The organism is Kitasatospora sp. NPDC085895 (genome assembly GCF_040702125.1).
GTDB lineage: Bacteria > Actinomycetota > Actinomycetes > Streptomycetales > Streptomycetaceae > Kitasatospora > Kitasatospora arboriphila.
The window spans coordinates 56,571-114,050 of sequence record NZ_JBFBJY010000009.1 but is presented as its reverse complement, the minus strand read 5'-3'; the positions used below and the strand labels follow the sequence as shown (position 1 = coordinate 114,050).

Here is a 57,480-nt window from a genome sequence, read left to right as displayed (position 1 = left end):
GCGAGTAGCCGAAGTACCCGGAGTCGAACTCGGCGACGCCGTCGAGGACTCCGGCCCGCTTGACGTAGTCGGGGCGCGAGCGCTGCGCGGCCGGCACACCGGCCGCGGCGACCTGGTCGTCCGTCAGATCGGTGACCGCGGTGTGACCGTCGACCAGGCGCTGCCAGAACTCGTCGACGTCCGTGACCTGCGGCAGCCGGCACTCCATCGCGACGATCGCGACCGCATCGTCATCACTGTGCATGTTCATCCTTGTCCAAGTCCGTTGTGTGTGGCGCCGGTTCGCTGCGTACGGGCCCGCGGGGCAGCCCGCAGGGGGCGCCCGGCCCGGCGGTGCGCCCAGGTCGGGCGGACGGCACGGGGTGCGCGGGCACCACGGGTGCGCGACGGTGCAGAGGGGGAACCGGTGCAGGAGGGAGTCGGCGCAGCACGGGCGGGTACGCGGGCCGGCCGGAGGCGACGCGTGAGGTGCGTGCGCCCCGGACGGTCGGCGACGGTACGGCCCGGGGCGCGCCCGGGCAGCCCGGGATCGGCTAGCGGCTGCGGCTGCGGGTGCGTCGGGCCGTCAGGACGCGGCGTCGGGCAGCCGCGCCGGCGGTGGCCGCGCCGGTGTTCGGCGTGCTGCCGCCCGGCTCCTCGAGGAGGATTTCGAGGAATTTCCGCTGTGCGTTGAAGGAGGCGTGCTCGAAGAGCCGTACCAGCGGGAAGGCGACGCCGAATTCGGTCTGGATCTCCGCATGGAGGACGACGATGGTGAGCGAGGTGCCGCCGGCGTTGAAGAAGGTCGTTTCGCGGTCTGCCAACCGCCCGGCGCCGGTCACCGATTGCCAGATCCGGGCCAGCCGGTCGGCCACCGGAAGGGTGGCCCGGAGGGAATCCGAACGGTAATCGGCGGATTCGGAAAACGCACGGGAACGCTCCGCCAGGCGCTCTCCGGCGATCTCCTTGAGTGCGGCCCGGTCGGCCTTTCCGTTGGGGAGTTTCGGCAGTGCCGGAAGATAGGCGAAGACCGAGGGGACCATGACGCCCATCAGGTGTTCGCCGAGGTGGGTGCGGAGTTCCGGTTCGGCTGCCGCGTCACCCTCGATGACGGCCACGATGGCCTTGGTGAAACGGTCTTCCAGTGCGCACACGAAGGCATCGTGGACGCTCGGGTGGGACTGGATCGCCGAGCGGACCTCCTGCAGTTCGATCCGCACGCCCGCGATCTTGATCTGCTCGTCCGCCCGGCCGAGGACCTCCAGCTCGCCGCCGTCGGCCCGGCGCCCGAGGTCACCCGTCGGGTAGACGGTGAGCCGTTCCCCGTCGGCCTCGACCTCGACGAACGGCGCGACGATCCGGCCGTCCGCCAGGTACCCGTGCGACGGCCGTTCGGCGGCGATGCAGATCTCGCCGACGGTGCCCGGTGCGCACGGCCTGCGCTCCTCGTCCAGCACCAGGCTGCGGGAGTGCGGGAGGTTGCGGCCCACCGGCTGGATCCCGTGCCCGGGGTCGGCCGGGACGCGGTGGAAGTGCTGGGCCAGCGTGGTCTCGGTCGGGCCGTACAGGTTCACCACCTGGCAGCCCGGGAACAGCTCCCGCCAGCGGCGCACCAGTTCGGCGTCGAGCGGCTCGCCGGCGAAGAAGGCGTGCCGCAGCGAGGGCACCGGTTCGGCCCCGGCCGCCACCGACGTCCACACCTTGCCCAGGGAAGGGACCAGGTGCAGGCCGGTGATCTCCCGGCCGCGCAGGAAGTCCAGCACTCCGGCGGCGTCCAGGTGGGCGGCGTCCGGGACGCACAGGGTGGCGCCGGAGACCAGCGGCGTCAGCGCGTCCCGGAACCAGACGTCGAAGGACAGGTTGGTCAGGTGCGCGAACCGGTCGTCCGGCCCCACGCCGAACTCCTCGCCCTGCCACTGCAGGAAGAGCGACAGACCGGTGTGGCTGCCCACGATGGCCTTGGGCCTGCCGGTCGATCCGGAGGTGAAGGCGACGTAGGCGTGGTCAGGGTCGTCCAGGACGTCCGTCCGCGCGGCGCCGGCCCGCGGTTCGACCCGCGGGCGGGTGTGCGGACCGTCCGTGCACACCACCACCGCCCGGACCGGGCCGGTGTCCAGCATGGCCTCGCGGCGCGCCTCGGGCAGCGCCTCGTCGACCAGCATGACCACCGAGCCGGCCAGCCAGACGCCGAACACCGCCGCGATCACCGCCGGGCTGCGGCGGCCGAGGACCGCGACCGCGTCGCCCCGGCCGATGCCGTGCGCACCCAGCTCCCCGGCGAGGTCCCGGGCTCGTAAGAACAGGTCCGAGTAGCTCAGCGACTCGGTCGACGTGGTGACAGCGGTCGCGTCCGCGAACGTCTCGCACGCCCGCTGCAAAAGATCATCTACCGCCTGCACAGCAAACATCTCCATGTGAGGACAGGTGAAGGCAGCCCCCGGGCCGACGGGCCGTGCCCGTGCCCTGAGCGCGGTCCGGCCGGGGCCGGCCGGAAGGGGCCGCTGCGTGGAGGAAAGAGAAGACGGAGGAGAGGGGAACGGTGCACGGTGTCCGGCGGAACGGGACAAGGGACTCCCACGGGCGAGGGCCGGGCACCACGGGCCCGCTCGCCCGGGCGGCGCTCCCGGCGGAGCGGTCCTCCGACGGACCGCTCCCCACCGGCACTGCCGCACAGGCCGTCGACTAGCCGGCCTGCTGGAACGTCGCCAGCACGACGGCGGCGAGCATGAAGAGCGATCCGAACACCTTGTTGAGGACGCCGACCTGCTTCTCGGTCTTCAGCCGGAGCGCGACCCGGGACGCGAGCCCGGTGTAGCCGGCCATCACCACGAGGTCGGTGAACGCGAAGGTCAGGGCGACCGCGACGTACTGCGGGGCCAGCGAGTGCCCGGCCACGATGAACTGCGGGATGACCGCCAGCATGAAGATGTAGCCCTTGGGATTGATCAGGTTGAGCGAAACGCCCTTTCCGATGATCTCGAAAATGCCGATCTTCGGCTTGTCGCCTTCCCGGAGCGTGATCGGCGACCCCTTCGACAGCCACTGCGCCAGGCCGAGGTAGAAGAGGTAGGCGACACCGGCCCACTTCAGCACGTTGAAGGCGATCGGCGAGGCCTGGATGATGACCCCGAGGCCTACCACGACGACCAGGAAGACGGCCCAGAGGCCGAGCACCAGCCCGACCGCACCCAGATATCCGCGCTTGAATCCGTAGTTCAGGCCGTTCGACATCGAGAAAACCGAGCCGGAGCCCGGTGACAACGAGAAGATCCACGAAGCCGCGAAACAAGTGATCCACGCATCAAGTGGCATGGCTAATTCCTCCCCCGGAAATGCCGCTGATGTGACCCGCCGGCGGAACTCCGCCCAGCGATCGTCGCGCAGCCTATACACACCCCACACGGACTCCATACCCATGTCCACGATGTGGATGAGCAAATGCCCCATAACCGCCCCCCGGCCGAGCGCCCTGCCCGGGGTTCGGTCGATGCGGCTGTTGTGAGGTGCCGTCAGTCGAGATCTTGCGTGTCGTCAAGTCATCTGTGCAGCAGTGCAGTTCGGCACTTCTGCCGGTTCGGGAGTCGCACCGGTGTGCGACGTGATCGGCCTCACTGTCAGTACTTTGACCCACAGTCAGGCGGACTGCACGGTGAGGCAGTTCTGGTGTTGGGCGTCACATCGACGCGGCAGCCGGAACGCCGTCGTCGACACCTCGGGCCGGCGGCCCTACGGCGTGGTGCGGAGCGCCCGGGGCCGGACGGGTGCGGTGGCGATGGTGGCGGCCGCGCGGTGGTGATCAGATGCCCTTGTGCGGGGGCGCGGTCGACGCCCACCGGCAGGAGGCCCGGTTCCCCGCGTCCAGGAGGAAGGATCTGCCATGACCTACACCGTGGATTTCGACACCGTGTCGACCGTCGGTCTGGAGTCGTCGCCCGTCGCGCCCGCGCTCGCCGGGCTGCGGGCGAACGAGGCCCGTTACTTCAAGAACAAGTACGACCACGTCTTCACGGTGGAGCCGGCCGGGGAGGCCGCCGAGGTCGTCGAGTGGGTGCACCGGATCCTGCGGGAGGAGCGCGAGATCGTCATCTCCTCCCGGCCCCTCGAAGCCACGGCCTTCCAGGTCGAGAACATCCGAATGGCCTACGTCTTCTACGAGAGCGGCCTGTCGGTCAACGTGATGTACACCGTCGACGACCCCAAGAAGCGTGCGGTCGGCTTCAAGCTCTCCGACGGGATGGAGGTCCCGGAGGAGCTCGCCTCCAGCTTCAAGTTCGCGCGGCAGAAGTCGAAGCTCGCCGGAACGATCCGCGGTTCGTACTTCGTCATCAAGAACGAGTACTGATCCCGGTGCCGGCCCGGCCGGGCCCCGCGTGCCGGGTGTCGGGTGTCGGGTGCCGCTACGAGGCCCCGCCGGACGCCTCGGGGCCGGCCGGCCGGGTGAGGAAGTGCTGCCGCACCTCGTCGGTGACGACCTGCCGCAGTGTCGGCTGCAGCACCTCGGAGGTCGGGATCACGTCCCACCTCATGTACGGCCACCACCGCGTGTGCGCGGCCAGCAGCATCCGCTCGCCGCCGGCGACGTCCCCCTCGACGGCGTACCAGCCGGCGAGCCACAGGCAGAGGTGGTACTGATCGGGGAGTTCGCCGAGCGACTCGACCAGCTCGCGGCCGCGCGCGAAGTCGTTGGTCTTGGCGACCGCCTCCCAGGCGACCCGCTTCTCGCGCGGCTCCAGCGCCGCGAAGTCGCGGTCCAGCAGCCACTCGCCGATCACGCCCTCCCGGGGCACGCGCGGCCCGCCCCAGTCGTAGTGGCACGGCAGCAGCCACTCCACCGGCCGGATGTCGAGCTGCTCGGCCGGCCAGAGCAGCCCGTCCCGCAGGACCCGGCCCTCCGGGACGTGGTCGGCCGCGGCGCGCATCCGGGGCTGTGCGGGCACCCCCGCGTACAGCTGGGCGGCCAGGAACGCCTCTGTGAAGGGCATGTCCTGGTCGCACAGGTCCCCGCCGCCGGGCCCCTGACGTTCGATCAGCAGCTCGGCCAGCTCGCCCGCCTCCGCGAAGCGGTCCTCCCAGCAGAGGATCTGGACGGCCGCCGCTGCGGCCTCCCACGCCGGGTCGGGTGGTGCAGCGGGGTCGGTGGCCAGCTCGAGCAGCTCGGGAAGCACCTCTCGGTGCCGGCCGTGCCGGGCGCGGGAGGTCAGGTGCTCGACGGATGTCACCCCGCCACCCGCCGGCAGAGGCGCCGAGCGCCGTGGCGGAGGGCGTTCAGCGACCACAGCGCCAGCCAGTAGATCGAGAAGCTCACGAGGAGCAGCACGGCGACGTCGAGCGCATAGCCGACGGCGGCCGACGGCTGGAACTCGAACAGTGAAGCGAAGATGAGCGCAGCCGTGATCGGAGCGGCCACCGGGGCGCACGCCGCCAGCGCCTTCCATGCGGTGCCGCCGCGCATGACCCGCCGCTCGAACCCGAAGGCGACGGGGAGGACGAGCATGCTCGCGGCGAACCCCACGCCGAGGGCGATCAGAACGGCTTCGGCGAAGTCGCGGACGACGAACACGTCGTCGAGGAGGAAGACCGCCGCCAGGGGGAGGGTGAGGACCGTGAAGGCCGTGACGACGACCGCTGTCGTCACGGCGACGGACAGCGCGTGCCGCAGGATCGCCCACCACCGGGCAGACGGATCGTAGCCGGGTGCCGGGCCGTCCGGGGTGGTGGTGGCGTGCGGATCCGCCGGGGGCCTGCCGGACACGGTTCACTCCCTCGGGTCGGGTTCTACCGTCCCTGACGCACCGGCCCGCCTCCGTGGTTGCCGCGTCCGGTTGCCCGCCGTCGCCACCGCCGCGGCGCTCACCGGACTGACCGGCGCCGCCCGGTGCTGCTCACCGGCGACAACCCGTGTGCCGCCGCCCGGCCACCGTTCCCGCCGTGGTTGCGCTCTCCCGCCGCGCCCGGGTTGGAGTCCGCCGATGAGCGGCCGCACCCGCCGGCGGGCATCCGCCTCCGCGCGCGGGGGGTGGGGCGGGGGCGCGGGGCCACCGGGCGGGGCGGATCGCGTTGCGGGCGGTCGGCGCCGGCCCTCACCCGCGGTGACGCCACGGAATCGGATGAGCGGAAGGAGGGCGGCGTGTGATTACCATCCGTATGCGTCCCGTCTGCCTCGGTCACGATCCGACAAGGAACCGCCGTGGAACTCTGGCTGCTCAACCACTTCTCCGCCCTGACGCTGACCCTGGTGATCGTCGGCGGGTTCGTCCTGCTCGCGGTGGCCGGCAGCATCCTGACGTGCCGCCGGTACCCGGCGTTGGCGCGCGGGGACCACAACGAGATGGTGGGCGTGGTGCTCGGCATGTTCGGCGCGATCTACGGCATCATCCTCGCCTTCGTGATCGTCAACCTGTGGACCCAGCTGGAGACCGCCTCGACGGTGGTGGCGACCGAGGCGACCTCGGCGTCCAAGATCGTCCGGGACGTCGGGGCGTTCCCCGCCGCACCCCGGGACGCGGTCAACGCGGCGGTCCGCGACTACGTGCACGCCGTCGTCGAGGAGACCTGGCCCCGGATGAAGGCCGGGACGGCGGACTACCTCGTGGCAGGGGCCCGGGTGGAGGCCATCTACACGGCGCTGCGCTCGTACGAGCCCCAGAGCGCGGTGGAGCAGGCGTACTACGAGCAGGCCGTCGCGAGCCTGGACGACGTGGTCACACAGCGCCGGGCCCGGATCGACCAGAGCAACCAGGAACTCCCGATCCTGCTGAAGGTCCTGGTGCTGGGCGGCGCCCTGGTGATGCTCCCGCTCACCTTCCTCCACGGCAGCCGCAGCAGGCGCATCCGGCTCGTGTTCGTCGGGGCGGTCGCCGCCCTGATCGGCTTCAGCCTGCTGCTGGTCGTCGTCCTCGACCGCCCCTTCGCCGGCGACCTGTCGGTCAGCCCGGCACCGTTCAAGGAGAGCGCCCTCGCGCAGTTCTGGTAGCCGGATCAACGGCGCGTCAGGACCGCGACGTCAGGGCCGAAGAGGACCGCCAGCCGCCCGTCCTGCGCCAGCGCGAGCCCGCCGACCGCGGCAGGGAACGCGTACGCGCCGATCCGCCGCCCCGTGGCGGCGTCCCACACCCGCACGGTGCCGTCGTCGCACCCGGTGACGACGGCGGGACGACCGTCCAGCATCCCCACCGCGCCGGCCGACACCGTGCCGGTGTGCCCCGTCAGGGGCGGCCCCGTCCGGTCACCCGTGGCCAGGTCCCACAGCTGGGCCGTTTCCGTCCGGTGCCCGGTCAGGAGGAGGTGGCGGCCGCCGAGCGCCGCCAGGGCCAGGGCGCCGTCCTGCTCGGGCTGCACCCCGATCCATGCGCGCGCCGCGAGGTCCCACACGCGTCCCTCGGAGGTCACCGCGACGAAGCGGCCCTCCACCACTGCGAAGGAGCGGACGGACGGGCTCGCGTACTCGCTCGTCGACCGTCCGTGCAGTTCCTCCCGGGTGGTCAGGTCCCGGATCCGGACCGACTCGCGCCGGTCGCGGCTGAGGAGGGTGAGCCGCCCCTCCACCGTGCCCACGGTCAGGAGCTCCACGGCGGCGGTGTGGCCGGTCAGGGGCCCACCGAGCTGTCCGCCCCCGTCGAGGTCGCGGATCCGCACCTCGGTGTCCGCGCCACCGGTGACGAGGACGGGGCGGCCGTCCACGACGGCCGTGGTGACCGCCCGCACCGGCGCCGCACGGCCGGCCGGCAGGCTGCCCGTGGCCCTGCCGCCGCCGAGCCCGCCGTCGGGCGCACCGTCGAGGTCCCAGATGCGAACCGACCGGTCGTCGCCGCCGGTCACGGCGAAGTGCCACCCCTGCACCGCCACCGCCGCCGCACCCCGGACGGTCTCCTCGTGGCCGGTCAGCGGCCGGTACGGACGCCTGCGGGCGGACAGGTCCAAGACCGCGACCCGCCCGCGGTCGAACCCGACGAGGGCGGTGGGGCGGCCGTCGAGCACCGCCAGCGCCGCCGCCTCCGCGAACCCCGGAGCGTCCCCGCCCCGCTGCTCGCCCGTGGCCAGGTCCCAGACGTACGTCTCGTAGGCGTCGGCGCTGATCGCCACCGGGCACTCGACCACCGGGTCCGTCGCCAGGAGGTGCGTCATGGCGTTGACCTCCAGGGTGATGCAGCGGCGGAACCCGTCGTCACCGTCGTCGTCACCGGCGCCGCCCTCCGCGGCCGCCGGCAGGTCGGACGGCGGATCGGCGAGGGGCCCGGAATCCTCCGCGCCGTCGCCCCCGGCGCGGAACTCCCGTCCCGTGACCAGGTCCCACCTGCGGACGGCGCCTTCGGCGTGGCCGGTGACGGCGACGGGCCGGCCGTCCACCACCGCCGTCGCCAGCGCCGGCACACGGCCGGTGCGGATGGTCAGGAGCGCGTCCGCGCGGGCGAGGGCGGCCAGGTCCCACACCCTCACCACGCCGTCGGTGCTGCCGGCCACCAGGACGGGCCGACCCCCGACCCGTGCGGTGGCCAGCGTGAAGATCCGGTCGTCACCGCCGGCGCGGTACTCGCCGACCGGCTCCCCCTCGTCGAGGTCCCACACCAGGACCGTCCCGTCGGAACCGACGGTGACGGCCACGGGCCGCCCGTCCACCACCGCCGTCGCCAGACGGCGCACCCCGCCGGGGTGGCCGGTCGCGGCCCGGCCGAGCTGCCCGCCCGTGACCGGATCCCACCAGAGCAGCGTGCCGTCCGCGCAGCCCGCGACGGCGAGTCCACGCCCCTCCACGACCACGGTCGCCACCGCGGTCACCCCGGCCGGCGCGGGCAGTGCGTGCCGCAGCCGGGAGTCCAGGCCGGTGCCGGTCGCCCACTGCACCGTCCAGGGGCCGTCCGCCTCCTGACGGACCTGCACCTCGGTGAGACCGGTCAGCAGCTCCCGGTCGCCGTACCGTGCCGCGTCCAGCGCCAGCACCTGCCGCCGTACCACCGGACCGGCGTCACGGTGCACATGCCCCGACGCCCGGTACACGGCGGCCGCCGCCACCTCCCGAGGCCCGACGGCCCCGTCCAGTGCCGCCGCGACCTGCTCCGGCGCGGCCGTCACCAGCCACCCCGGATCGGTCAACCGCCCGTCCACCGGCGCGACTTCGTCGACCGGACCACCGCTGCGGAACTCATCGGACATGACCGGGCTCCTCCTTCGCCGGGTCGGCCGACCGCCAGGCGTCGGCGAACAGGACGGGCAGCGGGCGGGACGGCACCACCGCCGTGTGCACGCCGCTCGCCCGGGTGGGGTCGGCGGGCAGCAGGGCACGCTTCCCGGCCTCGACCGGCAGCCGCGGCACCTTCAACTCCAGCCACGGGCCGGGGAGGAACAGGCTGCGCCCGGCACGGGAACGGCGGGCCTCCACGACGAGCCCGGTGCCGCGGACCTGCTGCTGTGCGGCCTTCAGCGCGGCCGGCGACCAGCCCGTCCACCGCCGCACCCGGCGGTCGGTGGGATCGGGCAGAGTCAGCAGCATCAGATGGAGCGCCGCCGCGTCCGCCGTGACGCCGAGGGCGGCGGCGCACGCGGCGACGACCTCCGGCGCGCTGCGCCGCGGGTCCTGCTCCCAGCCGGGGGTGCGGTCGGCGTCGGCCGCCAGGTGCCGGCCGAGCGTGTCGAGGTCACCGGAGAGCAGGATGCGCAGATCGGTGAGGGCGGGCAGCCCGGAGCCCGAGGGCAGGGCCTGCGACGGCTGGAGACGGTCGTAGTAGTCGTCGAGCGCGTCGAGCACCGGGTCGTCCGCACCGTCGAGCAGCTCCGGGCGCACCAGGACGTGCCACTGCCGCCGGGCCGGGTCGTCCACCACCTCGACGCCGGTCAGACCGGCCAGCGCGAGCGGGGACGGCGGCTCGCCCACGGCCGCCCGCCGGTCGGCGGAGAACACCCGCCACGCCGCCGCACCGCCACCGGCCGACGCCTCGGCGGCCGTGCGGAGGGCCGCCTCGGCGAGAGCGGGCCGCAGCGGGTGGCCGACGGGCGTGCGGTAGGCCAGCCACGCCATCGCGCAGGGCGAGGCGTACGGTGCGGGCGCGCGGTCGGGGCCCGACGCCGGGGCGAGGGCGGCGGCCAGGAGGGCGTCCAGCTGCCGGCGGCGCCGGCGGAGCCCGGCCGGCCCCGGGTCCACCTCGGGGCCGGGACCGGCGGGGGCCCAGTCGCCCTTGGGGAAGCGGAGCTCGCGTCCGGCGTCGGCCATCAGCCCGGCGCCGACCGGGGGCGTGCCGAAGCGCTCGTACCACCCGGCCACGGCCCGATCGAGGTCCGGACCGTGCGTCCACAGCCGTTCCGGGTCGTCCGGCAGCAGCCGGCTCCTGATCTCCCGGAGGGCGTCGTACCCGATCCGGCCGGCGATCTCCTTCTCGGCGGCGGTCGGGTGGTCCCGGTGGTGCTTGCGGACGGCGAGCAGCGCGCCGGCCTCGTCGGCCGTCAGCGTGAGCCGCTGCGCGAGTTCCCGGACGGTGTCGGGGCGGGCGGGCAGCGGCCCCCGCTCGGCGAGCAGTTCGAGGTAGGCGTGCAGCCAGCGGGCGTCGGCCACCGGCACCAGGTCGTGCCCGGTCTCCACCCGGTAGCCGGCGGCGGCCAGCGCGCTGTCCTCCGGAAAGGTGCCCGAGGGCGCGTACTCCAGCAGCTGGGAGCGGTTGAAGGTGCTGTGGAGCACCACGGCGGTCGAGAGCGCGGTGCGGTAGACGTGGCCGACCGGGGGAGCGGGCGTCCTGCCCGGCTGCGTGACCGAGACGGTGCGCCAGCGGCCCGGCCCCCGTTCGGCGACGAACGGGAGGTCGGCGTACTCGCGCAGGCGGGTGCCGGTCACGGTGTCGCCGCGCAGCAGTTCGGTCTGCGGGTCGACGACCAGGTAGGGGAAGGCGGCGGTCACGCCCGGGACGATCGCGCTCGGCTGGTCGAGGTCGCCGTTCCACGGTGCGCCGTCGGCGGCCGCGTGCAGCAGTCGGCCCAGCCGGACGCGGGCCGGCACGACGGCCGGCCGGTCCCGGGCCGCGGCCCGGGACCCGACCGTGCCGGTGCCGGTGCGGGTGCCGGTGGCTGCACCGGTGTCGACGTCCGTGGCGGTGCTGGTGTCCGTGTCGCCGGCGGGGCCGGGCGTCGCGGCGGCCTCGGGGGTCAGCAGCGGCAGGAGGTGGGCGACCCCGTTGCGGCAGTTCGCGGCGATCTGCACCAGTCGGGCGAACTCGGTGCCGACCTCGTCCTCCTCGATCTCCAGGAGCCGGCCGATCTGCCGGCGGACCGGGAGCGCGACGCCGTCCCGGAAGACGGAGGACGCCTCGACCCCCTGCAGCAGGCGTTCGGCGCCCGCCCGGTCGAGGCCGTGCCCGGGTGCCGCTCCGGCCACGGCGGCCAGCAGCAGCCCGGCGACGTCCACGGCGGCGAGCCGTTCGGCCCGGCCGGTGGCGGCGAGGAGTGCGGCGGCGGCGCCGACGTGCATGAAGCGGGCGAGCATCAGCGCCAGCCCGTCCAGGTCGAGGACGGGCAGCTCGGCGAGTTCCTCGTCGCACCACTCCGCGAGGGTGGACCGGCCGAGGTCGGTGTCCACCAGACCGGGCACGTTCGCCCAGCCCTTGGGGTCGTGCGGCTGGTACCAGAGGTTGTTCGAGTCGCCGCCGTTGGTCAGTTCGAACTCGGCCCGCAGCAGTGCCCGGATCTCGCGGGCGAACCGCGGGTCGGCGGTCAGGGCGTGCAGTCCGGGGCGCGGCGCGACGGCGAGGTGGTGCAGGTACGGGTCGCCGAGCAGCGGCGGCGGGTCGGCGACGGGCGCGCCCGCGGCCAGCAGCACGTCGAGGACGTCCAGCCGGACGGTCCCGAGGGTCCGCCGGTTCCGGTCCCGCCGGCCGGAGTAGGGCAGGTCCACCGGCACGCCGTCGGCCGCGATCCGCGGCGCCAGCACCTCGGTGAGCCGGAGCAGCCCCGGTCCGGACACCCGGTGGTACGAACGGTCGGCCAGGCCGGCCAGGCGGCGCAACCAGTCGGCGGCCGTGCCGGGCGCCGCCCCGTCGGCGCCGGCCGGTCCGGTGAGCAGGGCCAGCGCGCCGGTCCGCTCCAGGTAGCGCAGGGCGAGGTCCGGGCCCAGCATCCCGGGCTGCGGCCCGGCGGCGACCACCTCGTGGGCGAGGCCGGGGAGTTCGGCGAGGACGAGGTCCCAGGCGGGTGCGGCGAGCAGGGCCGTCCAGAACTCGCGGGCGGCGTCGCTCCGCAGGTCGCGGGCGGGCAGCAGCCGTGCGGCCAGCCGGGCGAGTTCACGGTCGGGGTCGCACCCGGCGGCCCTGGCGGTGCGCACGACGTCCGCGACCAGCCGGGGGCGCTCGCCCTCGCGGACCGTCCGGTCGCCGAGCAGGGCGAGGACGCGGCGGGCCGCCTCCGGGTCGGCGCCGCGCGCGGTGACCTGCTTGATCCGCTCGCGGAAGGCGGTGTCGGTGAGTGCACCGGCGGCGTCCACCGCGGCGTAGCGGGCGTCCAGCCACTGCTGGTCGACGTGCTCGCCGGCGCTGCGCTCGGCAGCCCTCGCCCGGCCGAACCAGGCTGCCGCGTCGCTCGGTTCGCCGCCGTGGCGCAGGCACTGGTCGGCGACGCCGTCCAGGAAGCAGCGCAGCAGGGCGGGCCGGCCGCCGGCGATCTCCTTCAGCACGGCGTCCACGTCGCGTTTGATGAACACCTGCCAGGCCGAGGTGACCTGCTCCAGGCGCTCCACGTGGTGCAGCACCTCGTCCGTCCGCGCGGGATGCTCGGCCAGCGCGGACTCGGGGAAGGGCACGGCCCCGGGGCCCGGCAGCCCGGTCGGCCGGGTGTCGACCGGCTCCCAGCCCAGGTGGACCATCAGCTCGTCGCGGTGCCGGACCGCGTCGGCGGTGGTGAGCAGGATCCGCTCCTCGTCCGGCAGTGCGGGATGGCGGTAGCGGCGGGCCAGCAGCAGGTCCTCGCCCTCCTGCCCCGGGCTCCCGGCGGCAGCGGGAACGAGCCCGGCCTGCGCCACCGCCTCCTTCCACGCGGAGTCCGCGGCGAGCAGCTCCACCACGTGGGCCGGCACGGCGACCGCCTCCTGCACCAGGCGCTCGGCCATCTGACGGCACGTCCGGCGGTGTGCCGCGACACCGTCCGCGAGGGCGAGCAGCCGGAGCAGGCCCGGATGACCGACCAGCGGGGGCGGCACCTTCTTCAGCACCCGCCCGCGATCGTTGCGGTGGACCACCCGCCCGTTCTCCAGTCGCGCGGAGTACCCCTGCGCAGTGATCTCCCAGCCCATGGCACGCCCCCGTGATGATCGTTCAAACGGCCCGTGCAGCCTAACGACCCCCACCGACGCCCCCGCCACGCCCGTGTCGCGTCCGCCGGGGGAGGACGTGCCCGTGGAACGCTTGCACCAGGGTCGCGCCGAGACCGAGGAGACCCGGAGCCCGCCTCGAAAGGGTGTCGCCATGGCTGAGGTCCGCGCCGGTGATGTGCTGCTGCACTACGAGGAGACCGGCGAGGGCGAGCCGCTGGTGCTGGTGCACGGCTCGTGGAACGACCACCGCTCGTGGGGGCCCGCCGTCGACGCCGACCTGAAGGCGGCGTTCCGCGTGGTGGCGTACGACCGGCGCGGCCACGGCCGCAGCGAGCGGGTACCCGGCCCCGGCACCCGGCGGCAGGACGAGGACGACCTGGCAGCACTGATCGAGGCCCTCGGCCCGGCACCCGCCGACGTGGCGGCGAACTCCTTCGGAGCATCGATCACGGCGGGTCTGGCCGCCCGCCGCCCCGAGCTGTTCCGGCGCATCGTCCTGCACGAACCCCCGCTGGCCGGACTCGTCCTCGACGACCCCGCCGCGGTGGCGGAGATGCGGACGGTGACGGCGGCCGTCGAGGAGGCCAGACGGCTGGTGCGCGAGGGCGAGGACGCCGCCGGCGCGAAGGTCTTCGTCGAGCGGATCGCGCTCGGCCCCGGCGCCTGGGAGGCGATGCCCGAACCGCTCCGGGACACCTTCGTCACCCACGCGCAGACCTGGCTCGACGAACAGGACGACCCGGACTGGGCCACCCTGGACGTCCACGGACTCGCTGCCTGCACGGCCCCGGTGCTGCTCAGCAGCGGCACCGAGAGCCCGGCGTGGTTCGGCGCCGTGCTGGACCGCCTGGCCGCGGCCCTGCCGCGGGCGCAGCGCAACACCTTCCGGGGCGCGGGCCACATCCCCCATGTGACGCACCCCCGGGAGTACGCGGCGACCGTGACGGCGTTCCTGCGCGGAACCTGACAGCCCGACGGCACCCGCGGTCGTGCCGTCGGCTCCCGTCGCGCTGATCACGCGCGGCGGGAGCCGATGCCGTTCCGCGACGGGGGAGCCGGGCTCAGGAGGCGGGGCCCTCCTGCTCCGCCTCGACCTGGGCGTTCCACTCGCGCTTGGAGGCCTGCCAACCGTCCTCGTTGTGGCCGAGCCGCCAGTAGCCGGAGACGGAGAGGTCCTCGCGGGGGATCCCGAGGTCCACGCGCAGGAGCGCCCGGAGTTCCTTGACGAAGCCGGCCTCGCCGTGGACGAAGGCGTGCACCCGGCCCGCGGGGAACTCCAGCGCGCGGACGGCCTCGACGAGCAGTTCGCCGACGGGGCGGTCGCCGCGGTGCAGCCAGACGACCTCCGCGGCGGAGTCGAACTTCTGCTCCTCCTCGGGGCCGGCCACCTCGACGAACGCGCGGACCTCGGCGTCGGCCGGCAGTGCCTCCAGGGCCGCGGCGATGGCGGGCAGGGCGCTCTCGTCGCCGGCCAGCAGGTGCCAGTCGGCGGTGGTGTCGGGCGCGTAGCCGCCGCCGGGGCCCATGAACCGGACGGTCTCGCCCGGTCGGGCGCGCACCGCCCAGGGACCGGCGAGGCCCTCGTCGCCGTGGACGACGAAGTCGAGGGTGAGCTCGCGCAGTTCGGGGTTCCAGGCGCGGACGGTGTACGTCCGGGTCACCGGCCACTGCTCGCGCGGGAACTCCTCGCGGATCCGCTCCAGGTCGAACGGCTCGGGATAGGTCACGCCCTCGGCGCCGAACAGCACCTTCACGTAGTGGTCGGTGAAGGCGCCGGCCGGGAACGCGGCGAGGCCGTCGCCGCCGAGCACGACGCGCTGCATGTGGGGGGTGATCCGCTCGGTGCGGACGACGTGCGCGGTGTGCGGCTTCCGGGGCCTGCGGGCCTGACGCTCTGCCATGGACGGTCTCCTCATGTCTTTTACTTAGGCTCGCTAACGTAACACTCGCCGAGCAGCGCGGCCGGGCGCTTCGGAGCGGGGGAACCCGCCGGGTGCAGGTGGGTGCGGCCGGGCCGTCGCCGCACCCCGGCATCCCGTCACTCACGGTGTGTGGGGGAAAGGCAGTTCTTGAACGGGTCGTCCGCTCGCCGTTCCCGCGGCCCGGACGCAACCCTAGGCTGGCCGGGTGGCGGACGAGGTGTGGGGCGAGACGGTGCAGGCCTGCGAGGCTCCGGGGTCGGGGTGTTCGCGGTGCGAGGAGACGGCGGACTTCACGGTGGTGCGCGAGCGGTACCGGACCGTGGCCCGCAGCCGTGGTCCCGGGCGGCTCCTGGCGGCCGGGGTGCTCGTCGTCCTTGCCGTCGAGCTGCTGCTGACGGGCCGTCCGACGGGGGCGGCGGTCGCGTTCGTCCTCGGGACGCTGTCCGCGGTCTCGTTCGGGTGGGTCGTACTGCAATCCCGTTCCGGTGAGCCGGTGGCCGTGTTCCACTGCCATCACTGCGAGGCCCGGTACCGGCTCTGACGGTCGTTGCAGGGCTGCACTCCGCAGAGGACCGCGCAACGCAGAGGGAGACCGTCATGCCGCTCCAGCGGATGGACAACGTCGGCATCGTCGTCGACGACCTGGACGCCGCCGTCGCCTTCTTCACGGAACTGGGCATGGAGGTCGAGGGCAGGGCGCGGATCGAGGGCCTCTTCGCGGACCAGGCCGTCGGACTCGACGGGGTCCGCAGCGAGATCGCGATGATGCGGACCCCGGACGGCCACGGCAAGCTGGAGCTCGCGCAGTACCACGCCCCCGCGGCGATCCGCGACGGATCGCACAACCCGCCGCCGAACACGCTGGGCCTGCACCGGGTGATGTTCGCCGTCGACGACATCGACGACACCGTCGCCCGCCTCCGCCTCCACGGCGCCGAACTCATCGGCGAGGTGGCGCGGTACGAGGACGTCTACCGCCTCTGCTACCTCCGCGGCCCCTCGGGCATCCTGCTCGCCCTGGCCGAACGGATCGGCTGACGGCCTTTCGCCACCCTGATGCGCTCCGTACGGACGACCCCGCCGTACGGACGACCGTCGTACGGCGTCGGGCTGGGCCGTGTGGGTCACAGGTCGGATCAGCCGGCGGGCCGGCCGGGTGCCGGGGGTCGGGGTCGCCCCGTGGGGAGTGCGTCGGCGAGTTCCGGGGTTTCCGGGGCAGCCGATGTCCTGGGCATCTGGGACTGCAGCGGTCTCACCAGCCGGCAGTGGACCCTGCCCGACCCCCGGCTTCGCACCGGTTGCGGCGGCCCTACCGGACGACGGGCGGGCTCATCCGGACCTCGTCGCCGCAGATGGTGACCTGCGTCGGCCTGCCGGCGCGGTCCACCACCGGGGCCCGGCTTCGGTGCTGTCACCCGGCGCGACCACGTCGGCGGCCCCGGCCGTGACGAGCACGCAGGTGCCGGTGTCCGGCCCCTTGCCGTTGAACTCGGAGTAGCGCAGGGCGATCACCGCCTTCTTGCCCACGCCCAGCGTCACCGGCGCAGGACTGCCCTTGCCCACCCCCGTGGCCTCCGGCCCCTTGCCAAGGTGGAACTCGAGCGTCGGGTACCCGGCCAGGACGCAGCCGTGGGAGCCGGAGCCGGAGCCGGAGCCGGAGTCGACGGCGACGAGTTCGGCGTTCGCCGGATCCTTCTCGTCGGCGGCTGCCCCGGTGAGGCGGACGACCGTCCACCGCAGATCCTGCGCGAAGCACCTGGGCAGGGTCTGCGAGCCGCCGGAACCCGCCGCCGCCGTGGTCCCGGCAGGGGGGCGAGACGGAGGCCCGAGGTTCGGACCGGTCCACGATCGGCGCGACGGACACCGGTGCGACGGACACCGGCGCGGCCCCGGCGGCCTTCGGCGGATCGGTCGCCGAGCCGGAACCGCAGGCCGTCAGACCGAGCCCGGCCAGCAGCACGGAAACGGAATCGTCGACAGAGAACGCGAACGCATGGATCCCCCGGATCGTCAGAAAAGCCGACGAACCATCAGGGTCGGTCCAGCTGCATGCTGTTGAAAGTGAAGACGCCATGACAATTTGGCCGGTTGCCTGAGGAGGAGGATTTCCCGCGGCCCGAGAACATGGGGTGCTCCGGAGCCGACCCGACGTTCTTGCGGACGTCCTCGGCCTGCCGTGCGCCCGAATCGGACCGTCAGGGCAGTCGCAGGGTCTGTCCGGTCAGGATGAGGTCGGGGTCGTCGCCGATGGTGTCGTGGTTGGCCTGGTAGAGGGCGGGCCAGCCGCCGTCCACCTGCTGTGCCTGGGCGATGGCGTCGAGGGTGTCGCCGTCCTGGACCACGACGGTGGCGGTGTCCGCCGGGGCGGGTCCGGTGGCCGTGTCCGGTTCGGCGGCGGGCTGCTGGGCCGGCCGGGGCGCGGGCACCGCGTGGTGGGCCGCGGCGAGTCGTCCGCCGGCGCGGGTGCCGCAGGCGGGCCAGGGAGTGAGGCCGCGGCGGGCGGCGAGGTGTTCGGCGACGGCGATCTGCTGCTCGCGGGTGGCGAGGTCGGGGCGGGGCGCGTAGGCGGTGCCGCCGTTGGCGCGCCAGGTGGCCCGGTCGAACTGGAGGCCGCCGTAGTAGCCGTTGCCGGTGTCGGCCTGCCAGCGTCCGCCGCTCTCGCAGGCCGCGATGCGGTCCCAGTCGACGCCATGGACGGCGGTGCTGCCCGCGGCGGGTGCGCCGGGTGCGGCGTGGCCGGTGGCGGTGGTCGCGGTCCACAGCCCGGTGGCGCAGGCGAGGGCGAGGAGTAACTGCAGGATCCGGTGGGCGACGGACATGGCGGAGCACTCCCCGAGAGGGTCGGCGATCGGACGGCCGGCACCCCGGGGCACCGCCCTCCCAGCGTTCGCACACCCCGCGGCCGCGGCCCGGCCGACACCCCGGAACATCACCCGCCCGGCCCCTCAGCGCCACCCGCACACCGCACGGACCACGCGGCCTCGGCCCGCTGCCGCCGACCGACACCCGTCCACGCAGGGACGGCTCGGCGAGGTGACCGACGATCGAGATCACCGCGGTCCTCCAGCGGCAGGCTTCATGGTCGGCCTCTGCGCACTGCGTCGGCGTCCTCGCGGCGGAGCATCGTGATCAGCTTGTGGAGGTCGCGCGGGCTCAGCCCAGCGAACGGGGTTGTCCAGGACGGTTCCGACGCCGTGATGACACCACCCATTGGCGAGGTCATCCCAGCTGTGATCAGTCGATGCTTCAGGACCCGACCGCGGCCCTCAAGACGCGGACGCCGGCAGAGGCCCACTCCCGAGGGCGCCGGCCAGCGCATCGCTCCGGGATCGAGTGAGGTTGAGTGCCCACAACACCGCCGATTCCTTCGGATCCGGCTCGGTGTGCCGATGGCTGCCACCGCTCAGGGGGGAGTCGGCGCCACCGTGGCACCTGGCTGCGGGCCGTCGGTTCCGAAGGATGTGGTCAGCCGTGTTCCGGGCGGAGTCCTCGGGTGCTCCGATGGCGGTGAGAGCGGCGTTCACCCGGGCCGGCGCTTCCGGCGGCAGTTCGTCGTCGGCGAGCAGTGGCAGCAGGAGCAGGAGTCGGGCCGCAGTGTCGTGCACGCCGGGAGCGGTCGGGTCCGGCGTCCCGGCGATGCATGCGATGTCGCGCCAGGACAGGCCCGGGCCGTACCAGTCGCCGTCGTAGCTGGACAGGGCCTCCGCGCGAGGCCAGTTCGGTCGGGTCAGCAGGTAGTCGATCCCGAAGTCGCCGATGAGTTTCCGGTGGACGACGACGGTGCTGTGGCCGCCCTGGAACGGCACACGGAACGCCGGCCACGCCCGGTCGTCCAGGAGCACCTCGGACAGTGCGTCCGTGTCCGCACCGTCGTCACCGAACCACTCGGGCACTGGCCGGGCTTCACCCGAGCTGAACCGGCACATGGCCAGCAGGTGATTCGACCAGAACCCGGCGCGCTCGGCAGCCGCTCACCCGCGACCAGCGGCCCGTACTCGTATCCCTTGATCAGCGGGCCAGTAGCGCACGACCGGGCCGCGGGCGATCGGTCGCCCGCCGGGTGTGCGGGCGGGCAGGTGGAGGTCCAGCCGGTAGACGGGGAACTCGGCGGTGAAGGTGATGAGCGGGGCGGACGCGAGGTCCGCCGGGCAGACGCTCTCCCGTCCCGCCGGCGGGTGGGTGGAGGGCACGAGCAGCGCCCTGGGTTCTTCGAACAGCACCGGCCCCTGCGTCAGGTCCGGTTCCCGGACCGGGAACTCGCTGATCTGCAGGTCCACCTCGCCCGTTCGCAGCGGTCCGTAGGGGCCGTTGAACTGGATCTCGCGGATCTCGACCTCGCAGTCGGGACGGCGGTCGGTGAAGACGTCCCGGGCACGCACGCAGCCCGCAGCAGCGCTTCGGCCTCGGCCTCGTCGAGTCCCGGGACCTCGACGACCGGGTGACCCTGCTGCGCCACCGGCCCGTCCGCGAGGCCGCCGTGGCACCGGACGGTCTCTGACGGTCCGCCGACGGCAGGGCTGCTCCGCCGCACGGTGGGCGCTGCCCCCGACTCACCCGCACCGACTCACCCGCACCGACTCACCCGTGGCGGACGGCCTCCCGGTGCGCCTCGGTCGCGACGGCGACCCGGACGGCGGCGTCCGCCCAGCCGCGGACGGCGGCCTCCAGGGCGCCGCTGCGCAGCGCGTGGGCGAGGGCGCGCAGCAGTTCGGCAGTGGTGGCCAGGCCGCCGCGGCCCAGCCGGTCGGCGGTGCGCTCCAGACGGGAGAGGGCGGGACCGTGCGGGTGGCGCAGTCCGCGGTGGGCGGTGTCGGCGAGCGCGGCGAGGGCCTCGGCGAGGCGGGCGGCGACCGGGTCGGCCGCCGGTGCTGCGGCGGGGGCGAGGGTGCCGGAGCCGCCGCCGGGCGCCAGGTCGGGGACGACCACGGCGGTGCCCGCGAGCAGTGCCACGGGCTCCAGCACGGTACGGCCGGCGACGCGTCCGACGGTGGCGCTGACGTGGGTGACGGTGCCGGAGGCGAGGGCCGCGGCGAGCGCGTCGAGGGCGCCGGGACAGGCCGGGTCGTAGGTGGCGGCGAGGGTGGCCGGGTTGCCGGCGGCGTCCCGGACGGTGGCCTCCAGGCGCTGCTCGGCCGCGTCGTAGCGGACGTCCTCGACGGCGGAGAGCTCCACCACGTGCACGGACTCGGCGGCGATCCTTGCCCGGATCAGCCGCGGAGGTCGGCCCTCCAGACTGCGCAGTCGGGCGTCCAGGTCGGTGAGCAGCAGCGGGGCGGGCAGGTCGGTCCACGCGGTGCCGACCGGGGAGACGGTGGTGGCGGCGATCCGCCCGCGGCCGAGGCCCAGCTCGCGGGCGGCGCTGCGGACCGCGCTCTCGCTGACCACGTTCCCGGTGGCGAGAGCGGCCAGGCGGTGGCCGGCGACCCGGCGGGCGCCCAGCGCGTGCCCCGTGGGCGTGGTGCCGTCCGCGGGCAGGTCCCAGCTGCGGCGCAGCACCAGGACCGTCCCGGCGGCCGGGTGGGCGAGGTAGACCTCGGCGGAGCGGGCCGTCGCGGTGCCGTGCACCCGGCAGCCCAGTGCGGTGAGACGGACCCGGCGCAGCGGCGTCTCGGCGGTCTCCCGAACGCCCAGCACCTCGGACGGCGAAGCCCCGGGATGTGCGGTGGCGCGGTGGCGGGCGTGCAGTTCGGCCAGGAGCAGGGCCGTCTCCTCGGGCCGGTGGTCGGCGGCCCGGGCCGCGTACGCGTCGAGCTGGCCGATCAGGTCGGCGAGCACGCCGGCCGGCCAGTGCAGGGACCGGGCGGCGAGCTCGTCACGGACCCGGTGGAAGGCGGCGGCGAGGACCGGCCCGGCGTGCACGGCGCCGTCGAGCAGCAGCTCGCGGGTGAGGCCGAGCGCGGTGTCCAGGGCGGAGCGCTGCGCGGCGTCCAGGACCGGCGGGGTGTCCGGGGCGGGTTCGGAGCGGCCGCCGAGGGTGACGGTCGGTCGGCCGTCGGCGGCGCGGAAGGCCCAGACCGCGAGGGCGATCATCTCGCCGCGGCGGTCCTGCGCGGCGTCGGTGACCGCGAAGCCCAGCTCGCCGGGGACGGGGAAGCGGACCGTGCAGGCGGCGAGTTCGGCGACCGGCTGCGGGGCGTCCGGGCGCGCGTGGTGCAGCCGGGCGGTGTAGCCGCGTTCCAGGGTGCGGCGGGCGACGGCCACGGCGCGGGCACCGACGGCGGCCGTCAGGGCCTCGTCGTCGAGCGCGCCGGGGGACCAGGCAGGGGTTCCGGGCTCCTGGGAACTCTCGGGGGCGCCGGGCCCGGGAGAGCTGTCGGGGGCGCCCGGCCCCGGGGAGCTGTCGGGGCCGCCGGCGGCGGTGCGTTGGTGGGCGAGGACCAGGGCGATCCGGTGGCGGCACACGCCGGGTGCGCCGCAGCTGCAGCTGCCGCCGTCCAGCCCGGTGCCGGGCGGCAGGGCGACGGTGCTGCCGTCGGGGCAGGTGCCGCGCAGCGTGCCGTCGGGGTCGAGCGCGGGCACCGGCCCGTCCCCGGCGTCGACCTCCCGGGCGGCGCGCTTGACCAGGCCGCGGTTGGCGAGGGCGGTCAGCGTCTCCGCGTCCAGGGCCAGCAGGTCGGGGCGGGTCCCGGCGCTCACCGGCCGAGCCTCTCGGCGACGAACTCGGCCAGCATCCCCGGTGTCATCGCCCCGACGTGCGCGCCGGCGTCGGCGAGCAGCCCGGCGAGCTCGCGGTCGTACGCCGGGGCCGCCTCCTCGTCCAGCGCGGCCAGGCCCAGCACCGTGGCGCCCTGCCCGGTCAGGGAGCGGACGGTGCGCAGCAGCCGGTACCGGTCGCCGCCCTCGTAGAAGTCGCTGATCACCGCGAGGATCGTGCGCCGCGGGTTCTCCACCAGGCCGGCCGCGTAGTCGACCGCGCGGGCGATGTCGGTGCCACCGCCGAGCTGGACCCGCATCAGCAGCTCCACCGGGTCGGTCACGTCGGAGGTGAGGTCCACGACCTGGGTGTCGAAGGCGACCAGATGGGTCTTCAGCCCCGGCAGGTTCCACAGGCAGGCCGCGGTCACCGCGGAGTGGATCACCGAACCCACCATCGATCCCGACTGGTCGACCAGCAGGATCAACTGCCACTGCTCCAGGTGCCGGCGGGTGCGGGAGTGGAAGTGCGGGCGCTCGATCAGGATCCGCCGCTCGGCGGGACGGTAACGCCCGAGGTTGGCCCGCACGGTCCGGCGGAAGTCGAAGTCGCGGGCCAGCGGGCGCCGGCTGGGGCGCGCCGACCGGGCACCGGTGAACGCCTGGCGCAGCTCCGGGGTGAGCCGCTCCATCAGCTGCCGTACCACCGCGGCCACGATCCGGCGGGCCTGGCCGAGCAGTTGATCGTTCATCAGGTGCTTGGTGCGGAGCACCGCGCGCAGCAGGGCGGGGCTCGGCTCGACCCGCTCCAGCACCGTCGGATCGGTGACGATCTCGTCGATGCCGTACTGCTCGACCGCGTCGCGCTCCAGCCGCTCGATTGTCTCGCGGGGGAAGAGGCGGTGGATGTCGTCCAGCCAGTCGACCGCGGTCACCCGGGACGGCTCCAGTCCGGCGCTGCGGACACCGCGGCGGTCGAGGTCCTGGTCGCGGCCGTAGAGCCACTCCAGGGCGGCGTCGCGGGCGGCGCCGTCGGCGCTCGGGCGGCCGGTCCACGGTTCGGCGGGGGAGCCGAGGACCAGGCGCCAGCGCTCCAGGGCCGGGTCCGGGGCAAGCTCGGCCATCGGATCGGCGGCCGGCCCGGCGGCCGACTCGGCGGTCGGGTCGGGCGGGGTCACCGGGCGCTCCGCAGGCCGTGGCGGTCGAGCAGGGCGGTCACGTTCTCCTCCAGGGCGCGGGCGGCGGCCAGGTGCAGGGGGTCGGCGGTGGTGCGGAGCAGACCGCGCCCGGAGCCGCGCAGACCGCGGCGCTCGATCAGCCGACGGGCGATCCGCTCGCGCTCGCGCGGCGGGAACCAGGCGAACGCCTGGCGCAGGGCCGGCAGGGCGATCAGGAACTCGGCGTCGGTGAGCTCGGCGAGGACGGAGTCCAGGACGGCCAGCAGCGAGCCGTTGCCGGAATCGGCGGTGACCTCCTCGCGGGCGAGGGCGAACAGGCCGCCCAGCCAGTCGCCGAGCGAGCGCGGGTCGCCTGCGGCGTTCAGGGCGGCGGTGGGGAGGTCGAGAGGGCTCGGGGCGCCGGCGGCCCGGGGGCCGGCCGGAGTGCGCGGGTCGCCTGCGGCGTTGAGGGCGGCGGTCGTCGGTGTGGCCGTGGTGGCGAGGGTGAGGTGGAGGCCGTGGGCGGCGCCGCGGAGGTCGGCGGGGGCGTGGGGGTCGCGGGTGATGCGGAGCGCGAGCGCGGCGGTGTCGGCCGGGGTGGCGGTGAGCTGCTCGGGGGCGTGGCGGAGCGCGTCACGGACGGCGGCCAGGGCGGTGAGCCGGGCCGGGTCGGCGCCGGAGCGGCCGTGGGTGCCCTCGACCAGCCACAGGATGCGGCTGACGGCGCCTTCCAGGACGGCCGCGAGCAGCGGGCTGCGGGCGGTGCCGTACACGCGGTCGTGCCGCCACAGGCCGAGTGCGGTGGCGAGCACGGCGCCGAGCGCGCCCGGGTCCGGGTGGCGGGCGACGGTGGCGGTGAGCGTGGTCAGCAGCCGGTCCGTGAGGGCGGTGGCGCCGCACAGGACGGTGTCGAACAGCAGGGCGGCGAGTCCGGCGTCGGCGGATCCGGTGGTGCGGGCGCGTTCGGCGAGGACGGTCGCGGCGGCCTCGCCGAGGGTGGCGCCGTACGCGCCGGCCTCGATCAGGGCGGCGTCCCGGCCGGCCTCCGGTCCGGCCTCCCAGTGTTCGGTGGTGACCGGGTCGGCACCGTGGGCCGGTCCGGCGGTGCGGTGGCGGCCGGGCACGCCGAGGACGCGCAGCCGGTGCAACGTCCGGCTCGCCGTCAGGCCGTCCTCGGTGGTGAGGTCGCAGGTCAGCGGGCGGGTGCCGGTGGCGCCGATCGCGGCGAGCCGGGCGGCGGCGTCGTGGACCAGCGGCGGGGCGGGCGTGTCGGGGTGCAGCCGTCCGGTGCGGGTGCCGCTGCCGGCCGCGACCATCTCCACCACCACGGGGTGGCTGCCCGGCGCCAGCGGGGCGCGCTCCGACCAGGGCAGCGGCTGGGTCAGGTCGTCCTTGACCAGTGCGCCGACCAGTCCGTCGAGCACGTCGGTGCGGGACGGCACGGGGTGGCCGCGCAGCGCGGTGAGGCCGCCGGTGAGCGCGGCGGCGGCGACCAGGTCGGCCGTGGAGACCGGGTGGCGGCGCCGGCGCAGCCGGGTGACGACGGACCGCCGCAGGTGGTCGGCGGCGGCCTCCGGTCCGTCCTCCCACAGCCGCTGGTAGTAGGCCGGCGAGGGCATGCCGGACTGGTACCCGGCGAACGCGTCGAGCTGCCGGAACGAGTACGGCACCAGGAAGCTGCCGCAGACGGCGCCGGGCGGCGGCGCGGGCAGCGCGGGCCGGCCGGGCACCCCGGCGGGCCGTGCGGCGAGGGTGCGCAGAGCGGGTGTGTGGAAGCCGCCGGTGACGACCAGCACGGTCGCCGTCCCCGCCTCGGCGAGGACGGCGCGGACCCAGTCCGCCATGTACGCCTCGCGGGCCCGGTCGCCCTCGTCCGCCTCGGCGTCGCCGCGGACCAGGTCGAAGTAGGCGTCCAGGCGCTCGGCCAGCCCCTCCGGCGGGGCCACCTCGAACAGGCCGTCCCACAGCGCGTCCACCGACCCGGTGCCGAAGTGCTCGCACAGCCGGGCGGTGGCCTCGGCGTACCGGGCCTCCGCGTCGGCGTACCGGTTGGCCCGCAGTGCGAACGCCGGGTGCCAGGACGGCAGGTCGACGAACAGCACCTCCGCGCCGGCCGCCCGGCCCTCCTGCAGCGCCACCCACTCGGGCGAGTGGTCGCACAGCGGCGCCCAGGTGGTGGCGGTGCGTTCGGCGTCGCGGTAGTGGCCGAACACGGCGATCGGCAGGTCGTGGCCGAGGGCCAGCTCGTCCAGCCGGCCGTTGAGGTCGGCCGGGCCCTCGACCAGCACGTACGCGGGCCGCAGCCGGCGGACGGTGTCCGCCACCAGGCGCGCGCAGGCGGGCGAGTGGTGGCGGACGCCGAGGAAGACCGCGGGCATCAGCCGGCCAGCAGGTGGCGGGCGTCGTGCACGGCCTGCCAGTGCGGGCCGCGCCGCCGCGGCACCCGCTGCTCCAGGTAGCGGCGCAGCCGGGCCAGGTCCTCCGGGCTGTCCTTGGCGGCGGTGCCGGCCAGGCTGGAGACCAGGTCGGCCGCGTTGCCGGGTTCGCCGCGCAGGTACCAGCCACGCAGCCCGACCGCGTGGGCGACCGACACCGCCTCGGCGGTGCTCATCACCGCGGACGGGCGGTCGCCGCCCTCGGCGGCGCGCAGCTCCCGGAAGGCGGTGACCAGGACCTCCAGCAGGTCCCGGTCGGGTGCCGCGGCCACCCCCGAGCGGCGCAGCAGGTGCCCGGACTCGGCCTCGACCAGGGCGAGTTCGGTGTCCAGGTCGGGGATCGGGAAGACCGTCTCGAAGTTGAACCGGCGCTTGAGCGCCGAACTCATCTCGTTCACGCCGCGGTCGCGGGTGTTGGCGGTGGCGATCACGTTGAAGCCCTGCTTGGCGAAGACCATGCCCTCCGGCCCGTCCAGCTCCGGGACGGTGACCACCCGCTCGGACAGCAGGGACAGCAGGGAGTCCTGCACCTCCAGCGGGCAGCGGGTGATCTCCTCGAACCGGACGATCCGGCCCTCGGCCATGCCGCGCAGCATCGGCGCGGGCACCAGCGAGCGGGTGGACGGCCCTTCGGAGACCAGCAGGGCGTAGTTCCACGAGTACTTGATCTGGTCCTCGGTGGTCGCCGCGCCGCCCTGCACGGTCAGCCGGGAGGTGCCGCTGACCGCCGCCGCGATCAGCTCCGACAGCAGCGACTTGGCGGTGCCCGGCTCGCCGACCAGCAGCAGGCCGCGGTTGGTGGCCAGCGTCACCAGGGCGCGCTCGACCAGCGCCGGATCGCCGACGAACTTGCGGGCGATGCCCGCCGCCGCGTCGCCGACGACGAACCGCAGGGCCGCGCGCAGGCTCAGTTCCCAGCCCGGCGGGCGGTGGTCGCGGTCCTCGGCGCGCAGCGCCGCCAGCTCCTCGGCGTACCGGACCTCGGCGGGCGGCCGCTGGAGCTGCTCCTCGGCGGTGGTGGTCATGGCGGCCTTCCCGGGGTGGTCCGTGCGGCTGTCGGTGCAGGTGTCGGCGGGGGTGCAGCTCTCGGTGGCGGCGGGCGGGTTCACGGCGCGGTCAGCTCGGTCAGGTCGGCGATCACCTCGGAGGCGGTCACCGCGTCGAGCTCGGCGAAGGTCGGGAACGTCCGGTCGCGGGACCAGTAGTCGCCCGGGCGGATGTCGAGCCACACGGTCTCGACCCGCTGCTCCGGATACACGTCGTGCATGCCGACCGCGATGCCGTGCTCCGGGGCGAGCACCACGTAGCGGTCGGGGCCCACCCGGCGGGACAACCAGCGCTCCACACCCGCGTCCTGCGGCGCGCCGCGCTGCCAGCCGCGCCGCTCCATGCCGACCAGCCGGGCGGTCGGCAGCACCGGACCGTTCTCGAAGCGGGCCAGCCGGTGACCGGCGCGCTCCTCGTCGCTCAGCGCGTACACCTGTCGGCCGAGCTGACGGAACGGCTGCAGGATCTCGTAGTCGGCGAACAGCTCCGACCAGGCGCCGAGGTCGTCGCCGAGCAGCAGCGGATGGGCCAGCCGGACGGTCGCCCCCGACGGCAGCGCGAACACCTCGTCCCGGACGTCCGCCAGCGTGCGGTCCTCGGCGACCCGGAACGCCGTCGTGACGCCGTCCGCCTCGGCCAGCCACACCAGCCGGCGCACCAGGTGCCACAGCAGCGGATGTCCGACGAACAGCTGGTCGAACTCCTCCGCCGTCCACGACCGCCGGGTGACCATCGCGTCCTCCAGCCGGCGGATCTGGTCCCCCGCCACCGTGCGGACGTCCTTCTTCAACGCGGCGAACCGCTTGCGCTCGGCCGGCGCCAACTCGGCGTCGTCCCGCGCCCCCGGCACCGGCAGGTCCTTGCGGCGGGCGCCGTCCGCGTCCAGCACGTACGGCTTGAGCTGCTCGTCGAAGCCGACGGTGAACGTGCGGGTGCCGTAGTCGACGACGGTGGTGCCGTCGGCGTCCAGCCCGAAGTCCGGCACCAGGCGGTCGGAAAGCTGCTCCCCGGACAGGCCGAGCCCGGCCGCCACCTCGGCGATCTTCTCCTGCGCCCGGGCCTTGAGCGCCTTGAACTTCACCCGCTGCGCGATGCCGTGCAGGTGCAGCAGGGCGACGTCGCTGCCGATCGCGGCCAGTACCTCCAGACCGTCCACCGCCCGGTGGTGCGCCCCCTCGCCCGGCCACGCCCGGAGCACCGGCGTCAGCCGGCGGACCGTCCCGTCGTCGCCGAGCCGGCCGAGCACGTGCAGCGCCCACCCGTCCTGCGACGGCATGCCGGCCAGCCGCCACTGCTCGAACACCGCCCAGGCGAAGGCCGTCAACGACTCCGGCTCGCACACCTCCGCCACCTGCTCCAGGCCCGGGTAGAACGCCCCCGGCTTGGACAGCGCCAGCACGGTGAGCACGTGCCGCACCGCCTCGGGCGGCAGCGCGCCCCCGCCGCCGCGCACCAGCAGCTGCGGCAGCATCATCGGCTCCGCCCAGTCGCCGGGCCGGGGCAGCTTCGCCGGCAGCGCGTTCACCAGCGGGTCGGCGGACAGCAGCACGTCCACCACCTCCGCCGCGTCCGGACCGTACTCACCGGCGACCGCGCACACCGCCGGGGCGCCGTGCGCGGCAGTGATCAGCCGCAGGGCGTGCTCGGCGCTGCGCCGGGCCGCGCCGACCTTGCCGACCGCGGCGGGCACCAGCAGCCGCGCGGCGTCCAGCCCGTGCCGGCCGAACCAGGCACGGGCGGTGTCCCCGGCCGACTTGAGGCGCACCAGCCAGTCCGCCATGGTCGCGGCCACCCGGCCGTCCAGGTACGGCAGCAGCAGCGACGCGTGGGCGGCCGGGTTGTGCTGCGCGGCGGCCAGCACCGGCTCCAGCGCGTCCGTCCCGAAGCGGGCGGCGACCCGGCGCAGCGCGCCGACGGCGTCCCAGATGTGATCGCCACCGCGCCACCCCGCGATCAGCGGACGGCCCAGCTCCTCGTCGCCGTACGCGAACAGCCCCAGCTCCTCGTGCCGGTTGGAGTGGTGCCGGGGGTCGCCGGGCCGCTCGGCCACGGCCCGCATCGTGTCGGCGATCCGCTGCCAGTCGCCGTCCGACCAGCGCGCGTACCAGGACTCGGAGATCGCCCAGGCGTCCTGCTCGCCCGGCAGCCAGCGCAGCTGCGGCCCGTCAGGCCTGTTCGGCGCAGTGAGGCCGGTCAGTACGCGCGGCTTGGCGGTGGAGCGCGGCCTGGTCCACGGCGGGCTGGTGAACAGCTCGGGCAGCGAGGCGACCGGGACGTCCGGTACCCGGTCGGCCACCTCGGTGAGCGGCTGCACGACGGCGGCCTGCTCCGGCGTCAGCTCCGGCAGCAGTTCCAGCGCGATCGCACGGTGGGCGGAGACGTGTGCGGCGAGGAGCCGGCCGGCGAGCTGCCGGGCGGCCGGATCGGCGGACGTCGCCGCGGCCTCGGAGAGCAGCCGGACGGCCCGGCGCGGGTAGCGGCGGACCGACGCCACCAGGGCCCCGCGGGCCGCCTTGTCGTCGCCCTGATGGGTCAGCAGGCCGCGGAAGGCGTCGTCGGACGGCAGCTCGGCGAGCGCGGCCAGCAACTGCTTGCGCCGGTCGCTGTAGAGGTAGTCGTGGGCCAGGGCGTGCAGCAGCAGCGGCGCGGCGCCACTGCCGAGCCCCTCCGCGACGGTGGCGATGACCTCCGCCGACCAGCCGTCCCAGCCGAGGCCCGGCAGGCGGTCCAGCTCCTCGAGCGGCTCGGCCGAGGAGAGCGAGCAGAGCAGCATCGACCACGCGGTCGTGTCGAGCCCCCCGGACGCGCGGACGCACTCCTCGGCCCAGGCCGTCTCGGACGGCACCAGGTACACCGCCGCCACCAGGCGCGGCAGCTCCCGCCGGCAGCCGGCCAGGGCCTCGACCACGGCGGCGTGGGTCTCCTCGTCGCAGACCGCCAGCAGGGCGCGGACGCGGTCCAGGGCCGGGCGGTGCGCCACCGACGCCCGGTGCCGGTGCTCGGCCGCCTTGACCCGCGGATTGAACCGGCGCGAGTTGGACGAGTCCGAGGTCACCGAGACCTCCAGCAGCTCGACCACCGCCCGGGCCGCGAACGGCAGGCCGTGCTCCACCACCCAGCCGTCCACCGCCCGGCGGTAGCCCTCCGGGGAGTCGGCGACCAGCGCCGCCACCACCGCGGCACCGCGCGCGTCGGTGACGCCGCCCAGGTGCGTGCGGGCGGCCGCGACCAGGTCGGCATCGCTGTGCGAGGAGGCGAGCGCCTGCTCCACCCACTCCGCCCGCTCCGCGATCAGGGCGCTGAGCTTCGCCGGTGCGTTCCGCGTCGGCGCGGTCGTCGCACGGGCGACGCCGCCGCGGCGGGGGACCAGGATCCGCCGCCAGGCGTCCGGCAGGACGAAGGTGTCCTCGTCGAGCGGGGCGTCCGCGGTGCCCGGGAGGTCCGCGGTCGCGGGTGAGTCCGGGGGGTTCGGGGCGCCGGCGGGGGAGTCCGGGGCCTCCGGGGCGACGGGCGCCGCACCGGCGGTGGCCTCGCGGTAGCCCTTGCGCTCCTTCTCGGCGACCGTCTTGGCGAAGTGCGCCTGCGCCGCCTCCGCGGTCGGGAACTCCTTGCTCTGCTCCCGCCCGTCGGTGCCGGACCGGCCGTAGCGCACGGTCACCACAACACCGTCGACCGCGGCCTCCCAGAACTTGTCCGAGCCACCCTCGACGAACTCCCAGCGCCGCACAGCTCCGCCCTCTCCTCGAACGGTTGATCAGGGGAGGAACAGTAGCCATGCCCACCGACAGGCCGTCCGCCGGGCTCAGCCCCGCCACGGGAACGCCGTCCGTCGCAACGGTGCGGGGCTGTCACAGAGGCGGACGGGAAACGCAGTTGCCGCCGGCTGTTCGAGTCGGGATCATCTCCGCGCGTGACACACATCATCGCCCCACTCGTCATCTTCCTGATCTTCGCCGTGGTCCGCAGCATGCGGAGCGGCTCCGGCGGCAGTTCCTCCCCGGCGGCGTCGGCCCCCGCCCGGCGGGCGCCGGTGTCCTTCGACGCCGCCGCGTACGGCCTGGTGCCGCGTGAGGCGCTGGATGCGCGCCGGTCCGGCCCGCCGCAGAGCGAGCGGGCGCGCGAGGAGTCGCAGGAGCTGGCGAACACCGTCTGGGGCGGCGACTGGCGGGCGGCCGCCGCGTACATCAAGGCGGCCGGCACCGACTGGGACGAGCACTGGAACCGCTTCGAGCTGCTGCGGGCGATCGCCCGCGAGGACGATGCGTGGCTGACGAAGTGGCGCGACGCGGACCCGGGCGACTGCGACGCGGCCACCCTGGAGGCGGACCTGATGGTGCACCGCGCCTGGGCGGTGCGCGGCTCGGGGTACGCCCGCGAGGTACCGGCGGAGCGGATGGCGGAGTTCCGGGCGCTGCTCCCCGCGGCGATCGAGGCGGCGCAGCGGGCGACCCGACTGGCGCCGGAGAACCCCGGTCCGTGGGTGGTCATGGTGACGGCGGCGCGCGGCGCGCAGTACCAGCCGGACCGCTTCCGGCCGCTGTGGGCCGGGCTCGTCGCCCGAGCCCCGCACCACTACGAGGGCCACTGGCAGGGCATGCAGTACTGGTGCGCCAAGTGGTTCGGATCCAACAAGCAGATGATGGAGTTCGCCGAGCGCGCCATGGACGGCGCACCGGTCGGCAGCCCCCTCGCGGGCATCTACCTGCACGCCCTGTCGGAGCTCCGGGAGCGCCGCTCCGCCCTCCCGATCGGCCCCGAGGCGCGACAGCGGCTGTGGGCGGTGGCGGACGCGCTGGCCGAGGTGCCGGCCGGCAACGACAAGCTGCCCGGCCTGCGGCAGCTGCTGGCGTACCACCTCGGCGAGGCCGCGATGTACGAGGCGGCGGTCGAGCAGTTCCGGCTGATCGGCCGCTGGTGCGGCGCCGAGGTCTGGGCGGACCAGGGCGATCCGGTCGAGGCGTTCCACGCGGCCCGCGCGGTCGCGGTGACGAAGGCCGGGCTGAAGCCGCTGCCGCCGGAGGAGCGCCCGACCAAGAACACGGACGCCGCCTACCACTGACCCGGTCCGGGGCGCGGTCGTCGTCACTGCCCGCTCCACAGGCGGACGCCACCAGGCGGCAGGGGCCGGGGGTGTGAAGGGATTCCGCCCCCGGCCCCTGCCTGCCGAACACGGCCCGGCTGTCGGCCGGTCGGGTCCGCCACCTCCACGAGCTGTGGGGGAGGCCCCGTTTCCGCGGCCGGCCGGCCAGAAGGGTCACCCGACCCAGTCGACGATCCCGGACCCACGCTCGCCGGGACCGTCAGAGCAACGGTCTCCCACACCATCGCGGGCAAGGGGTCCGAGAACCAAGTAGCCGTGTTTTCCCGGTTGTTGATGCCTGGTCCTGGTCCAGGTTCATGTGCACCGTGACGCCGTTGGCCTGGTACGCCGCCCAGTTGCCTCTGGAACCGACCGTCATCGGGCTCTCCCTTCTCCCTCGTCGCTCCGGCAGTCGGAAACGCCGACCCGGTTCGCGGTCGACGGGTTGCACCCCGGCCGTGCGGGACTGGGACGCCTGCTCATGGCTTCGCTCGTTCCGCCCGGGTCCACCCGGGCCGGCCCACCCCGGATGAGCAGCCGGCACGCACGAGGTGGCTGCCGGAAGAGTTCGGCGCACCGGGGGGACACCTCAGAGGGCGTTCTCCAGCAGCAGGACGGCGGCGATGCCGGTGAGGGCGAAGCCGTAGGTCTGCCACGCGGTGAGGAAGGCCGCCGTGACGCGGTCAGAGAACGTCCCGCTGGCGGACTTGAGCAGGGCGGCGGTGATCGCGTTGCCGGTGGCGGCGATGCCCGGGCTGATGGCGCGCACCGGGGTGAAGGCGGAGCGGCCGGCCGTCGCGGCCGCGGTCGCGATCAGGCCCGGGCAGGCGGCGAGGGCGGGGATCCGCGGGTTCGGCGTGCTCGGTGGGCCAGGCGGCGATCGGGTTGCCCAGCCAGCGGGTGCCGTCCGGGACCTCCTCGCCGCGCATGACGAGCGAGGCCGGACCGATCGTGGTGCCCGGTCCTACGGTGGTACCCGGCAGAACGATCGAGTGCGGGCCGGCGGTGGCGCCGGCCCGGAGCCGGACGGCGTCCAGACGCATGACCCGGTCGTGGAACAGGTGGGTCTGCAGCACCGTGCCGCGGTTGACGTTCGCACCCGCCTCCACGGTGACCAGGTCGCTCTCGGGAAGCCAGTACGTCTCGCACCACACGCCGCGACCGATGTCGGCGCCGAGGCTGCGCAGCCAGAGGTTGAGGTACGGGGTGCCGAGCAGGATCTGGCCGCCCCAGGGTACGGCGAGCTCCTCGACGAAGGTGTCGTAGAGCTCGTTGCGCCACACGAAGCTGGACCAGAGCGGGTGTTCGGCGGCCTTGAAGCGGCCGACCAGCAGCCACTTCGCGAGGGTGGTGAGCAGGCAGGCGGCGAGCGAGGCACCGGCCGTCACCAGCCCGGCGCCGGCCAGCGTGAGGGCGAGGCCGTCCCGGTCGCGCAGGGTCTGGAGAGCGCCGAAGACGAGGTCGGCGAGCACGGCGGTGATGACCAGCGGGATGAAGCGGCCGAGCTCGACGGCGGCCCGGGCGAACACCAGCCGCCGGGGCGGGTCGTAGGTGCGGCTCTCCTCGACGGCGTCCGCCACCCGGGGCAGGGCGATGCCGGGGCGGCCCAGCCAGGAGGAGCCGGGCTCGCTGCGCGCGGGGGCGTCGGAGAGGACGCCGACCAGCGCGTCGTCGGGGAGGGTGCGGCCGGGGCCGACGATGCCGGAGTTCCCGACGAACGAGCGCCGCCCGACCCGCGCGGGTGCGATGCGCAGCCAGCCGCCGCGCACCTCGAACGGCGCGATCAGCGTGTCGTCCGCGAGGAACGCTCCGTCGTCCACCCGCATCAGCCCGGGCAGCGCCAGCACGGTGGAGGCCTCGACGCGGCGGCCCACCCTGGCGCCGAGCAGCCGCAGCCAGACGGGCGTCAACAGGCTTGCGTAGAACGGGAAGAGCGAGCGGCGCGCGGTGTCGGACAGCCGGCTGACGGCCCACACGCACCAGGCCACCCTGCCCTGTGCCGGGTGGAAGCCCGGGCGGATCGGACGGCTGAGGACGCGGATCAGCAGGGCCAGCAGCGTGGCGTAGCAGATGAGCGTGATGGCGATCAACAGCACGGTGGAGGGCAGGAGCCGGATCAGCGCGGTGCCGAGGGTGGGGTCGGTGTCGATCAGCGGGTAGAGGACGGCGAGCGCGGGGAGGGAGGAGAGTACGGGCAACAGGCCGATCACCAGCAGCCCCGCACCGTAGGCGAGGTCCCAGCGGCGGTAGTGGTGGCGATGCGGCGTGGGCCAGTCGGGGCGCGGTTCGGTGCTGGGGCGGGCCGGGGAGCCGTGCCAGTGCGCGCCGGCGGGTACGGTGCCGAGGACACAGCTGCCGGGGGCGACGTCGGCGGCGGCGCCGACGTGCGCGCCGGGCATGAGGGTGGACCGGGTGCCGACGCGGGCGCCCTCGCCGATCTCTATCGCGCCGAGGCGAAGCACGTCACCGTCCAACCACCAGCCGGCGAGGTCGACTTCGGGTTCGACGCTGCAGTCCGCGCCGAGCCGGGCGAGGCCCGTCACCGGCGGGAGGGCGTGCAGCTCGACGCCCTTGCCGACCTCGCAGCCGAGGGCCCGCGCGTAGTGCCGGGCCCAGGGGGTGCCGGTCAGGCCGACCACGCCGAAGGCGGTGGTCGTGCGCTCGGCCGCCCACAGGCGCAGGTGCACGGCGCCGCCGCGCGGGTAGCTGCCGGGCCTGAGGCCGGCGGTGAGCAGCCGGGCGGCGGCGCTGCCGAGCAGCAGGCGACCGGGGGCGCTGGAGAGCAGCAGCAGGCCGGTGATGACCAGCCACCAGGGGGTGTGCGGGGCCCGCCGCAGGGTGCCGTCGGTCAGGTTGTCGAGCGCGGCGAGGGTGAGCACCCAGCGCAGCCCGACGACGGTGAACAGCGCGGCCAGCACGAGCGTCTGCCAGACGCCCGCGCGCAGCGGGGTGCGGCGCACCTGGCGGTGCTCGCGCGGCCCGGTGCCTAACTCGTCGAGTCGGGCGGCGAGATCGAGCAGGGTGGGGTGGGCGTAGAGGTCCGCGACGGAGACGCCGGGGTAGCGGGCGCGCAGCGCGGAGACCAGTTTCGCCGCGGCCAGGCTGGTGCCGCCGAGGGCGAAGAAGTCCCCGTCGGCGCCGACCGGCAGGCCGAGCAGGGCTTCCCACTGCTCGGCGAGCCAGCCGGCGGTGTCGGCGGGGCGCGGGCCGGTGCCCGGCTGCGGGCCGGTGGTGAGCGGCCAGGGCAGGGCGGCCCGGTCGACCTTGCCGGAGGTGCGGGTGGGCAGCTCGTCCAGCACGGCCAGGACGGGGACCAGCGACTGCGGCAGCCGTTCCAGCAGGGTGGCGCGGGCGGCGACGAGGTCGAGCTCGGTGTCGGCCTGCGGCACGAGGTAGCCGACCAGCAGCTGGCCGCCGGCCGGGGTGGTCCGCACGGCCGCGGCGGCGGCCCGGACGTCCGGCAGCGCCTGGAGCGCGGCGTCGACCTCGCCGAGCTCGACCCGCCGGCCGGCCAGCTTGACCTGCTCGTCGGCGCGGCCGACGAAGATCAGGCCCTCGGGTTCGTTGCGCACCAGGTCTCCGCTGCGGTAGACGCGTTCGGAGCGCAGGTGCGGATCGGCGGTGAACTTCTCGGCGTCCTTGGCCGCCTCCAAGTAGCGCGCGGTGCCGACGCCGCCGATCAGTAGCTCGCCGGTCCCGTGCCAGCCGACCGGCCGGCCCGCGGCGTCCACGACGGCGATCTCCCAGCCGTCCAGCGGGGCGCCGATCCGCACCGGCTGCCCGGGAAGCAGGCGGGCGGCGGTGGCCACCACGGTCGTCTCGGTGGGCCCGTACGTGTTCCAGAACTCCCGGTGCGGGGCGGCCAGGCGTTCGACCAGGTCGGCCGGGCAGGCCTCGCCGCCGACGATCACCAGCCGGACGGCGTCCAGGCACTCCTCGGGCCAGAGCGCGAGGAGGGTGGGGACGGTGGAGATGACGGTGATCCCGCGTTCCACCAGCCAGGGGCCGAGGTCGGTGCCGGCCTTCACCAGGGATCGGGGAGCGGGGACGAGGCAGGCGCCGTGCCGCCAGGCCAGCCACATCTCCTCGCAGGAGGCGTCGAAGGCGACGGACAGACCGGCCAGTACCCGGTCGCCGGGGCCGAGCGGGCGCTCGCGCAGGAAGAGCCGGGCCTCGGCGTCGACGAAGGCGGCGGCGTTGCGGTGGGTGACGGCGACGCCCTTGGGGCGGCCGGTGGTGCCGGAGGTGAAGATGATCCAGGCGTCGTCGGCCGGGGTCGGCGGGGCCGGGAGGGGGCCCGGGACGGCGCCGGACGCCGGCCGCGTGCCGGGGGCGAGCTGCCCGTTCGCCCCGACCACGGCACCCACCTGCGAATCCTGCCAGATCAGTGCGGCCCGCTCGTCCGGGTCGTCGGCGTCCACCGGTACGTACGCGGCCCCGACGCGCAGCGCGGCCAGGATGGCGACGTAGAGGTCGGCGGTGCCGGAGGGCACCCGGATGCCGACCCGGTCGCCGGTGCCGATGCCGTAACCGGTCAGCCGCTCGGCGAACTCGTCGACGGCGCGTAGCAGCGCGCGGTAGTCGAGCACCGTGCCACCGGCGTCCAGCGCCGGCGCGTCCGGATGGGCGTCGGCGGTGGCGGAGATGATGTCGAACAGGCTACGGGCCTCCGGCGCCGCGGCCACCGGCCAACCGGCGCCGGTGCCCGGCGAGGGTCGGCTCAGCGTGTTCACGCCCGCCGGGTTCTCGCGTGTGTCCATAAGGTCTCTTCCTCGGTTCCGTGTACTGCTGAGTACGACGCGGGTAGGGCACTCCCCCGCACGGGAATGAGGGTGTGCGACGATCTCGGATTGATTACGTTCCCATTCACCACGGGGTGCTCCAGTGGCGAGTGGATGCGAGACGGGCGAGGTCAAAGGAAATTCTCATCCGCAGTCTCGAAAGCGCTGTGCGAGGGTCGCGGCCATGCGCGACGTCGGGCCGAATCCGCAGGTGACGGCCGCCAAATCATGAGAGTACTGCGCCGCGGGGCGGGCTACCGGCGCGGGAATCCAAATGGGTGTACGTATTTCTCGCGCAGGTTCAGTGCGTGGTCGATCCGGGCCGTGAATGGAAGCCGGTTAAACCAGAGATAAAGTTTCGGCGCGTTGTGCCGATGGAGGATGTGAGAGGCGTTCCGGCGGCGCTCGGGCAGGCATGGCGGGGAATCAGCCGTTCCGGCGGAACCGGTCGGCCCGGCCCGGCCCGGCGAGGGGCGGAGCGCGCGCCGGTGGGCGGCATCAGCACGGGCTCGGTGGCGTAGCGGGCGCGGGAGTTCTCCCGCAGCGGCTCGGGGCCGGCGGACATCTCCCGGTCCGGGAAGCGGCGCAGCGGTGTGCGGGGGGGCAGCTGATGCCGGAGGTCGGACTCATGCCGCCGCCCCCGGTGGGTGGCTCTGCAGCAGGTCGTTGCCAAGGGTGGTGGAGGTCCTCGGCCAGCGGCCGGGCAAGCCGGAGTCGGGTGCGGACGGCGATGATGAGCCAGGTCCACAGGTCGGCACCGTCGGCGTGGCGGATCTTCGGGGCGGTCCGGCCGAGCGTCTGCTTCATCAGGCGGAAGGTGTGTTCCAGGGCGAACCTGCGCAGGTGAGGACGCCGCCGTGCCGACGCGGGCGCCCGCCCCTCGGGGTGGAGCGTGCGGGCCCCGGGTCGCAGGGCCTGACGCGGTCCGGGCGCAGGCGTCTGACCGGCACGACCGGCACGACCGGCACGACCGGCAGGTCCGCGAGAGCGTGGGAGAGGTAGACGATGTCGTAGCCGGAGTCCGTCATGATCAGGATTTCCGGGTCGCCCGGCCGCCAGTTCCCGGCTTGTGTCAATCGCTCGAGGACATCGCGTAGTCGGGCGATGGTAGGCCCGAGTCGGCGAAGCTGGATCCCCCGGAGAGCGGGCCCGCGCTGCCCGGACCGACTACTGTGACTGCTCGTGGTCGAATCCGAGATCGAGGTCAGCGAGGATCTGGTCCGCGCCCTGCTGCGGGAACAGCATCCGGACCTGGCCGAGTTGCCGATCCGTGAGGTGGCGGGTGGCTGGGGCAACCAGATGTGGCGGCTCGGGGGCGAGTTGACCGTCCGGATGCAGCGGATGGACGACTCGCCCGAGCTCCAGCTCAAGGAGCGTCGCTGGCTGCCGGTGCTGGCCTCGCGCCTGCCGCTTCCGATTCCGACACCGGTGCGCGACGGTGCACCGTCCGAGCGGTTCCCGAAGATCTGGACCGTCATGACGTGGGTCGAGGGCACGCCGCTGGACCACGGCTCCATCACCCGCGGCGACCACGCGGCCGACGGTCTGGCGGCCTTCCTCAAGGCCCTGCACGTGGAGGCCCCCGCCGACGCGCCCACGGCCTCGGACTTCGGCGCTCACCCCAAGGACTGCACGGACGGCTTCGAGCACTTCCTGCGGGCCGTGGACCTCGGTCCCGTCTCCGAGGACGACGTTCGGGCCGTGTGGGACGACGCGGTGGCGGCCCCTGCGTGGGAGGGCCCGCCGGTGTGGGTGCACGGCGACCTCCATCCTGCGAACGTCGTCGTCGCGGACGGCACCCTGGCGGGCGTCGTCGACTTCGGCGCGCTCTTCGCCGGCGACCCGGCGTGGGACCTCGCGGCTGCCTGGCTGCTGCTCCCCGCAGGCTGCGCCGCACGGTTCTTCGACGGCTACGGGCGAGCGGATGCGGCGGCGGTGCGACGGGCGCGCGGGCTGGCCGCGATGAAGAGCCTCTTCCTGATGCTGATGGGCCAGAACGGGGACCGCGGCCTGCCCGGCGGCAAGCCGGAGTGGCGGCCCGCAGGCCGGTCGGCGCTCGATCGTGTCCTGAACGGCCGCTGAGAGGCCCGTCCGGTCGGTCTGTCCGTCGGCGGGGTGCGCAAGGCCCGGTCGGCGCAGCGAGTACGGTCCCGCCCCGCGAGCAGTGCGGGGCGGGGCCGAGTCCGTCGGGCCGGTCCGCCGGAGGTCGCCGGTCCGTGCCCGGGCGCCCCCGGTGGCTGGTGGGTGCGGTCAGAGCCAGCCCTGTTGGGCGGCTTTGATGCCGGCTTCGAAGCGGCTGGTGGCGTTGAGGCGTTCCATGAGGGAGGACATGTGGCGGCTGACGGAGCGTGAGGAGATGTCGAGGCGCTGGCTGGCGCCGTCGTCGGTGAGGCCGGCGGCGGGGAGGCGCAGGAGTTCGCGTTCGGTGCCGGTCAGGCCGCTGGTGGGGTCGGTGGGGCGGGTCGCGCCGAGGGGGACGGTGGTGTGCCAGGCCTGGTCGAACAGGTCGAGCAGGGCGGTGAGGATGCCGGGCTCGGTGACGTGGAGGGCGCCCTTGCGGGTGTCGGCGGGGTCGACGGGGACGAGGGCCTGGGTGCGGTCCACGATGATCAGGCGCTGGGGGAGGACGGGGGCGGTGCGGACCTCGCTGCCGAGGCTGAGGAGCCAGTGGGCGTAGGCGGTGGTGTGGGGGTCGTTGCGGGTGGCGTCCTGGTAGAGGGATTTGATGGTGACGCCGCGGGCCATGGCGTCGGCGTTGGCGGGCCGTCCGGCGGCGAGGTCCTCGGGCCGCATGGCGGAGCCGGGGTGGACGCCCAGGACCTCGGTTCAGGCGTCGCGGCCCATCTGTTCGAGCCGCGTCTGGATGGCGTCCATGCCGAGCAGGCGCTGTCCGTGGGCGGTGCGGTGTTCGGCGCCGACGGCTACAACACCCACACCCTGATGGGCGTCCCCGGCGCCTGGCTCGCCACCGCGGTCGCCCGCCCGGTGGCCGACGGCACCGTCGTCAAGAACGCCTCCGGCGCCGACCCGAGCGTGTACGTGATGGCCGGCGGCATGGCCGTCCCCCTCGGCTACGCCGACTACACCGGCCTGGGCTACGACAAGCGTCCGCTGACCCCCGTCCCCGGTGCCTGGGAGGCCACCGCCGTGGCCAGGACCGCGCCGAGCGACGGCACCCTGCTGCTGTCGCCCGACAGCGCCACGGTCTGGCAGTGCGTCAACAACGGTGGCAAGAAGGCGCTGACCGCCGCCGACTTCGGCCCGGGCAAGCTCAGCCTCAACGACGTGGTCAGCGTCCCCACCAGCCTCACCGCCAAGCTCCCCACCGCCCGGTAACCCGCACCCGGCCAGGGGCGTCCGGTCCACAGACCGGACGTCCCCTTTCCCGCCCCTCCGGCCCGGCGCCACGCCGCGCAGGTCGGATTCGCCGGCGGCAGGCTCCACCGCCGGTCCGCCGGTCCGCCGGTCCGCCTGTCCCCCCTGGCTCGGCGGGAGGGGAGTCACGGGGGGTGGCAGCGCGGGACGTGCGCGGGCCACCGGGCAGAGGCGGGCAGGGGCGGGGGGAGGCGCGGTGCGTGGGAGAATCTGTGGCGAGCCGCCTTCCGGCGGCCGTCCGTCCCTCCCACCGTCAGGAGCAGGTGTGTCCGAGCCGCTCGGTCCGCAGGCGCGCATCGCCGAGGCCATCGGCCCGGCCATGGTCACGGGGCTGCACGGTGCCGTGCTCCGGGACTCCGAGGGGGAGCGGCACATCGCGGCGTGGGTGAACTGGATCGCCGAGGTGGTCGCGGTCCAGGTCGTGCAGCCGATCGCCGACGAACGCGATGCCTTCGCGGACCGGGTGGACACCCTGAGCGATGTGGCCAAGCGCAACAAGGAGGGACGCCGCGACGCCCTCCGGGACGTGAGCCGGCTGGAGGCGCGGGTCGCCGAGCTGGAGGCTGAAGTGACGCTGCTGCGGGCCGCGGCCGTCGCCGATCCCGAGGCCTGACGGTTCCGTGCGGCGACGCGCCGGTGGCGGCCGACGGCGTCGGCGGGCACCTCACGGCGAAGACCCGAGGTCGAGAGAGGGGAGTCGGCACATGGAGGAGCGGACCGTCTCCCGCCGGGCCGTCCTGGCGGCCGGCGTGCTGGGTGCGGCCGGCCTCGCCGGGTGTTCGGGCGGTGGGGCGGGGCCGCAGGGCTCGCCGCGGGCGACGGGCTCGACCGGGGCCGCGCCGTCGGCCCCCGTGAGCGTGTCCCCGTCCCCCGGCTCGCCGAAGCCCGCCGACTGGGCGGGGCTGGCCCAGGACCTGGACGGGCAGCTGATCCGCCCCGGCGACGCGCGCTACGCCGCGGCCGGCCGGCTGTTCCAGCCGCAGTACGACACGCTCCGGCCCCAGGGCGTCGCCTACCCGGGCCACGCCGAGGACGTGGCCGCCTGCCTGGCCTTCGCACGCCGGTACGGGCTGCCGGTGGCCGCGCGCAGCGGCGGGCACAGCTACGCCGGCTGGTCCTCCGGGAGCGGGCTGGTGATCGACGTGAGCCGGCTGGCCGGGGTGTCGGGGGACGCGACCGGGGCACGGGTCGGCGCCGGGGCACGGCTCATCGACGTGTACACCGGGCTGGCCGCCGCCGGGGTCACGGTGCCCGCCGGGAGCTGCCCGACGGTCGGGGTCGCGGGCCTCACCCTCGGCGGCGGGATCGGCGTCACGGGCCGGGCCTACGGACTGACCTGCGACAGCCTCACCGCGGCGGAGGTGGTGACGGCCGACGGCCGGATCCGGACGGTCGACGCCTCGTCCGAGCCCGATCTCTTCTGGGCGCTGCGCGGCGGTGGCGGCGGCAACTTCGGGATCGTCACCTCGTTCTCCTTCCGCACGCACCCCGCCGCGGACTGCTCGTACGCCTTCCTGAGCTGGCCGTGGTCCAAGGCGGTGGCCGTCATCGCCGCCTGGCAGGCCTGGGCGCCCACCGCGCCGGACGCGCTCTGGGCGGACCTGCACCTGCTGGTGTGGGCGGACGGCCGGACCCAACTGGGCAGCACCGTCACCTACCTCGGCCCGAAGGACGAACTCGCCGACCTGATCGACCGGTTGGCGGTCGCCCCGGCCGCGCCGAGGCTGCACGCGGCGTCCTACCTGGCGACCATGCAGGCGATGGGCGGAGTCTCCGGGTACTCGCAGGCCGCCTCGCACCTGCCGGGCAGCCTGCCCGGCCAGGACCCGGCCGGACGGGTGCCCCGGGAGTCGTACGGCGCCAAGTCCGACGTCTTCACCCGGCCGATCGACGACGCCGGCGCCCGGGCCCTGGTCGCCGCGGTCGAACGCTACCCGCGCACCGGCCCGCAGGGCGGCAGCGCCGGGGTGGCGTTCGACGCCCTGGGCGGCGCGATCAACCGGGTGGGTGCGGGCGACACCGCCTTCGTCCACCGCGACGGCCTCTTCACCGCGCAGTACACCGCCAATTTTCCGCCGGGAGTGACCGGCGGCACCGACGCCGACCGTTCCTGGAGCTGGCTGGACGGCGTGTGGACGGCGATGCGTCCCTACGCGAGCGGGCAGGCCTACCAGAACTACGTCGACCCCCGCCTGGACGGCTGGGAGCAGGCCTACTACGGGGCGAACGCGGCCCGGCTGCGGAGCGTCAAGCGCACGTACGACCCGAACGGACTGTTCCGGTTCCCGCAGGCCGTGCCGCTCGGCGGCTGACACGGCCCACGGGCGGGAGACGGCCCGAGCGGCTCGTCAGCGTGCGTCCGCCCCCGCGAACCCGCCCGTCAGACCGGCGCGGGTCAGCACCCGGACGAGGGCCGGCCGGTCCAGCGGATCGTCGTGGCGATCGGTCGCGCCCAGCCGCTCCAGCAGCCTGTGCGGCGCCAGCCGGTACGCCTCCGCGTCGGCCAGCAGGCTGTCCGCGCCCGGCCCGTCGACCGTGCCGTCCAGACGGTTCGCCAGTTCGCCCAGCACCCGGCTGCGGTCGACGAAGTCGCCCATGCCGCAGTCCAGGCCGTCGTCGCCGAGGTCGTCCGGGTACGGTGCCCGCGCCCAGGCGCCGTTCTCGTACCAGTAGACGCAACCGATCTCGCACCCTTCGAGGCGGTCCCGCAGTTCCTCGTACGGCAGCCAGTCCGGGCCGCCCGCCAGCACGTCGATCGCCGGCTCGTACCACTTGACGTCGCTCGCCTCGTCCTCGCCGTACAGCACGAACCGGCCGTCGCCCCGCGCCGACATGACCCACCAGGTGCAGCCGCAGTCGTCCCAGTGGAGGCCCTCGTCGTCGAGCCACCGGCCCGTCCGGTGGCGCGGCGGGCGCTCCTCGTGCTCGGTGGTCGCCTCGAGGGCGGCGAGCAGCGCCCAGCGCGCCCACAGCTCCTCCGCCGGCGGAAGGTCCTCCGGCAGTCCCGGCCGGTGAACGGTCATGTGAGCCCCCGTGTGTGCGATCCGATGACGATCACCGCAACGATACGGCCCGCGGCCGACACGACCGTCCCCGGAACCGCACACCCCCGGGCCGCCCGCGGGGCCCGACCCCGGGCGGTTGCGCCGACCGTGTGCCGGCCGGAGATCGGAACGGCCGCACGAGTGGCGGCGAGCAGGGGCGGGCCCGTTTCCAGAGGAGGTTGTGATGGCGGTTCTTGTCCACGGGCGGATGCCGGGCGTCACGGCGGAACAGCACGACGCACTGAACGCGGCGCTGCACGCGCTGCCCGGGAACCCGTTCGAGGGGTGCCTGTCGCACGCCGCGTTCGTCCGCGACCAGGCGCTGGAGGTGTACGACGTCCGGGAGAGCCGGGAGGCGATGGAGGAGTTCGGCGAGGTGGTGATGCCGCTCCTGGAGAAGGCCGGAATCCCGGTCACCGGTGCGCCGCAGGACGTCGTCGAACTGCACAACGCCTGGACCCCCGGCTCCTGACCGCGAAGGCCGGTCCGGACCGTACGGAGGACGTGCGGCCCCGCCCCGCGGCCGGTGGGGGGCCTGTTGCCTCCCTCAGCCGTCGCGACCCGCACCGCGATCCGGCGCGCTCATGTCGCCCGTCGCGGGCGTGCCGTCGGCGAGCCCGTAGCGCAGGTACACCGTGCCCTTCGGACCGGCTGTCGGAGGCCGGAGGAGCGTGAGGTTCGTGGGCACCGCGCCCCCGTCGAACACCTTCTTCCCGACGCCCAGCACGATGGGATGCACCCACAGGTCGAGACGGTCGAAGAGCTTCTCGCGCAGGAGGGTCTGCACCAGGTTCAGGCTCCCCACGACCTTCACGTGCTCGTGCCGGTCGCGGACCTCGCGCACCGCGCCGGCCAGATCCGGCCCGAGCCGGGTGGACCCCGCCCACGAGAGATCGGGATTGCCACGGGAGGCCACGTACTTCGGGACGCGGTTGAACAGCGTGGCGATCCCGTCGTCCGCGCCGCCCTCCTGATGCGGCCAGTACGCGGCGAAGATGTCGTACGTCCGCCGGCCGAGCAGGAGGGCGTCCGTGCCCTCGTACGCGGCACCGACCTGCGCCCCGGCGACCTCGTCCATCAACGGCGCCTGCCAACCGCCGAACGGGAAGCCCACCGGATCCTCGTCGGGCCCGCCGGGCGCCTGCCCGACGAGGTCGAGGGTCGCGAACAGTTCGATGTGGATGAGGCCCATGCCCACTCCCGAAGAGGGTTCGTCCCGGCCGGACGGCCGGACCCGGGGAACCGGCGCACTCCTCGCCGCGACGGCACCCAGGTGTCACTGATTACCACGCTGCGCCGCGGTCGGCGTCCCGGCGACGCCCGGCAGCAGCCCCGGCGCGTCGAGAACGCCGGCCCGGGAGCGTTCGGACGGCACGGGCGGATCCGCCGGGAAGAGCAGCGTGCGGCAGGAGGCGAGCACCGCACCGGCCTGGGCGTGGTCGGTGCTCAGGGCTGCCGGTTCCCGGTGAGGACCACTGCGGCCTTCGTTCTTCTCCCGCTCGACGCGCTGCACGCAGGGCCGAGGGGCCGGTGGGGCTGGTGATGCCCGGTCCCGGATCGCTCGAGCATCGCGATCCGCGCTGCGCCGCGGCGCGGCCGGTGCCGGTCGTCGGGGCGCGGTGGGGGTGCGGTGCGTAACGTGGGTGCCGTGAACGAGCGGCATGAATGGCGCGTCGCGGTGGATCCGGGCCTGGTCGTCCAGCGGACCTGCGGGCATCTGGACGGGCTTCGGGAGGTGTCCGCGGGGACGACCCCCGGCTGCGAGGACTGCCTGCGGGCCGGCCGTACCTGGGTCCACCTGCGGGCCTGCCTGAGCTGCGGGCACGTCGGCTGCTGCGACAGCTCGCCCGGGCAGCACGCCCACCGCCACGCCCGTGCCCACGGCGGACACCACATCGCCCGCTCGCTCGAACCCGGCGAGGACTGGGCCTGGTGCTACACCGACGAGGTCTTCCTGCGCCCCGCCTGACCGGGACCGCACCGCCCGGTGATCGGCAGGAAACGACCGGTCCCCGGCCCCGCGTCAGCCGCCGACCCGGTAGCGGCCCGGGGTCGTGCCGACGAGGTCGGTGAACGCCGCGATGAAGCCGCTGGGGTTGGCCCAGCCGCAGGCGTGGGCGGTGTACGTGGCGTCGTGGCCCTCGGCCAGCAGGACGAGCGCGTGGTGCACCCGCACCAGCGTGCGCCACTCGTAGAAGGTCATGCCGAGTTCGTCGCGCAGCAGCCTGCTGAGGGTACGGGCGCTGGCCCCGACCTGCCGGCCGAGCCCGGCCAGTGTGGTGGTGTCGTCCGGCGTCCGGGTCAGGATCCGCTCGATCGCCCGCAGCCGGTCGTCGCGCGGGTGCGGCAGGTGCAGCGGCTGTTCGTCGGCCTCACGCAGCTCCTCGACCAGCACCCGCAGCAGGCGTCCACGCGCGGCGCGGCCGTACCGGGGCACCGCCCCACCGCCGTCGCCGTCGATCCCGTCGCCCGCTCCGTCTTCGTCGTCGGGGCCGCCGCCGCGCGGGCCGGTCAGGGCGAGCAGGACCTCCCGCGCCAGCCCGGAGACGCGGAACACCGCCGGACGCCCGGGCAACAGCCGGGCCAGCGACGGCGACAGGAAGACGATCCGCATGTCCGTCTCCCCGTGGGCGCGGTGCCGGTGCGTGGACCCGGCCGGCGTCCACGCGACGCGGTTGGCCGGAACGATCGACGTCCCGCTCTCGGTGTGCAGTACCAGGACACCACGGGCCGCGTACACCAGGTGCCCGCGGGCGTGCGCCTGCGCTCCGCTGCCGCCGCCCGAGGGCCACAGGTGACGCCCGCCGGAGGGCCACGTCAGCGAGGTGGCGCCGGCGTCCGGGCGGGCATGGCGGCGAACGGGCATCGGACGGCATCGTATCGACAGCACGCCACGACGCGCGCGGACGAGACTTCCCGTCATGAGCGGTGGCCCCCGGTGCCACCGCCGAGCGGAGAGGGGAAGCCCCATGGCGACGTTCGTTCTCGTACCCGGTGGCTGGCACGGTTCCTGGGCGTTCGAGGCGGTGGTCCCGCTGCTGGAAGGGGCCGGCCACACCGTGCATCCCCTGACCCTGACCGGCCTGCACCCCCACGACGACCCCGCCACGATCGCCACCGCCAACCTCGACACCCACACCGACGACGTACTGCGCCTGCTGGAACGCGCCCACCTCGACGACGTGACGCTGGTCGGCCACAGCTACGGCGGCATGGTGATCACCGCCGCCGCCGACCGCGCCGGCGGCCGGGTCTCCCGGCTGGTGTACCTGGACGCCTGCGTGCCGCGCGACGGCGACTCGTGCTGGTCCCTCATGAACGAGGGCTACCGGCAGTCGTTCGTCACCGGCGCCGCCACCACCGGCTACGCCGTCCAACCCCCGGGGCGGCCGGACGGCGACCCCCGCCGCCGCCCCCACCCGCTCGCCGCCCTCCTGCAGACGGTCCGCCTCACCGGCGCTCACGCCGACGTCCCCCGCCGCGAATTCGTCCACTGCTCGGGATGGGAGGACCGCACACCGTTCGCCGACCAGCGCACCCGGCTGCTCACCGACCCGGCATGGACCGTCCACGACCTGCCGACCGCCCACAACGCGATGCGCGAGGCCCCGCGGGCGGTCGCCGCCCTCCTGCTCGACGGAGCGGACGGACCCGGCGAGGGCGATGCAGTGGCGGGCCGGGTCCCCACAGCGACTTCGCGATGCGCCTCATGATGATCGGAATCTTCGCGTCCGCGCTCTCGGACCGTCAACAGGACCGAGTGAGCCGCACCAGGCCATCGGCCCAGGACTCGTCGGCCTCCGGATCGGCCGGAGGGAGTGCTCGCGGTCACGCCTCCACGGGTACGGCGACCTCGCCGGTGCGGCGGAGCTTCTGCCAGCGCAGGCGGCCACCGGTCACCGCGGTGATCGCGGACTGCAGCAGGACGATGTACATCAGCTGCCGGTAGACCAGCTGCTGGGTCGGCAGGCTGATCAGGTGCCAGGGCTTCTCGCGGTCGAGCTTGAAGGCGTACCAGGACAGCACGGCTTGGATCATCAGGAAGCCGCCGAAGCTGGTGAGGGTCAGCCGGGCGTCCGCGAAGAACACGCCGTACAGCAGGAAGATGTCGACGAGCGGTGCCAGCAGCGGGGCGACCACGCCGAACATCACCACGAGCGGCAGTCCGAGGCGGCCGAAGCGTCCGGCCGGCCCGCCGGCGGTGACGGCGCGGCGGTGCTTCCACATCGCCTGCATCGAGCCGTAGCTCCAGCGGTACCGCTGGGACCAGAGCTGCTGGATGCTGGCGGGGGCCTCGGTCCAGGCTCGGGCGCGCTCGGCGTAGACGACCCGCCAGCCTTCGCAGAGCACCGCCATGGTGATGTCGGTGTCCTCGGCGAGGGTGTCGTCGCTCATCCCGCCGACCGCCTGCAGGGCCTCCTTGCGGAAGGCGCCGACCGCGCCGGGGATGGTCGGGATGATGCCGAGCATGTCGTACATCCGGCGGTCCAGGTTGTGGCCGAGGACGTACTCGATGTGCTGCCAGGAGCCGATCAGGGTGTCGCGGTTGCCGACCTTGGCGTTGCCGGAGACGGCGCCGATCCCCGGGTCGGCGAAGGGCTGGACCAGTTCGCGGACGGTGGACGGCTCGAAGACGGTGTCGCCGTCCATCATCACGACGATGTCGTACGAGGCGGCCGCGATGCCGGTGTTGAGCGCGCTGGACTTGCCGCCGTTGACCTTGCGGATGAGCCGGACGAACGGCAGGTCCATCTCCTCGACGATGTCCGCGGTGCCGTCCGAGGAGCCGTCGTCGATGACGATGACCTCGATCGGGTAGTCACTGGCGGCCAGCGAGTTGAGGGTGTTGGCGATGCACTCGCGCTCGTTGTAGGCCGGGACGAGCACGGTGACCGGTTCGGTGACGGGATCGCCCCAGAGGTCCGGCCGCTTGCTGCGGCGGGCGTGGATCGGGGCGAGGACCAGCATCAGCGCGAACCGGCCGAAGTTCAGGAAGCCGACCACGGCCAGCATCGCGATCAGTACCGGCAGGGTCTTCACTCCGAGCTGGGTGGCCCAGATGTAGCCCTTGCCCGCCCACAGCTGGAAGCCGTGCACCGGCGTGGTGGCGCTGGAGGCGCCGAGCGCCTCGGTGATGGTGGCGAAGCGGTAGCCGTCGGCCTGCAGCTTGTCGATGAGCACGCCGAGCGCCTCGACGGTCTGGGAGCGGTCGCCACCGGCGTCGTGCAGCAGGATCAGCTCGCCCGCACCGGGCTTGGCCGGCACCGCCTCCTTGACGATCGCGTCCACGCCCGGACGCTTCCAGTCGTCGGTGTCGTGGTCGATGAAGGCGGTGACGTAGCCCTGGGCACCCAGGTACTTGATGACCGGGTAGCTCCAGTCGTCCAGTGCGGCCGAGTTGGAGGAGTACGGCGGGCGGAACAGCGAGCTGTGCACGCCCGCGACGCCGGCCAGTGCCAGCTGGGTCTGGGCCATCTCCCAGCTGATCCGGGCGTGCGACTGGAACGCCAGGTCGGGGTGGGTGAAGCTGTGCAGGCCGATCTCGTGGCCGCCCGCCACGATCTTCCGGATCAGGTCCGGGTTGCGGGCGGTCATGGCGCCGGTCACGAAGAAGTCCGCGTGGACGTGGCGGGACTCCAGGATCTCCAGGATCTTCGGCGTCCACTCCGCCGAGGGGCCGTCGTCGAAGCTGAGCACCACGGTGCGGTCCGGGATGCGGTAGCTCACCGGGTCGTCGTTGCGGTCGCCGCGCGCGTCGATGACCGGGCCGCCCTTGAGCAGGTTCGTCGGCACGGTCGTCTGGTCGGCCGAGTCGGCGATCCGGGCGTCGTGGAACACCTCGTTGGTGGCCAGGCCGCGCAGGACGATGAGCAGGAGCAGGCACGCCAGCAGGGACAGCGGCATGAAGAAGCGCAACGGCGGCGCGGCCAGTCGGCGCGGCCTCCGCAGGGACTGCCGGCGGCGCTGGTGGCGGGACATTGGCGCTCCTGGAGATGGGTGGTGCGGCGGTTCAGGGGTGCTCGGGCTACAGGCCCGAGCGGGAGGGTGTACCGGGCGGCGACGTCGGCGGCCGGCCGAAGCCCCGCAGCATCCGGCCACGCGGACCGGACCGGTCGACGAACACCGGTGCGGGAGCGGCCTCTTCGAAGCTTGACTCGCGCACGTCAGGCTGTGGCGGGTGCGCCGATCCGCGTTCGAGGAACGAGATGGCTGGGCGCACCGGGCGACGCCTTTCGTGCAGGGTACGTGGACCGCGGGAGCGTAGTAGCGAACGTTAGTGCACCGGGCTGAATCGAATTGAGTTCGATGGGTGGATTTGGCCTGATCTGGCGGGGGGTTGTAATCGGATCGAGATGCCGGTCGGTGCATGCCGGAACGTGGGCGTGCGCGCACCCTTCCCGACCTCGGACTCCCTCCCTCCGGTTCCTGCCGGGCGCCCACCGGAGGGGTGTTCGCGTCCCGTTAGGATGACCCCCTCATCCGATCAGTGCGCACGTGCGACCGGCACGCCCCAAGGAGCCCGCGTGAGTCAGCCCCGCCGCACCCCTCGCCACCGCGCGTGGAGCGTGCTCGCCCTCCCGACCCTGCTGTGCGTGCTCACCGCCTGTTCGAGCGGCCCGGCGTCCGGTGGCGGCGACGGTGACGGCACGACGGCGAAGGGCGGGTCGGTGACCAGCGCCTCGCCGACCCCGACCGGCCCACCGGGAACCCTGTTCGACAACTTCCACTACACCGGTCCCACCGACCCCGCGCTCACCGCCCACGGCTGGGAGATCCGCACCGGCGAGGGCGGCCCCGGGATCAAGGACACCTGGTCCGACGCCGGTGCGAGCTTCCCCGACGACGCCACCGCCCAGGGCAAGCGGACCCTCCAGCTGCAGGCGTCCACCGACGGCACCCAGAAGGGCACCAAGCAGGCCGAGATCCAGAGCACCGGCGCCAAGCTCTTCAACGGCACCTACGCAGCCCGGGTCTACCTCAGCGACAAGCCGGCCGGCGGCAAGAACGGCGACCACGTCGTCCAGTCCTACTTCCCGATCTCCCCCCAGGACGACTCGGCGAACTACAGCGAGCTCGACTACGAGTACATGACGAACGGCGGCTGGGGCACGCCCGGTCCGCAGCTCGACACCACCAGCTGGTTCAAGGCAGACCCGCCGGACCGGGTCACCAAGCCCCACAAGCAGCGTCTCGGCGGCTGGCACATCATGATGGTCACCTCCGTGGACGGGAAGGCCACCTACTCCATGGACGGCAAGGAGCTGTTCACCAGCTCCGGCAAGTACGTCCCGCGCGAGAAGATGGACGTCCACTTCAGCAACTGGTTCATCGACCTGCTGCCGTCCCTCGGCGGACAGCGCACCTGGAACCTGAAGATCAACTGGTTCTACTACAAGGACGCCGAGGCCGTCTCCTACGCCGACGTCCAGAAGACCGTGGACGGCTTCTACAGCGCCGGCACCGACTTCGTGGACACCCTGCCGAAGTCCTGACCCCGGCCCCACGGCGAAGGGCGGGCCGGCCCCCGGCCCGCCCTTCGCCGTGGGGCCCGGTGGCCCGCGGCCGCAGCGAGGTGTTTCCGCGACGAAGCCGGACGGACGCACCGGTGACCCGGGAGTGCCGGTGGCGGCGATGGCCAGCACGACGAGGAGTTCGTCGGTGACCTCCGGGGGCAGGTGGACCTTGTCCTCGTCGTCGAGGTCGAGGTGGCCTTCCCCGTCGGGTGCGGCGAGGACGGAGCGGGAGCGGCTGACGAGGTGGCGCAGGACCCGGAACTGGTCGGGGCCGTGCGGGCCTGCAGGGTTTCGAGGTAGAGGCGGACCTGCTCGGCCTTGCTGGGGGCGGCACCTGCTGTCGACGCCTCCCAGGAGAAGCCGGATCAGCGTCGTCGGACGGGACCGTGCTGCCGCGCGGCATGTGGCGCCCGAACTTGCCGGCCCCGACCCCCGGCCGCCGGGCGCAGGCCCTCGCGGACCGACTGGGCAGGCGCGGACGAGCGGGGCGGTGCTGCAGGGCGTGGTGGACCGGGCCCCGGGCGAGCCCCCGGCGGGAGGCCAGGGGATGCGGAGGGCCTGGCCGGGGAGGATGAGGTCGGGGTGTCGCCGATGGTGTCCTGGTCGGCCTCGTACAGAGCGGGCCAGCCGCCGGCCACCTGCTGCGCCTGGGCGATGCCGTTGAGGGTGTCGCCGTCCTGGACCACGACCGTCGCCGAGTCGCCCGGGGCGGTGGCCGTGTCCGGCTCGGCAACGGCCGCGCTCTGGCCGGTGGCCGGCTGAGAGGCGGTCGGCTGCAGGTGGTGGGCTGCTGCGCGGCTGCGCAGTTCCTTCCGGCCGTGAGGTGTGTTCCGCCGGATTTCCATGGCGTGAAGGGAACGCGTGATGGCCGGCCGTCACTCCTGCGGGTGACTCCTGCAATGCCACCAAACCCCGGCCGGCCCCGCGCCGAACGCTCCTGTGACAGCGAACGCACAGCGCGCCGGGCTGGCAGCAGTGGCTCCGGGCCGAGTGTGCGGCGCGCCGTCCCGTTCCGTCCGTGCCGTTCCTTTTGAGGAGTCCACTCTCGTGTCCACCACGTCCCGCAGCAGGTTTTTCGCCGTCCTCGTTGCCGCCGGCGCCCTCGCGCTCGGCCTGAGCGCCTGCGGCAGCGGGGCAAGCTCCAGCAGCAACGCCGCTGCAGGCGGCACCTCGGCCGCACCCCCGCGGGCCGTGCCGACCGCCGCCGCGAGTCCCGCCATGGCCGCGGCCCGCCCGTTCGGCGCCGCGTGCTCGGCCGTCCCCAAGGACGGCGCCGGCTCCTTCGCCGGCATGGCCCAGGACCCGGTCGCCACCGCCGCCTCCCACAACCCGCTGCTGTCCACCCTCGTCACCGCCGTCACCAAGGCCGGCCTGGTCGACACCCTGAACTCGGCGCAGAACATCACCGTGTTCGCCCCGACCAACGACGCCTTCGCCAAACTGCCGAAGAAGGACCTGGATGCCGTCCTCGCCGACAAGGACAAGCTCACCAAGATCCTCACCTACCACGTCGCCCCCGAGCGCCTTGCCCCCGTGGACCTGGCGGGTGATCACAAGACCCTGGAAGGTGGCACCGTGACCGTCACCGGCGCCGACGAGGACTTCACCGCGAACGGCAACGCCAAGGTCCTGTGCGGCAACGTCCAGACCGCCAACGCCACCGTCTACATCGTCGACACCGTCCTCATGCCCGCCTCCTGACCCGCCCGAGAGCGTGCAGCCCCGGCTCTCCTCCGGTACTCCCGGCCGGGGCTGCACTTCCACGGCCCCGGTGACCGTGATGTCCGTGCCCGGTTCCCCCGGCGCCGGCACCAGGGTCCGGACCTCGCTCCCGGGGCGCGCGTCCATGATCCGTCCGACGTCCCGGCGCCGATCAGGAGGTGACTTCCCGTGAAGCGGAGCCGCACGGTGACCCCGGCCCTCGACGTGCTGCACACCCCCGACAGCCCGCAGGCCGTGGTGCTCCTGCTCCACGGCGGTCGCGCCGACAGCCTCGCCCCGCCGACGCGCCTTAACCTGCCGGGGCGCCGGATGAACCCGTTCGCCCGGGCGCTGCGCTGCCAACTGCCGGGCGACGTCGTTCTGATCGCGCGGGTCCGCTACCGGTACCGCGGCTGGAACCGGCCCGCGGCGCACCCGGTGCAGGACGCGCGCCGCGCCCTGGAGGAGCTGACCGACCTGGCGCCGGGGCTGCCGGTCGCCCTGATCGGCCACTCGATGGGCGGCCGGGCGGCGATGGCCGCGGCCGGACATCCCGCGGTGCGGGGCGTGGTCGCGCTCGCACCGTGGTGCCCGCCGGGCGAACCCGTCGCCCACCTGGCCGGACGGAGCCTGGTGATCCTCCACGACGAGCGCGACACCGTCACCTCGGCGGCGCAGTCCTGGGATCTCGCCCGCCGTGCCGCCACTGCCGACGCGCGCGTCGGCACCGTCGCGATGCCGCGCGGCGGACACGCGATGCTGCGTGACGCCCGCGGCTGGCACCGGCTCACGGTGGACGCGGTCGCGGCGGTGCTCACCGGCACACCGCTGGTGCTCGCCTCCGCGACACCTGTCGGCCCGTACCGCCGTGCGCCCTACTGGCAGAACCAGCACGGCATGCGGCACCGTCCGGCGGCGCAGGAAGACCCCGCCGCCGGCGGCGGTTTCGGGCCGACGATCCGCGGCACCGACAGCACTTCGCCGCGTTGAGGCCGCACCGTGCGGCAGCGGCCCCACCGCATGGCCCCACCCGGTACGGCATCCGCGGTGGTCGGCTGGTGGCGATACTCCGGGGAGGTGGGCCTGCCGCGGGGGTACGGCTGCACCGATGGGCCCCCGATTTCGGGGAGCGCAGAGACGGAGACACATCCCGGTGCTGTCCGCCAGGAGCGCACGAGGTGCTCCGCCGGCACCCTGCTGCTGCTCGCCGACGTTCCGGGTTGAGCAGGCGGCCGCTTCTCAGCCGGATCCCGACCGTGCCGCGGTAGCACGCCGGCGGCGCCGTTCCGGGGTGGGTCAGGTGAGGGGGAGCAGGAGGACGGGGTCGGTGGTCGGCTGCGGCGAGCCGGTTGCGGGTTCCTGGGAGAGCGCGAGGGCGCGGGCGCCGTCGATGCCGGAGGGCAGCAGCAGGGTGCCGTCGGAGGTGTGGAGGAGGCCGGCGGGGCGGGGCGCGCCGCCGTTGTCGAGCCACAGTTCCCAGGCGCGGCCGGCGGGCAGCGGCGGCAGGTCGGTGGCGAGGAACGCGGCCCGGTCGCGTTGGCGTGACCAGACGGCGGTGCCGCTGCCGCTGCCGTCGCCGGTGGGGACGGTGGCACTGCGGACGTCCGGCGCGGTGAGCAGCGCACCGAATTCGGCGAGTTCCGTGCGCAGTTGTGTGGTCCTGCTCTCGGCCCGTTGCGCCTGGTCGTGCTGGTGGACGGCGAGGCCGCCGAAGACGGCGGTGAGGGCGAGGCAGGCGGCCAGGGCGAGGCGTGCGGCGGTGCGTCCGGGCCGGCTGCGGACGCGTCGGGGCAGCAGCCGGTCGGCGACGGTGCGCGGCGGGAGCTGCCGGATGCGGGGGAGGGCGGCCATCGCGCGGTCCTCCATGCCGGGCGGCGGCGCGGTGGCGGCGGCGAGGCCGAGGCGGGCGAGGGTGGCGGCGAAACCGGCGACCTCGGTGCGGCAGGGCCGGCACTGGGCGAGGTGGCGGTCGAAGGCGGCGCGTTCGGCTTCGCCGAGGGCGTGCAGGGCGTACGCGCCGGACAGGGTGTGCAGGTCGGCGGTGTCGTTCACGGGCGCACCCCCAGGCAGTCGCGCAGCCGGACCAGGCCGTCGCGCATCCGGGTCTTGACCGTGCTCAGCGGCGCGTGCACCAGGTCGGCCACCTCCTGGTAGGTCAGGCCGCGGTAGTAGGCGAGGGTCAGCGACTGGCGCTGCAGGCCGGTCAGCGCGGTGAGGCAGCGGCGCAGACGTTCGTGCTCCAGGCGGTCCTCGACGGGCTTCGGCGACCTCGTCGAAGGCGGTGGTGTGCTCGTGGGCCGCGGCGCGCTCCTCGCGGGCGGCGGCGCTCTGCGCCTGGCGCACCCGGTCGACCGCGCGGCGGTGGGCCATGGTCATCACCCAGGGAACGACGGCGCCGCGCTCCGGCCGGTAGCGGGCCGCGCGCTGCCACACCTCCAGCATGACCTCCTGCGTGACCTCCTCGGACTGGGCCGGGTCGCGCAGTATCCGCAGGACGATTCCGAAGACCGGCCCGAGCAGGGCCCGGTACACCTTCCGGTATGCGTCCTGGTCGCCCACGGCGACCTCGGCCATCAGGGCCTCCAGCCGGGGCCCGTCGGTGCGGGCCGTGGTGGCCCGGGCGGCCTCGTTCACGGTGTGGACCCGGCCGCAGCCCGCCGCCCCGATCGGGGGTGAGAGCGGCAGCGGGGCGGGTCGGGGTGGCGGGGCTTCACGATCGGGCCTTTCGGGTCGCCGGTGGGGCTGTAGGGACCTGTGCGCCCTCGTTGTTGGTTCGTTCCCCGAGTGGCTGCGGACGGGTCCGGGCCGCAGAACGTAGGCCGTCCGAGTGTCGAAAATTCAAGCGAAAGAAATGGGGCGATCTTCCCGTCCAGGCATCGTCCGCGTGCGAATCAAGGTCATGGAACACCGCCCGGCCCGGGCGTCGACCACTCGGCGTCCGGTGAGGAACCCTCAGGAAGGAGGTGCGGGACGATGACTGCCACGCGCACCAGGCGCTCGCTGGCGACCGCCGCGGCCGGCGTGGTCCTCGCCGGCGGCGCCACCGTGGCCACCTCGGCCACGACCGCCTCGGCCACCACGACCGCGTCCGCCACGTCCTCGGTCACGCACGACAAGGAGTGCCGCTGGTACCCGGCGCACTGGGAGCACAAGCTCGTCCACGGGCACTGGCAGAAGGTCTGGCACCACGGGTACTGGAAGAACGTCTGGCACCCGGGCTGGTGGGACGCCCACCACCACTGGCACCACGGCTACTGGCACAAGATGTGGCAGAAGGCGGGCTGGGAGTGGAAGTGGATTCCCACCCACTGGGAGAACGTCTGGGTCCCGGCCGGCTGGTACTGCCGCTGACGACACCCGCACGCCCATGCCATCGGCGGGCCCGGTGCCGCCCGGCGCCGGGCCCGCCCCGTCCTCGACAGCCCGCGGGCCAGTGAACCCAGGACCTGAACCATGAACACCGCTCTTCTCCCGCCGCCCGCACCCGCCCCGGCACAGCCGCCCCTGCTGGAATGGACCGTGGCCTTCGGTGACGCCGACCGGTGCGTGGCCGAGGTCCGGGCCGGCGCCCGCGCCTTCCTGACCCGCGCTCACCTTCCCGGGCCGCTGCGCGAGGACGCCCTGGTGTGATCAGCGAACTCGTCACCAACACCGTGCGTCACACGCACGCCCCGGGAAGCCTCCGTCTCGCCCACGGCCCGTCCGGCCTCGACGTCGACGTCAGCGACACCAGCCGCGTCCTGCCGCAACCCCGCCTCGCCGACCCAGGTACCGCCCTCGGCGGCCGCGGACTCGCCCTGGTCGCAGCCCTCTGCGACAGCGTCTCGGTCACCCTGGACGCGGCCAGCGGGAAGACCGTACACGCCCACCTCGCCCCGCTCCCGCCGCCGTCCCGCCCGCCCGCGGCCCGGCCGCCCGGCGTCGCCCGCCCGTGGTAGGACGGCGCCTCCGGCACGCGGGAAGACGCAGCCCGCCGACCCTTCCCGGGACCGTCCGCGGCCCGCCGTTCAGCTCCGCTGGCGCGGCCCGGCCGTCGCGGGCCACGGGGCGGGCCGTCCGCCAGTGCGTCGGACTGGATCGGCGAACGGTCCCGCCCCGGACCGCCCGGCCATCGCCCTCCGGCGGCGCCGGGCAGTAGGGGTTCGCCGCCGCAGGCGACGAGGACGGCTGCCGACAGCCAGAAGTCCCCCGATCGGACCAGCACATCCACCCTCGACGGTCCTGCGGCCCCGATGACGGCCCGTCGGCACAGCCGTTCCCCCGACCCTCGGCCCGGCGCGCCGGCGATGCCCACCCATCCGGCCCCGACCACACCTCCGAATGCCAGGTGTGAACACACCCGACGAGCACCTGACCGACAGCCAGCGCCCGCCGCGCACCCGCGCCCGGCCCCTGGCCCGGTCCGCTGCCGCCGGTGCGACCGGACTGGCCGCGGCCGGCCTCGCCGTCGCAGTGGGCGAGATCACCGCGGCGTTCACCGGCCCCGGCAGTGCCCCGGTGATCGCAGTCGGCTCCGCAGCGATCGACCTCACACCCACCCCGCTGAAGGAATACGCAATCCGCACCTTCGGCACCCACGACAAGACCGTGCTGCTGACCGGGATCTACACGACGATGGCGCTGCTCGCCGTCGCAGCCGGCCTGCTGGGCCGTCAGCGGCCCGCCGCCGGCGCGGCCGTCGTCGCCGCCTTCGGAGGCGTGGGGGTGTGGGCCGCCCTCTCCCGGCCGACGGCCCGCCCCAGCGACACCCTCCCGTCCGTCGCCGCCGCAATCGTCGGCGCCGCCGCCCTGTGGTGGCTGGCCCGCCTGCTGCGGGCCGCAGCCCAAGCACCCGCCTCGCCCGCGCCGGACGCCACCGTGCCCACCCCCGGCCCCGCGCCCGATGCCGCTCCCCCCGCCGACCGTACTGCCGCCCCCGCCGCCCGCCCGGCCCGTCGCACCGTCCTGGCCGCCACCGGCGCCACCGCCGCCGTTGCCGCCCTCGCAGCCGTCGGCGGCCGCCGCCTCGCCGACAGCCGAGGCGACATCACCGGCGCCCGCGCCGCCGTCCGACTGCCCGCCCCCGCCGTCCCCGCCCGGCCCCTGCCCGCCGGCGTCCAGCCGGCCGTGCCGGGCCTCACCACCTTCACCACACCGAACACCGCCTTCTACCGCGTCGACACCGCCCTCACCCTGCCGAAGATCGATCCCCGCGACTGGTCCCTGCGGATCCACGGCCTGGTCGACCACCCCACCGTCGTCACCCTCGACGAACTGCTCCGCCAGCCCCTGGAGGAGATGGACTACACCCTGACCTGCGTCTCCAACGAGGTCGGCGGCACCTACGCCGGCACCGCCCGCTGGCTCGGCGCCTCCCTGCCCGCACTGCTGCGCCGGGTCGGCGTCCGGCCCGGAGCGGACCAACTCATCGCCCGCTCCCGGGACGGCATGACCATCGGCACGCCGCTGGAGTCCGTCCTCGACGGCCGCCGGGCCCTGCTGGCGGTGGGCATGAACGGCGAGGCGCTGCCGATCGCGCACGGCTTCCCCT

Annotated in this window: 48 protein-coding genes and 2 pseudogenes (2 of these 50 running past the window's edge); 21 read left to right on the top strand and 29 right to left on the bottom strand. The window is 74.6% G+C overall.

The window, feature by feature from the left end; genetic code table 11:
- From AB0442_RS08490 to AB0442_RS08480, 3 genes are all read right to left on the bottom strand, one after another.
- Positions 1-244: the 5' end (the start) of a beta-ketoacyl synthase N-terminal-like domain-containing protein gene (locus AB0442_RS08490; protein ID WP_366161599.1), read on the bottom strand. Its footprint begins 2,780 nt before the window's first position; only the first 244 of its 3,024 coding nucleotides appear in the window; it begins with the start codon at positions 242-244; the stop codon falls past the left edge of the window.
- Between the two features lie 289 nt (positions 245-533).
- Entirely contained in the window at positions 534-2,393 is a 1,860-nt protein-coding gene (locus AB0442_RS08485; RefSeq protein ID WP_366161598.1) for a non-ribosomal peptide synthetase, read from the bottom strand.
- Between the two features lie 268 nt (positions 2,394-2,661).
- Positions 2,662-3,291 carry a LysE family transporter gene (locus AB0442_RS08480; RefSeq protein ID WP_366161665.1) on the bottom strand — a complete coding sequence of 210 codons (630 nt, stop codon included), beginning with the start codon at positions 3,289-3,291 and terminating at the stop codon, positions 2,662-2,664.
- Between the two features lie 565 nt (positions 3,292-3,856).
- Here AB0442_RS08480 and AB0442_RS08475 point away from each other — a divergent pair.
- Entirely contained in the window at positions 3,857-4,321 is a 465-nt protein-coding gene (locus AB0442_RS08475; protein ID WP_366161597.1) for a phage tail protein, read from the top strand.
- A 55-nt stretch (positions 4,322-4,376) separates the two neighbouring features.
- On the opposite strand, the gene AB0442_RS08470 is transcribed toward AB0442_RS08475, so the two are convergent.
- Together AB0442_RS08470 and AB0442_RS08465 are read right to left on the bottom strand one after the other, a co-directional pair.
- Positions 4,377-5,198 carry a hypothetical protein gene (locus AB0442_RS08470; RefSeq protein WP_366161596.1) on the bottom strand — a complete coding sequence of 274 codons (822 nt, stop codon included), beginning with the start codon at positions 5,196-5,198 and terminating at the stop codon, positions 4,377-4,379.
- Positions 5,195-5,731, bottom strand: a complete 537-nt coding sequence (locus AB0442_RS08465; RefSeq protein ID WP_366161595.1) for a hypothetical protein — start codon at positions 5,729-5,731, stop codon at positions 5,195-5,197. The genes AB0442_RS08470 and AB0442_RS08465 overlap by 4 nt, the downstream gene beginning before the upstream one ends.
- A gap of 435 nt (positions 5,732-6,166) precedes the next feature.
- On the opposite strand from AB0442_RS08465, the gene AB0442_RS08460 reads away from it, so the two are divergent.
- Complete coding sequence (locus AB0442_RS08460) at positions 6,167-6,952, top strand: hypothetical protein (RefSeq protein ID WP_366161594.1); 786 nt, start codon at positions 6,167-6,169, stop codon at positions 6,950-6,952.
- Positions 6,953-6,957: 5 nt separating this feature from the next.
- Here the strand turns inward: AB0442_RS08460 and AB0442_RS08455 are convergent, their stop codons facing one another.
- Together AB0442_RS08455 and AB0442_RS08450 are read right to left on the bottom strand one after the other, a co-directional pair.
- Complete coding sequence (locus AB0442_RS08455; protein WP_366161593.1) at positions 6,958-9,129, bottom strand: hypothetical protein; 2,172 nt, start codon at positions 9,127-9,129, stop codon at positions 6,958-6,960.
- Positions 9,119-13,240 carry a hypothetical protein gene (locus AB0442_RS08450; protein WP_366161592.1) on the bottom strand — a complete coding sequence of 1,374 codons (4,122 nt, stop codon included), beginning with the start codon at positions 13,238-13,240 and terminating at the stop codon, positions 9,119-9,121. The genes AB0442_RS08455 and AB0442_RS08450 overlap by 11 nt, the downstream gene beginning before the upstream one ends.
- Positions 13,241-13,412: 172 nt before the next feature.
- Between AB0442_RS08450 and AB0442_RS08445 the strand changes: the two genes are divergently transcribed.
- Positions 13,413-14,228 carry an alpha/beta hydrolase gene (locus AB0442_RS08445; protein ID WP_366161591.1) on the top strand — a complete coding sequence of 272 codons (816 nt, stop codon included), beginning with the start codon at positions 13,413-13,415 and terminating at the stop codon, positions 14,226-14,228.
- 94 nt (positions 14,229-14,322) lie between these two features.
- On the opposite strand, the gene AB0442_RS08440 is transcribed toward AB0442_RS08445, so the two are convergent.
- Complete coding sequence (locus AB0442_RS08440) at positions 14,323-15,162, bottom strand: siderophore-interacting protein (RefSeq protein WP_366161590.1); 840 nt, start codon at positions 15,160-15,162, stop codon at positions 14,323-14,325.
- Between the two features lie 226 nt (positions 15,163-15,388).
- Between AB0442_RS08440 and AB0442_RS08435 the strand changes: the two genes are divergently transcribed.
- Together AB0442_RS08435 and AB0442_RS08430 are read left to right on the top strand one after the other, a co-directional pair.
- A complete protein-coding gene (locus tag AB0442_RS08435) occupies positions 15,389-15,724 on the top strand; it encodes a hypothetical protein (protein WP_366161589.1) in 336 nt (111 codons plus the stop codon).
- A 56-nt stretch (positions 15,725-15,780) separates the two neighbouring features.
- Positions 15,781-16,221, top strand: a complete 441-nt coding sequence (locus AB0442_RS08430) for a VOC family protein (RefSeq protein WP_366161587.1) — start codon at positions 15,781-15,783, stop codon at positions 16,219-16,221.
- 291 nt (positions 16,222-16,512) lie between these two features.
- On the opposite strand, the gene AB0442_RS08425 is transcribed toward AB0442_RS08430, so the two are convergent.
- The 10 genes and pseudogenes from AB0442_RS08425 to AB0442_RS08380 form a co-directional block, all read right to left on the bottom strand.
- On the bottom strand, positions 16,513-16,923 hold the full coding sequence (locus AB0442_RS08425) for a DUF4232 domain-containing protein (RefSeq protein WP_366161663.1): 411 nt from the start codon (positions 16,921-16,923) through the stop codon (positions 16,513-16,515).
- Positions 16,924-17,378: 455 nt separating this feature from the next.
- Positions 17,379-18,002 carry a transglycosylase family protein gene (locus tag AB0442_RS08420; RefSeq protein ID WP_366161586.1) on the bottom strand — a complete coding sequence of 208 codons (624 nt, stop codon included), beginning with the start codon at positions 18,000-18,002 and terminating at the stop codon, positions 17,379-17,381.
- Between the two features lie 260 nt (positions 18,003-18,262).
- A pseudogene (locus tag AB0442_RS08415) lies at positions 18,263-18,394 on the bottom strand (IS5/IS1182 family transposase); the annotation flags it as partial.
- A 55-nt stretch (positions 18,395-18,449) separates the two neighbouring features.
- Positions 18,450-19,076 (bottom strand): hypothetical protein, encoded by a 627-nt coding sequence (locus tag AB0442_RS08410; protein ID WP_366161584.1) that lies wholly within the window; start codon positions 19,074-19,076, stop codon positions 18,450-18,452.
- Positions 19,077-19,154: 78 nt separating this feature from the next.
- Positions 19,155-19,562 carry a LysR family transcriptional regulator substrate-binding protein gene (locus AB0442_RS08405; protein WP_366161583.1) on the bottom strand — a complete coding sequence of 136 codons (408 nt, stop codon included), beginning with the start codon at positions 19,560-19,562 and terminating at the stop codon, positions 19,155-19,157.
- Between the two features lie 199 nt (positions 19,563-19,761).
- Positions 19,762-21,819, bottom strand: a complete 2,058-nt coding sequence (locus tag AB0442_RS08400) for a hypothetical protein (protein ID WP_366161582.1) — start codon at positions 21,817-21,819, stop codon at positions 19,762-19,764.
- Positions 21,816-22,994, bottom strand: coding sequence for a VWA domain-containing protein (locus AB0442_RS08395; protein WP_366161580.1), 1,179 nt, complete (start codon positions 22,992-22,994; stop codon positions 21,816-21,818). The genes AB0442_RS08400 and AB0442_RS08395 overlap by 4 nt, the downstream gene beginning before the upstream one ends.
- Positions 22,991-25,351, bottom strand: a complete 2,361-nt coding sequence (locus AB0442_RS08390) for a DUF5682 family protein (RefSeq protein ID WP_366161579.1) — start codon at positions 25,349-25,351, stop codon at positions 22,991-22,993. The genes AB0442_RS08395 and AB0442_RS08390 overlap by 4 nt, the downstream gene beginning before the upstream one ends.
- Positions 25,351-26,433 (bottom strand): AAA family ATPase, encoded by a 1,083-nt coding sequence (locus AB0442_RS08385; protein WP_366161662.1) that lies wholly within the window; start codon positions 26,431-26,433, stop codon positions 25,351-25,353. The genes AB0442_RS08390 and AB0442_RS08385 overlap by 1 nt, the downstream gene beginning before the upstream one ends.
- Before the next feature lie 80 nt (positions 26,434-26,513).
- On the bottom strand, positions 26,514-30,182 hold the full coding sequence (locus AB0442_RS08380; RefSeq protein WP_366161578.1) for a DUF4132 domain-containing protein: 3,669 nt from the start codon (positions 30,180-30,182) through the stop codon (positions 26,514-26,516).
- Positions 30,183-30,365: 183 nt separating this feature from the next.
- Between AB0442_RS08380 and AB0442_RS08375 the strand changes: the two genes are divergently transcribed.
- The gene (locus tag AB0442_RS08375; RefSeq protein WP_366161577.1) at positions 30,366-31,514 is read left to right on the top strand and encodes a hypothetical protein; all 1,149 of its coding nucleotides are present in this window, start codon (positions 30,366-30,368) and stop codon (positions 31,512-31,514) included.
- Between the two features lie 610 nt (positions 31,515-32,124).
- Here AB0442_RS08375 and AB0442_RS08370 read toward each other — a convergent pair.
- The 3 genes from AB0442_RS08370 to AB0442_RS08360 all read right to left on the bottom strand — a co-directional run bounded on the left by AB0442_RS08370 (position 32,125) and on the right by AB0442_RS08360 (position 37,392).
- Complete coding sequence (locus AB0442_RS08370; RefSeq protein ID WP_366161576.1) at positions 32,125-32,304, bottom strand: hypothetical protein; 180 nt, start codon at positions 32,302-32,304, stop codon at positions 32,125-32,127.
- Positions 32,219-36,295: a Pls/PosA family non-ribosomal peptide synthetase gene (locus AB0442_RS08365; protein ID WP_366161575.1), complete on the bottom strand. Its 4,077-nt coding sequence runs from the start codon at positions 36,293-36,295 to the stop codon at positions 32,219-32,221. The genes AB0442_RS08370 and AB0442_RS08365 overlap by 86 nt, the downstream gene beginning before the upstream one ends.
- A gap of 827 nt (positions 36,296-37,122) precedes the next feature.
- The gene (locus AB0442_RS08360) at positions 37,123-37,392 is read right to left on the bottom strand and encodes a transposase (protein ID WP_366161574.1); all 270 of its coding nucleotides are present in this window, start codon (positions 37,390-37,392) and stop codon (positions 37,123-37,125) included.
- 106 nt (positions 37,393-37,498) lie between these two features.
- Between AB0442_RS08360 and AB0442_RS08355 the strand changes: the two genes are divergently transcribed.
- Entirely contained in the window at positions 37,499-38,398 is a 900-nt protein-coding gene (locus tag AB0442_RS08355; RefSeq protein ID WP_366161573.1) for a phosphotransferase, read from the top strand.
- 168 nt (positions 38,399-38,566) lie between these two features.
- Here the strand turns inward: AB0442_RS08355 and AB0442_RS08350 are convergent, their stop codons facing one another.
- Positions 38,567-39,109 (bottom strand): helix-turn-helix transcriptional regulator, encoded by a 543-nt coding sequence (locus AB0442_RS08350; protein WP_366161572.1) that lies wholly within the window; start codon positions 39,107-39,109, stop codon positions 38,567-38,569.
- 12 nt (positions 39,110-39,121) lie between these two features.
- On the opposite strand from AB0442_RS08350, the gene AB0442_RS08345 reads away from it, so the two are divergent.
- The 3 genes from AB0442_RS08345 to AB0442_RS08335 all read left to right on the top strand — a co-directional run bounded on the left by AB0442_RS08345 (position 39,122) and on the right by AB0442_RS08335 (position 42,003).
- Entirely contained in the window at positions 39,122-39,652 is a 531-nt protein-coding gene (locus AB0442_RS08345; RefSeq protein WP_366161571.1) for a hypothetical protein, read from the top strand.
- Positions 39,653-39,956: 304 nt separating this feature from the next.
- On the top strand, positions 39,957-40,304 hold the full coding sequence (locus AB0442_RS08340) for a hypothetical protein (RefSeq protein ID WP_344624911.1): 348 nt from the start codon (positions 39,957-39,959) through the stop codon (positions 40,302-40,304).
- Positions 40,305-40,395: 91 nt separating this feature from the next.
- Positions 40,396-42,003, top strand: coding sequence for an FAD-binding protein (locus AB0442_RS08335; RefSeq protein ID WP_366161570.1), 1,608 nt, complete (start codon positions 40,396-40,398; stop codon positions 42,001-42,003).
- Positions 42,004-42,039: 36 nt separating this feature from the next.
- Here AB0442_RS08335 and AB0442_RS08330 read toward each other — a convergent pair whose 3' ends face one another.
- Entirely contained in the window at positions 42,040-42,714 is a 675-nt protein-coding gene (locus AB0442_RS08330; RefSeq protein ID WP_366161569.1) for a hypothetical protein, read from the bottom strand.
- A 205-nt stretch (positions 42,715-42,919) separates the two neighbouring features.
- On the opposite strand from AB0442_RS08330, the gene AB0442_RS08325 reads away from it, so the two are divergent.
- A complete protein-coding gene (locus AB0442_RS08325) occupies positions 42,920-43,207 on the top strand; it encodes a hypothetical protein (RefSeq protein ID WP_366161568.1) in 288 nt (95 codons plus the stop codon).
- A gap of 75 nt (positions 43,208-43,282) precedes the next feature.
- Here AB0442_RS08325 and AB0442_RS08320 read toward each other — a convergent pair whose 3' ends face one another.
- Positions 43,283-43,927, bottom strand: coding sequence for a dihydrofolate reductase family protein (locus AB0442_RS08320; RefSeq protein WP_366161566.1), 645 nt, complete (start codon positions 43,925-43,927; stop codon positions 43,283-43,285).
- Positions 43,928-44,011: 84 nt separating this feature from the next.
- Positions 44,012-44,248 carry a hypothetical protein gene (locus AB0442_RS08315; protein WP_366161565.1) on the bottom strand — a complete coding sequence of 79 codons (237 nt, stop codon included), beginning with the start codon at positions 44,246-44,248 and terminating at the stop codon, positions 44,012-44,014.
- Between the two features lie 204 nt (positions 44,249-44,452).
- Between AB0442_RS08315 and AB0442_RS08310 the strand changes: the two genes are divergently transcribed.
- Positions 44,453-44,704, top strand: coding sequence for a UBP-type zinc finger domain-containing protein (locus tag AB0442_RS08310; protein WP_363539263.1), 252 nt, complete (start codon positions 44,453-44,455; stop codon positions 44,702-44,704).
- Positions 44,705-44,758: 54 nt separating this feature from the next.
- Here AB0442_RS08310 and AB0442_RS08305 read toward each other — a convergent pair whose 3' ends face one another.
- The gene (locus tag AB0442_RS08305; protein WP_366161564.1) at positions 44,759-45,601 is read right to left on the bottom strand and encodes a helix-turn-helix transcriptional regulator; all 843 of its coding nucleotides are present in this window, start codon (positions 45,599-45,601) and stop codon (positions 44,759-44,761) included.
- Positions 45,602-45,704: 103 nt separating this feature from the next.
- Between AB0442_RS08305 and AB0442_RS08300 the strand changes: the two genes are divergently transcribed.
- Positions 45,705-46,448 (top strand): alpha/beta fold hydrolase, encoded by a 744-nt coding sequence (locus tag AB0442_RS08300; RefSeq protein WP_366161562.1) that lies wholly within the window; start codon positions 45,705-45,707, stop codon positions 46,446-46,448.
- A 115-nt stretch (positions 46,449-46,563) separates the two neighbouring features.
- On the opposite strand, the gene AB0442_RS08295 is transcribed toward AB0442_RS08300, so the two are convergent.
- Positions 46,564-48,714, bottom strand: a complete 2,151-nt coding sequence (locus AB0442_RS08295; protein ID WP_366161561.1) for a glycosyltransferase — start codon at positions 48,712-48,714, stop codon at positions 46,564-46,566.
- A 545-nt stretch (positions 48,715-49,259) separates the two neighbouring features.
- On the opposite strand from AB0442_RS08295, the gene AB0442_RS08290 reads away from it, so the two are divergent.
- The 4 genes from AB0442_RS08290 to AB0442_RS08275 all read left to right on the top strand — a co-directional run bounded on the left by AB0442_RS08290 (position 49,260) and on the right by AB0442_RS08275 (position 52,940).
- Positions 49,260-50,228 carry a glycoside hydrolase family 16 protein gene (locus AB0442_RS08290; protein ID WP_366161560.1) on the top strand — a complete coding sequence of 323 codons (969 nt, stop codon included), beginning with the start codon at positions 49,260-49,262 and terminating at the stop codon, positions 50,226-50,228.
- Between the two features lie 603 nt (positions 50,229-50,831).
- Positions 50,832-51,011 (top strand): hypothetical protein, encoded by a 180-nt coding sequence (locus AB0442_RS08285; protein WP_366161559.1) that lies wholly within the window; start codon positions 50,832-50,834, stop codon positions 51,009-51,011.
- A gap of 285 nt (positions 51,012-51,296) precedes the next feature.
- Positions 51,297-51,950, top strand: coding sequence for a fasciclin domain-containing protein (locus tag AB0442_RS08280; RefSeq protein ID WP_366161558.1), 654 nt, complete (start codon positions 51,297-51,299; stop codon positions 51,948-51,950).
- A 189-nt stretch (positions 51,951-52,139) separates the two neighbouring features.
- Positions 52,140-52,940 carry an alpha/beta fold hydrolase gene (locus AB0442_RS08275; RefSeq protein ID WP_366161556.1) on the top strand — a complete coding sequence of 267 codons (801 nt, stop codon included), beginning with the start codon at positions 52,140-52,142 and terminating at the stop codon, positions 52,938-52,940.
- 306 nt (positions 52,941-53,246) lie between these two features.
- Here AB0442_RS08275 and AB0442_RS08270 read toward each other — a convergent pair whose 3' ends face one another.
- Positions 53,247-54,002 carry an anti-sigma factor gene (locus AB0442_RS08270; protein ID WP_366161554.1) on the bottom strand — a complete coding sequence of 252 codons (756 nt, stop codon included), beginning with the start codon at positions 54,000-54,002 and terminating at the stop codon, positions 53,247-53,249.
- A pseudogene (gene sigK / locus AB0442_RS08265) lies at positions 53,999-54,524 on the bottom strand (ECF RNA polymerase sigma factor SigK). The gene AB0442_RS08270 and the pseudogene sigK overlap by 4 nt, the downstream one beginning before the upstream one ends.
- A gap of 399 nt (positions 54,525-54,923) precedes the next feature.
- Here sigK and AB0442_RS08260 point away from each other — a divergent pair.
- From AB0442_RS08260 to AB0442_RS08245, 4 genes are all read left to right on the top strand, one after another.
- The gene (locus AB0442_RS08260) at positions 54,924-55,301 is read left to right on the top strand and encodes a hypothetical protein (protein ID WP_366161552.1); all 378 of its coding nucleotides are present in this window, start codon (positions 54,924-54,926) and stop codon (positions 55,299-55,301) included.
- Positions 55,302-55,403: 102 nt separating this feature from the next.
- Entirely contained in the window at positions 55,404-55,580 is a 177-nt protein-coding gene (locus tag AB0442_RS08255; RefSeq protein WP_366161550.1) for a hypothetical protein, read from the top strand.
- On the top strand, positions 55,577-55,888 hold the full coding sequence (locus AB0442_RS08250; RefSeq protein WP_366161549.1) for an ATP-binding protein: 312 nt from the start codon (positions 55,577-55,579) through the stop codon (positions 55,886-55,888). The genes AB0442_RS08255 and AB0442_RS08250 overlap by 4 nt, the downstream gene beginning before the upstream one ends.
- 391 nt (positions 55,889-56,279) lie before the next feature.
- Positions 56,280-57,480 carry the 5' portion of a molybdopterin-dependent oxidoreductase gene (locus AB0442_RS08245; RefSeq protein WP_366161547.1) on the top strand. It continues 467 nt past the right edge of the window, so the window shows 1,201 of its 1,668 coding nt (coding positions 1-1,201); the start codon lies at positions 56,280-56,282; the stop codon falls past the right edge of the window.

Excerpts from the sequence above, each read along its gene's own strand:
- AB0442_RS08300 (WP_366161562.1), top strand. The coding sequence starts at position 45,705 with ATGGCGACGTTCGTTCTCGTACCCGGTGGCTGGCACGGTTCCTGGGCG.
- AB0442_RS08475 (WP_366161597.1), top strand. The coding sequence starts at position 3,857 with ATGACCTACACCGTGGATTTCGACACCGTGTCGACCGTCGGTCTGGAG.
- AB0442_RS08390 (WP_366161579.1), bottom strand. The coding sequence starts at position 25,351 with ATGCCCGCGGTCTTCCTCGGCGTCCGCCACCACTCGCCCGCCTGCGCG.
- AB0442_RS08385 (WP_366161662.1), bottom strand. The coding sequence starts at position 26,433 with ATGACCACCACCGCCGAGGAGCAGCTCCAGCGGCCGCCCGCCGAGGTC.
- AB0442_RS08420 (WP_366161586.1), bottom strand. The coding sequence starts at position 18,002 with ATGTCCGTCGCCCACCGGATCCTGCAGTTACTCCTCGCCCTCGCCTGC.
- AB0442_RS08485 (WP_366161598.1), bottom strand. The coding sequence starts at position 2,393 with ATGGAGATGTTTGCTGTGCAGGCGGTAGATGATCTTTTGCAGCGGGCG.
- AB0442_RS08440 (WP_366161590.1), bottom strand. The coding sequence starts at position 15,162 with ATGGCAGAGCGTCAGGCCCGCAGGCCCCGGAAGCCGCACACCGCGCAC.
- AB0442_RS08455 (WP_366161593.1), bottom strand. The coding sequence starts at position 9,129 with ATGTCCGATGAGTTCCGCAGCGGTGGTCCGGTCGACGAAGTCGCGCCG.
- AB0442_RS08305 (WP_366161564.1), bottom strand. The coding sequence starts at position 45,601 with ATGCCCGTTCGCCGCCATGCCCGCCCGGACGCCGGCGCCACCTCGCTG.
- AB0442_RS08365 (WP_366161575.1), bottom strand. The coding sequence starts at position 36,295 with ATGGACACACGCGAGAACCCGGCGGGCGTGAACACGCTGAGCCGACCC.
- AB0442_RS08335 (WP_366161570.1), top strand. The coding sequence starts at position 40,396 with ATGGAGGAGCGGACCGTCTCCCGCCGGGCCGTCCTGGCGGCCGGCGTG.
- AB0442_RS08325 (WP_366161568.1), top strand. The coding sequence starts at position 42,920 with ATGGCGGTTCTTGTCCACGGGCGGATGCCGGGCGTCACGGCGGAACAG.
- AB0442_RS08320 (WP_366161566.1), bottom strand. The coding sequence starts at position 43,927 with ATGGGCCTCATCCACATCGAACTGTTCGCGACCCTCGACCTCGTCGGG.
- AB0442_RS08260 (WP_366161552.1), top strand. The coding sequence starts at position 54,924 with ATGACTGCCACGCGCACCAGGCGCTCGCTGGCGACCGCCGCGGCCGGC.
- AB0442_RS08255 (WP_366161550.1), top strand. The coding sequence starts at position 55,404 with ATGAACACCGCTCTTCTCCCGCCGCCCGCACCCGCCCCGGCACAGCCG.
- AB0442_RS08480 (WP_366161665.1), bottom strand. The coding sequence starts at position 3,291 with ATGCCACTTGATGCGTGGATCACTTGTTTCGCGGCTTCGTGGATCTTC.
- AB0442_RS08295 (WP_366161561.1), bottom strand. The coding sequence starts at position 48,714 with ATGTCCCGCCACCAGCGCCGCCGGCAGTCCCTGCGGAGGCCGCGCCGA.
- AB0442_RS08445 (WP_366161591.1), top strand. The coding sequence starts at position 13,413 with ATGGCTGAGGTCCGCGCCGGTGATGTGCTGCTGCACTACGAGGAGACC.
- AB0442_RS08430 (WP_366161587.1), top strand. The coding sequence starts at position 15,781 with ATGCCGCTCCAGCGGATGGACAACGTCGGCATCGTCGTCGACGACCTG.
- AB0442_RS08350 (WP_366161572.1), bottom strand. The coding sequence starts at position 39,109 with ATGCGGCCCGAGGACCTCGCCGCCGGACGGCCCGCCAACGCCGACGCC.
- AB0442_RS08450 (WP_366161592.1), bottom strand. The coding sequence starts at position 13,240 with ATGGGCTGGGAGATCACTGCGCAGGGGTACTCCGCGCGACTGGAGAAC.
- AB0442_RS08330 (WP_366161569.1), bottom strand. The coding sequence starts at position 42,714 with ATGACCGTTCACCGGCCGGGACTGCCGGAGGACCTTCCGCCGGCGGAG.